This is a genomic window from Saccharothrix longispora, from assembly GCF_030852425.1.
GTDB classification, from domain to species: Bacteria; Actinomycetota; Actinomycetes; order Mycobacteriales; family Pseudonocardiaceae; genus Actinosynnema; species Actinosynnema longispora.
Genome location: NZ_NSDM01000004.1, coordinates 335,532 through 392,042 on the forward strand (window position 1 = coordinate 335,532; position 56,511 = coordinate 392,042).

The window sequence follows — 56,511 nt, forward strand, 5'->3', positions numbered from 1 at the left end:
CGGCTCGGCGTGTCGCTCGAACGTGTGATCGGACACGGGTGCGCGATGATCGGGGGGTGACAGCGGTCCTCAGCACGGCGGCGGTGGTCGTGGCGCTCCTGCTCGCCGGTGCCCTCCTGTTCCTCTACCGGCTCTACCAGGACAGCGTGCGGCGCACCGACGCGGCGCTGGCGGCGGTGGCCGCCGAACGCGAGCGCGGTGACGCCCAGTGGGCTGCCCTCCAGCGCTACGAGGTGGCGTTCTCGTCCGTGAGCGGGCGCGGTGAGCTGGGCGAGCAGGTCCTGGTGGAGACCGCGCGGATGCTCGGCCTGCGCGAGGGCATCCACTTCAGCGTGCAGGTCGACGTGGCCGGCGGCGGCTCGGTGCGGCCCGACCTCGTGCTCAACGTCGGCGGCGGCAGGCAGGTGCCGGTGGACGCGAAGATGAGCATGGCCACGTGGGCGGAGGCGGTGGAGACCGACGACCCGGGGGAACGCGTCGACGCGCTGCGCGTGCACGTGCGCAACATCCGGTCGCGGGCCGCCGAGCTGGCCGGCAAGGGCTACCAGCGGTGGGCCGACGCGATCTACGGCACGATCATGTTCGTGCCCAACGACGGCGCGGTCGTCGCCGCCCTGGACACCGACCCGGAGCTGCTGCGCTGGCTGCTGGACCGGCGGGTGTTCCTGTGCGGGCCGACCGGGTTCGCGGTGATCGCGTCGGCGGCGATGTTCGCGGTGACCGACCGGGCGCTGGCCGAGGACGTGGAGCGGGTGCGGGACGCGGCCGGGCGCGCCCACCGGGCGGCCGACGGCGCGATCGACGCGGTCAACCTGTCGAGCACGCACCTCCAGCGGTTCCTGTCGGCGCGGCGGCGCGAGCTGGACGCGCTGGAGGGCTTCCGGGCGGCGGTGGAGCCGCTCAGCAACGCGTCGTCCGACGTCACCCCGCTGCCGCTCGTGCGCAGGAACGACGAGTCCCTCGGTGCACCCTTGGACGCCCGCGAGGCGTAATAGAGTGTGTCGGGGGTTCGTCCGGACGAGGAGTGTTGGTGACCGCTGCAACGCGCGACGACTCGCGCAGCGACCCGGAGGACGACGAGTTCGAGGACGTCGTCCGCTGGAACGACCGCGCCATGTTCGGCAGCTTCCGGGGCCTGCCCTGGTGGGCGGCGGTGGCGATCGCGTTCGTGGTGGCCGTCGTCGGCGCCTGGGTTGACCTCGGCTCGTCGGCGGCGACCGTCGGCTGGGCGTTCGCGGTGGCGTTCTTCGTGGGCTGCGTCGGCGCGGTGGTGTTCGTCGAGCGCCGGTCGATGTTCGGCCCGGTCGTGCAGCCGCCGCTGGTCCTGGCGATCGTGGTGCCCACCCTGGTGGTGTTCACCTCGGGGGTGCCGTCCGGCGGCCTCACCTCGCTGGGCCTCAACCTGGGCAAGCCCCTGATCGACGGGTTCCCGGCGATGGCCCTCACGACGGCGGTCACCGTGCTGCTCGGTGTCGTGCGGGTGTCGACGCAGAAGGACCCGAACCGGCTCACCAAGGACGAGAAGCGCGAGGCCGGGCGCAAGCCGGTCGGCGAGAAGTCGCCCCGGGAGAAGCCGGTCCGCGACAAGCCCGTCCGGGAGAAGGCGGCCCGCGAGAAGCCCGTGCGCGAGCGTCCCGCGCGGGAGAAGGCGACCCGCGAGAAGCCCGCTCCCGAGGACCGCCCGAAGCGGCCCCGTCCCGCCGCCGACGACGCCCCGCCCCGACGCCGCCCGACCGCGCCCGCCGACGACGAGGACCGGCCGAAGCGCCCCCGCCCCCGTGACGGCGCCGCCCCCGCCGACCGGCCGCGTCGCCCGGCGTCCCGCGAGGGCCGTCCCCCGCAGCGCAAGCCCCGCCCGCGCGACGAGGACTGACCGCGCGACGAGGACCGACCGCCGGCCCGCTCGTCAGGCCGCGCGCGCCTCGTGCGCGAGCAGCCACCCCTTGACCTCCGCGCCCCAGCGGAAGCCGCCGGGGCCGTTCGCCGCCACCACCCGGTGGCACGGGACGAACAGGGTCGCCGGGTTCTTCGCGCACGCGCCCGCCGCCGCCCGGACCGCCGACGGGCGTCCGGCGAGCAGCGCGAACCCGGCGTAGCTGATCGGCTCGCCCGCCGGGACGGTGCGCAGCGCCCGCCACGCCCCCGCGGTGAACGCGCCGCCCTCCTGGCGGACCGGGACGTCGTCGATCACCGCCAGGTCGCCGTCGTGGTAGGCGCGCACGGCCCTGGTGACCGCGCCCAGGTCGGGTCGTTCGACCAGGTTCGCCGGGCGCAGGCGCGGGGCGACCTTGGACAGCAGTTCGGCCACGTCCGTCGTCCAGCCGCTCGCCAGGACGGCCCCGTCCGCGGCGACGACGGCGGTGAACGGGCCGATCGGGGTGTCGGTCGCGGACACGTGGGCGGTGGTGCGGGTGGCGCCGGTGCGGGCGGCGGTCGTGCGGGCGGTGGTCACGCGGTCCTCCTCAGGTGCATGGCCGCGTACGAGCGCCACGGGCGCCACGCGGGGTCTTCGCTGGTCAGGGGGATGTCCGGTGCGCCGAGGACGCGCATCACGACGTACGAGGCGACGTCCGGCCCGATGCCGGGGAACGCGGACAGCTCGGCGTGCAGCTCGTCGGCGTCCCGGCCCACGTCGACGCGCAGCGTGCCGTCGGCCAGGGCCCGCGCCACCGGCGAGTCGATCGCCGCCGGCCTCGGGTACAGGTGGGTGACGGGACCGTCGGGGTGCTCCAGCGGTTCGCCCGGCGCGGTGTGGCCGAGTGCCCTGAGCAGGGTTTCCGCCCCGTCGACGCTGCCCGGCACGCGGATGCCCGGCCTCGACAGCACGCGCGGGCGCAGCACCGGGTCGCCCGCCAGGAAGTCGTCCACGGCCACCGGGTCGGCGTCCAGGTCGAGCAGGCGGCGGACCCGGTTGACCGCGCTGCCCAGGTCCCGGGGGTCCGACAGCCGGAGCGTGCACGCGACGTGCCCGTCCACCGGTTCCAGCAGCACGGTCGCGGTGCCGCGGGGAAGCCTCAGCGAACGTGCGTAGGCGTCTTCCGTGACGTGCTCCACGCCCGCTATGGCGGTGCTCCGGAAGTACGCCAGCAGCCCCTCGGCGTCGAACGGCGGCCGGTAGGGCAGGCGCAGCGTGATGCGGCCCGCGTTGCCGGTGGGCACGCGCCTGGCCCGCATCGCCGACGGGGTGGCCGCGAACACCGCGCGGATCGTGTCGTTGAACTGGCGCACGGACGCGAACCCCGCCGCGAACGCGATGTCGGCGAACGACAGGTCAGTCGTCTCGATCAGCAGCCGGGCCGAGTGCGCCCGGTGCGCGCGGGCCAGCGCCAGCGGACCGGCCCCCAGCTCCGCGGTGAGCACGCGGGTCAGGTGCCGCTCCGAGTACCCCAGCCGCGCGGCCAGGCCGGGCACCCCCTCGCGCTCCACCAGGCCGTCCGAGATCAGCCGCACGGCGCGGGCCGCGAGGTCCGCGCGCAGGTTCCACTCCGGCGAACCGGGCACCGCGTCGGGCAGGCACCGGCGGCACGCCCGGTAGCCGGCGGACTGGGCCGCGGCGGCGGTCGGGTAGAACTCGGCGTTGCGGCGCCTGGGCGTCACCGCGGGGCAGGACGGCCGGCAGTAGATGCGGGTCGTGCGCACCGCGAGGATGAAGCAGCCGTCGAAGCGGGCGTCGCGGGCGGCGACCGCCCGGTAGGCGCGTTCGTCGTCGAGGAGCACGCGGCCAACTCTGCCAGGGCTTCCGGGCGTGGTCTCGCGGGAATCGGACACGGCCCTGGTGCGCGTAGACTCACCCCCCGTGAGTTTGACCCTCGGTATCGTCGGCCTGCCCAACGTCGGCAAGTCCACCCTGTTCAACGCCCTCACGCGCAACGACGTGCTGGCGGCGAACTACCCGTTCGCGACCATCGAGCCGAACGTCGGCGTGGTGCCGCTGCCGGACGCCCGCCTCGGCAAGCTCGCCGAGATCTTCGGGTCCGAGCGAGAGGTGCCCGCCGTCGTGTCGTTCGTCGACATCGCGGGCATCGTGAAGGGCGCGTCGGAGGGCGCGGGCCTCGGCAACAAGTTCCTCGCGAACATCCGCGAGGCCAACGCCATCTGCCAGGTCATCCGCGTGTTCGACGACTCGGACGTGATCCACGTCGACGGCCGCGTCGACCCGGGCTCCGACATCGAGACGATCAACACCGAGCTGATCCTCGCCGACCTCCAGACCCTGGAGAAGGCCGTCCCGCGCCTGGAGAAGGAAGCGCGGATGCAGAAGGACCGGCGGCCGGTGCTGGAGGCCGCGGTCAAGGCCCGCGAGATCCTCGACTCGGGCCGGACGCTGTTCTCCGCGCAGTCGGAGGTCGACGGCGCGCTGCTGCGCGAGCTGAGCCTGCTCACCACCAAGCCGTTCCTGTACGTGTTCAACGCCGACGAGTCGGTCCTGACCGACGAGGCGAAGCTCAAGGAGCTGCGCGAACTCGTGGCCCCGGCGGACGCGGTGTTCCTGGACGCCAAGGTCGAGGCGGAGCTGCTGGAGCTGGACGAGGAGTCCACCCGCGAGCTGCTGGAGTCGATCGGCCAGCACGAGCCGGGGCTGCACTCGTTGGCGAGGGCAGGGTTCCACACCCTGGGCCTCCAGACCTACCTGACGGCGGGTCCCAAGGAGTCGCGCGCCTGGACCATCCCGAAGGGCGCGACGGCCCCGCAGGCGGCGGGCGTGATCCACACGGACTTCGAGCGGGGCTTCATCAAGGCCGAGGTGGTCTCCTTCGAGGACCTCGTGGAAGCGGGCTCGATGGCCGCGGCGAAGGCGGCGGGCAAGGTGCGCATGGAGGGCAAGGACTACGTGATGGCGGACGGCGACGTCGTGGAGTTCCGCTTCAACGTCTGACCCGGTCATCGAGGCACGTCCAGTGGCGCGATGTCCAGTACCACTGGATGGGGCGCGGCATGTCCATCACCGCGAGCGAGGCGCGCAGGGAACTGTTCCGGCTGATCAAACAGGTCGACGACGACCACGACGTCGTCGAGGTCGTCTCCGAGCACGGGAACGCCGTCCTGATGTCCGCCGAGGACTGCACGGCTCTCCGGAAGGGCTCCTACCTGCTCAACGCCCGTCGCCTGCTCAAGGCGTATGGCACACCCGGTCGGCCCGGGTGGGGCGGGAACGACCTCGGGCCGGCCCACCCGATGGTGGACCGGCCCGAGGTACTGTCTGGTGTCGTCAGCGCACCTGGTTGCGGCTGTGGCGCGCGAGGGCGAAGACGCCCCCGGCCGTGGCCAGCATGCCCAGGGCCGAGACGGTGAACACGACGATGTCGGCGGTCATGCGAATCCCCTTGCGGTATTGATCTCCCACTCGTCTTGACGTCCGGGTACCCCGGTTCGTGGCCCGGTAGTCGTGCAATTCACACGATCGTGGAGGTAAGGGTGGGACTGCGCGCACTGGAGAGCCGGGTGCTCGTCCTCGCGCCGTGGGTGTTCGGGCTGTCCGTCCTCGGTCACCTGGCGATGGTCGCCTTCCAGACGAAGATGACCATGGTGGACCTGATGGTCTACCGCAACGCCTCGCCCGAGCTGTTCACCGGCGGCCTCTACGAGTGGCGGCTGAAGGAGTTCTCCGACCAGTTCGCCCTGCCGTTCACCTACCCGCCGTTCTCGGCGATCGTGTTCGTGCCGCTGTCCTGGGTGCCGTGGGGGGTGGCGCGCTGGTCCTGGCAGCTGCTGAGCCTCGCCTGCCTCTGGTACCTCACGAAGAAGTCGCTGAGCCTCGCGGGCCGCGACGACCCGCGCCGCGCGCTGCTGTGGACGGGCCTGTTCATCTGGGTCGAACCGGTCCGCACCACGCTCAACTACGGCCAGATCAACCTCGTGCTGGCCGCCCTGCTGGTCGGGACGCTGGTCAGCGCCACCGCCTGGAAGCAGGGCGCGGGCGTCGGGATCGCCGCCGGGCTGAAGCTGACGCCCGCGATCTCCGGCCTCTACTTCCTCGTCACCAGGCAGTACAAGGCCGCGGTGTGGTCGGTCGTCGCGTTCGCGGGCACGGTCGGCCTCGCGTGGGTCGTGTCGCCGCGGCTGTCCGCCGAGTACTGGTTCCACCTGCTCGGCGACGCCACGCGCGTCGGTCCGGTCGGGTCGGCGATCAACCAGTCGCTGCGCGGCGCGCTGAGCCGCACCCTCGGTCACGACATCCAGACCGGGCCGGTCTTCCTCGCGGCGGTCGCGGCGGCGGCGGTGCTCACCGGGTTCGCGCTGCACGCCGCCGTGAAGGCCCGGGACGTGCTGGCGATGATCGTCACCGTGCAGCTCCTCGGCCTGCTGGTGTCGCCGATCTCGTGGAGCCACCACTGGGTGTGGGCGGTGCCCGCCCTGATGTGGTCGACCTACCGCGCGCGGCACGTGCTGGCGACCGTGACGGCGTTCGCGTGGGTCGCGGCGATCGGCAGCTACCTGATCTCGTTCCTGCTCAACGCCCAGCCGTCGATCTGGGTCATCCCGCGACCCTGGTACTACTCGGCGCTGGGCTGGGTGTACCCGGCGGTGGGCGTGCTGACGCTCGTCACGATCGCCGTGGTGCTGCGGCGGAGGTCACCGGAGCCCGTCGTCGAGCACCGAGTCGATCTCCTCGGCCAGTGACGCGTCGAGGGCGGTGATCCCGCCGCGCACGTGCGTCCAGCAGCGGAACGTCAGCGTGCGCCAGTGGATCGCGATGTCCGGGTGGTGGTCCACCCGCTCGGCGATCTCCGCCACCCGGTTCACCACGTCGATCGCCCGCGGGAAGCTCTCCAGCTCCACGACGCGCACCAGGGCGCTCCCCTCGGCCTTCCACGAGGGCAGGGAGGTCAGCGCGGCGGTCACCTGGTCGTCGGTCAGCAGTTCGGCCATGCACCCGATCGTGCCACCGGGCGGGGTAGGCTGCGCGTTCACCACGGGAGTCCGGTGCTGCGCCGGGCTGAGAGGAAGGCGCGCGAGCCTTCGACCGTCCACACCTGATCCGGGTCATGCCGGTGTAGGGAGAGATGATGCTTCGACGCGCATTGACCGCCGCGACCGCGTTCGCGCTGCTCACGGGCTGCTCGGTGACCACCGGCCAGGCGCCCGCGGACCAGGAGCGGGTGGTGACTCTGGTGACGCACGACTCGTTCGCGCTGTCCCAGGAGCTGCTCGACGGGTTCAAGGCCGACACCGGCATCACGGTCAAGCCGCTGGCCAGCGGTGACGCGGGCGAGGTCACCAACAAGCTGGTGCTGACCAAGGACAACCCGATCGGCGACGTCGCGTTCGGCGTCGACTCCACCTTCGCGTCCCGCGCGCTGGAGGAGGGCGTGTTCGCCGAGCACGCGAGCCCGGAGGCCGACAAGGGCGCGCAGCGCTACCGGCTCGACCCGCCGAACCGGCTGCACGCGGTGGACGTCGGCGACGTGTGCCTCAACATCGACGTCGCCGCCCTGGAGGACGTCGGCGAACCCACCCAGCTCGCCCAGCTCGCCGACCCGGAGTACCGGGACATGCTGGTCGTGCAGGACCCGGCCACCTCGTCACCGGGCCTGGCGTTCCTGCTCGCCACGATCGCCACGTTCGGCGAGGCCGACTGGCGGAACTACTGGGGGCAGCTCGCGGCCAACGGCGTGAAGGTCGTCAGCGGCTGGGAGGAGGCGTACACGCAGGACTTCTCCGGTTCCAGCGGCAAGGGGCCGCGCCCGATCGTGGTGTCCTACGCGTCCTCGCCGTCGGCCGAGATCGGCGACGACGGGCAGCCGCGCACCAAGGCGCTGCTGGACACCTGCTACCGGCAGGTGGAGTACGCGGGCGTGCTGAACGGCGCGAAGAACCCCGAGGACGCGAAGAAGGTCGTCGACTTCCTGCTGTCGGAGGCCGTGCAGGCCGACGTGCCGGGGCAGATGTACGTCTACCCGTCGCGGGAGGGCGTGGCGCTGCCCGAGGCGTGGGCGAAGGCGGCCCCGCTGCCGACGTCGTCGCGCTCGCTGCCCGCCGACGAGGTGGACGCCAACCGGGAGCGGTGGGTGCAGGAGTGGCGCACCATCGTGCAGGGCTGATCCGCCCGCGCGTGGTCGCCCGACCCGTCCTCGGCTGGTCCCTGGCCGCGCTGGTGCCGCTGGCGTTCCTGGGCGTGTTCTTCGCCTGGCCGGTGGCGGCGATCGTGGGCCTGGGGTTCGGCGAGGGCGGTGTCCTGCGGGTCCTCGGCGACGGCGCGACGTGGGACCTGGTCGGGTTCACCCTCGGCCAGGCCGCCGCCGCGACGCTGTTCGCGCTGGTCGCGGGCATGCCGGTGGCGTTCCTGCTGGCCCGGTGCCGGGTGCGCGGCGCGGGCGTGGTGCGGGCGGCGGTGATGGTGCCGTTCGTGCTGCCGACCGTGGTGGTGGGGTTGGCGTTCCGGGCGCTGTGGCCGGACGGCGGCGTGCTGCCCATCGTGCTGGCCAACGCGTTCTTCAACGTCGCCGTGGTCGCCCGCACCGTCGGCGGCCTGTGGGCGCGGGTGGACCGACGGGCGGAGGACGCGGCGCGGGCGCTCGGCGCGTCGCGGCCCAGGGCGTTCACCGCCGTGACGCTGCCCGCGCTGGCCCCGGCGATCGGGTCGGCCGCGTCGGTGGTGTTCCTGTTCTGCGCCACCAGCTTCGGCGTCGTGCTGGTGCTGGGCGGAGCGCGGCACCGCACGCTGGAGACCGAGATCTACCTGCGCACGGTGGAGCTGTTCGACCTGTCCGGCGCGGCGGCGCTGTCGCTGCTCCAGTTCGTCGCCGTGGTCGCGGTGCTGCTGGTCGGCGGCGCGGCCCGGCGCAGGCGCGAGCGCGGCATGCCGCTGCGCGTCGAACCGCCGCGCCGGCCGACCGGCGGCGAGTGGGGCGTGGTCGCGGCGGCGTGGCTGGTGGTGGCGCTGCTGCTGACCCCCGTGGTGGGGCTGCTGGTGCGGTCGCTGGCCACCCGGGACGGCTGGAGCCTCGACGGGTACCGGGCGCTGGCGGGCACGGGGGAGCGCGGCACGCTCGCCGTCACCGGGCTCGACGCGGCGCTGAACTCGGTGCGCGTGGCCACCGACGCGACGCTGGTGGCGCTGGCCGTGGGCGTGCTGTCGGCGGTGGTGCTGGTGGGTCTGCGGCGGCACGGGTCGTGGTTCGCGGAAACCCTGGACACGGCGCTGATGCTGCCGCTCGGGGTGTCCGCGGTGACAGTCGGCTTCGGCTACCTGGTCACGATGGACGCCCTGCCCGGCGACTTCCGCACGTCGCCGCTGCTCGTGCCGCTCGCCCAGGCGCTGGTGGTGACGCCGCTGGTGGTGCGGATCGTGCTGCCCGTGCTGCGGGCGGTCGACGAGCGGCTGCGGCAGGCGGCGGCGACGCTGGGCGCGAGCCCGTGGCGGGTGTGGCGCGAGGTGGACCTGCCGCTGGCGTCGCGGTCGCTGGTCGCGGCGGCCGGGTTCGGGTTCGTGGTGGCTCTCGGCGAGTTCGGCGCGACGAGCTTCCTGGCCCGCCCGGACGCGCCGACGCTGCCCGTGGTCATCGCGCGGCTCATGTCGCGGCCCGGGCAGCTCAACAGCCAGATGGCGTACGCGGCGTGCGCGCTGCTGATGGTGGTGACCACGGTGGCCGTGCTCGCGATCGAGCGGCTGCGCGTGCCGAGCGGCGGGGAGTTCTGATGGCGTTGCGGGTGGCCGGCCTGACCGTGCGGTACGGGGACGTGACCGCGGTGTCCGGGGTGGACCTGGACATCGCGGACGGCGAGGTGGTGGCGCTGCTCGGGCCGTCGGGTTGCGGCAAGTCGACGCTGCTGCGGGCGGTGGCCGGGTTGGAGCCGTCGTCGGGCGGCGCGGTGTCGTGGGACGGCGCGGACCTGGCCGGGACGCCCGTGCACCGGCGCGGGTTCGGCCTGGTGTTCCAGGACGGCCAGCTGTTCCCGCACCGGGACGTCGCGGGCAACGTGGCGTTCGGGATGCGCATGGCGGGCGTGGAGCGGGAGGCGCGGGACAAGCGGGTCGACGAGCTGCTGGAGCTGGTCGGCCTGGCCGGCTACCGGCGGCGGCGCGTGACCGAGCTGTCCGGCGGTGAGCAGCAGCGGGTGGCGTTGGCGCGGGCGCTGGCGCCCCGGCCGAAGCTGCTGCTGCTCGACGAACCCCTGTCGGCGCTGGACCGGGCGCTGCGCGAGCAGTTGGCGGTGGACCTGGCGCGGCTGCTGCGGGAGGCCGGGGCGACCGCGCTGGTGGTGACGCACGACCACGACGAGGCGTTCACCCTGGCCGACCGGGTGGCGGTCATGCGGGCGGGTCGGATCACGCAGGTGGGCGCGCCTACCGAGGTGTGGCGGCGGCCCGCGGACGTCGACACGGCCCGGTTCCTCGGCTGCGGCAGGGTGCTGAACCCCGAGGCGGCGCGCGAGCTGGTGGGGGTCGACGCGCGGGTCGGGCTGCGGTCCACCGCGCTGCGCGTCGACCCGGCCGGGCCGCTGACCGCCGACGTGCTGGAGCGCGTGCACCGGCGCGACCACGTGCGGCTGCTGGTCTCCGTGGACGGGGAGGAGTTCGAGGCGGTCGCCCCGGTCGCCGGACCCCCGTCGCCCGGCGACCGGGTGCGCCTCGCCGTGGACCACGACGGGATCGCCCTCATCGGGTGAGCTCGTACTCCACGTCCCCCTGCTCCCAGCCCTCGATCGGGTCGGGCCACTCCTCGTGGAACGTCCGCACGTACCGCAGCCCGGCCTTCTCCAGCACCCGCCGCGACCCGGTGTTGACCGCCATCGCGGTCGCGGTGATCCGGTGCAGCCCAGTCGCGAAGCCGTGCGCCACCAGCGCCCTCGCGCCCTCGGTGGCGTACCCGCGGCCCCAGTGGTCGGGGTGCAGGCGGTAGCCCAGCTCGGCCACGCCGTCACCCGCCGGGCTCAGCTCGAACCAGCCGACGAACCCGCCGGTCGCCCGCGCGTGCGCCGCCCACCAGCCCCCGGCGAGCAGCCTCGGCATGACCTCGGCCTCCACCCGCGGGCGCGGCACCGGCCTGCCGTCCTCGACGTACCGCATGACGCGCGGTTCGCCGAGCAGCCGGGCCACGCCGTCCACATCGGACCCCACGAACGCGCGCAGCGCCAACCGCTCCGTCTCCACGCGCCCCAGTACAGCTCAGTTGTCCTTCGTGGCCAACCGCATTGCCGCCAGCGACAGGCCGATGACGACGTAGCACCCGGCCAGCGCGGTGCTGCGCCACAACTCCCCGGTCGGCAGCGGGTCGCGCATGACGTCGACCAGGCCCTCCCAGGCCGAGGTGATCAGGTACGGGTGCAGCCAGTCCAGCGACTGGAACACGCCCAGCACCGCGAACACGATGACGCCCGCCATGGTCGCGGCCATCACCACCAGCGGGTGCTCGGTGCACGCCGAGATCGCCAGCGCGATCGCCGCCACGCCCCACACCTGCACGGTGACCAGCAGCACGGTCAGCGCGATCCGCCCGAGCGCCGCGCCGAGCGGCAGCGTCGACCCGGACAGCGTGAGCATCCCCCCGCCGCCGAACAGGACCACTCCCACGACCGCGCCGACGACCGCGATCAGGGTGACGGCGGCCAGCGTCATCGTGGCCACGCCGAACGCCTTGATCCCCAGCAGCCGCAACCGGCCCACCGGCGCGATCATCAGGCCGCGCAGCGTGCCGTGCTGGGCCTCGCCGGCCAGGCCGTCGGCCGCCCAGATCGCCCCCACCAGCGGCAGCAGCAGCGGCAGCGCCAGGAACAGCGTGAACACCGGCAGCACCAGGCCGTTGCCGTCGATGATCGCGGCCAGCCCCGGTCCGGCCGGGCCCTCGCCGTCGGCGGCGAACCACAGGCCGACGCCCGCCAGGACCGGCACCAGGCACAGCGACGCCAACCCGATCACGGTGCGGGGCCTGCGGACGATCCACCGCAGCTCCGAGCGCAGCTGCCTGCCCAGCGGCGCCCGCGTGGCGACCGGCGCGCCCGTCACGACACCCGCGCTCATCGCGCACCCTCCTCGATCGTGTCCACCGCGGACAGGTTGTGCTCGGACTCCTCGGCCTCGGTGAGCCGCGCGAACAGGTCCTCCAGGCCCGTCCGGTGCCGCCGCGCCTCGTGCACCGCCACACCCGCCCCGACCAGCGTCGCCAGCACCACGGGCGCGGTCGTGCCGATCAGCTCCACCCGCACCCCGTCGTCCGACGGGCGGGCCGAGATGCGGCCGTTGCGCAGCGCGTTCAGCGCGGTGTCCACGTCCGGCGTGGTGACCAGCAGCGAGCTGCCGTCCGCCCGCAGCAGCTCACCCAGCTCGCCCTGCGCCACCACCGTGCCGCGGTGCAGCACGGCGACGTGCGTGCAGGTCGCCTCGATCTCGGACAGCAGGTGCGACGACACGACCACCGTGCTGCCCGCCTCGTGCAGGTCCGCGACGACCTTGCGCACCTCGCGGGTGCCCGCCGGGTCGAGGCCGTTCGTCGGCTCGTCCAGCACGATCAGCTCCCGCCGCACCAGCAGCGCCCCGGCCAGGCCCAGGCGCTGCTTCATGCCCAGCGAGTAGCCGCGGTAGCGGCGGTGCGCGGCGGCGCCCAGGCCGACCCGCTCCAGCGCGTCCTCCACGGCCCGCCCGATGTCGCCGGTGGCGAGCAGCGGCTCGAAGGCCGCCGCCCGCCGCAGGTTCTCCCGCCCCGACAGGAACGGGTGGAATCCCGGACCCTCGACCAGCGCGCCGACGTGCGGCAACGCCGCCGCCGCCCCGTCGGGCAGCGCCCTGCCCAGCAGCTCGACCTCCCCCTCGGTCGGTCGCACCAGTCCGAGCATCATGCGGATCGTGGTGGTCTTGCCCGACCCGTTGGGGCCGAGCATCCCGAGCACCGCCCCCCGCGGCACGTCGAGGTCCACCCGGTCGACCGCGACAGTCCGCCCGTACACCTTGCGCAGTCCCCGCGTCCGGGCCGCGAGGACCGGGGTGGAGCCGGCGGTCGCCGACTCCACCCGCGCACTGGTCGAGGTGGTCACTTGACCTGGCCGATCGCGTCCACCAGCACCTGCTCGGGAACCGCGCCGACCGCCACCCGGCCGTCGTCCGCGATCAGCACGCCACCCACCCGGGCGGTGATCAGCGTGCCGGACCCCCACGGGCCGCTGACCTGCTTGCCCAGCTGCCGGAGCATGCCCTGCACGTCGGTGTCGCCACCCATCTCGCCGCCCATCCCGGCACCGGGCCGGCGGGGACCGCGGTCGGTGCGCCCACCCTCCTGCTCGGCGAACGCCGCCAGCGCGCCCTCGGGCACCCGCGCGGTCAGCACCACGTCCCAGCCCTCACCCACGACCTGCGGGTTCGCCTCGCCGAACACCTGCTCGGCGGCGGCCTTGTCCCGCTCCGACGGCCCCTCGACCCCGGCCTCGGTCACCGTCGCCCCGGCGGGCGGCGTGAACGAGAACAGCGCCGCGTCCTGCGGGCCGACGTTCAGCTCGGAGAACCCGACCTGCACGGCGGGCGCGTTCGTGCCGTTGGTCAGCACGGCCAGCCGCAGCGGCACCCGCAGCTCCGAGTCGACCGCCACGCGGACCTCGCGCAGCACCGTCTTCTCCGCCGGCTTCGGCGACAGCACCAGCTCGTACGCCGGGCGGTCCGCCACCCGCGCGGTGCCGTCGACGGTGACCTCGCTGAACTCCTTCAGCCGGGACACGAGGTCGCGCGCCAGCGCCACCGGGTCGGCCGCCGCCGTCTCCTGCGGCTTCTGCGCCGCGCCGTGCGGGAACTTGCTCACGGTCCGCTCGGCCGAGTCCCACAGCCACCCGGTCGTGCCGTCGTCGACGAACGTCTTCTCCGCGTTCCCGGCGGGCAGCTGGACGCGCACCCTGCCGGAGCCGTCGCTCCACAGCCGCACCGCGCTGTCCCCGTCCGACAGCTGGGGCAGGCCCGCGATCGCCGGGACGCCCAGGTCGTTGGACACCTCGACGGACCCGCCGAACGCGGCGGGCTTCGCCGTGACCACCGACTCCACCAGGGACTCGGCGCTCACCTCCGGCAGCACCGGTGCCTGGCCGGCACCGGCGGGCATCGCCAGCACCCCCAGCCCGGTGACACCGGCGAGCACGCCGACCGCCGCGGCGACCACCGTCGCCCTCCTGCGGTTCATGACCCCTCCTCCTGCCGGGCAACCCCGTGCGGCCCGACACCCCAGACCCTCCTCCGGCCGTCCTGAGATGGTGCTGAGAGGCTGAGAGGGCACTGAGAGCCGCACGACGATCGTCCCACCGAACGGGCATGCTGTGGGACGTGAGACCACGGGTGCTGGTTGTGGACGACGAGGTCGGCGTGCGGCGCGCGCTGGAGCGCGGGCTGTCCGCGGAGGGCATGGAGGTCGTCACCGCCGCCGACGGCCCCACCGCGCTGCGGGTCGCGCTGACCGGCGCGTTCGACGTGGTGCTGCTCGACATCATGCTGCCCGGCCTGTCCGGCTACCGGGTGCTCCAGCGGATGCGCGTCGAGGGCGTGCGCACGCCCGTGCTGATGGTGTCCGCGAAGGACGGCGAGGTGGACCAGGCCGACGGCCTCGACCTCGGCGCCGACGGCTACCTGGTGAAGCCGTTCTCGTTCGTGGTGCTCGTCGCCCAGGTCCGGGCGTTGCTGCGACGCAACGACGCGGACCTGGCGCGACGCCGGCTCAAGCTCGGCGACCTCGTCGTGGACCGCGCCGTGCGCGAGGTCAGCTGGGCCGGCGAACCCGTCGCCCTCTCACCGCGCGAGTACGCCGTGCTCGACGTGCTCGCCGGCCGCGCCGGGTCCGTCGTCACCAAGGACGAGCTGCTGCGCACCGTGTGGGGCGACGAGCAGGCCGCCACCCGCAACGCCGTCGAGGTCTACGTCGGCTACCTGCGGCGCAAGCTCGACGCCATGGGCGCGGGCGAGGTCGTGCGCACCGTCCGGGGCCACGGCTACCTGGCGTCCACGCCCGACCTGGACGCCGCCCTCGGCTCGGCGGCCAGCAGGCGCAGGTGAGCCCGCGCCGCCGCTGGTGGCCGCGGCGGTGGTGGCTGCGGCGCACGCTGCGGTTCCGGATCACCGTCGTCGCCACCGGCGTCGCCCTGATGTGCCTGCTCGCGTTCACCCTCCTCGCCCCGCGCCTCATCGGGGCGGTGCAGGTCAGCGCCGTCGACGCGGAGCTGGCCAGGGCGGGCGGCACGCGCGTGCTGGACACCGCGGGCAACCCCCTCGACGGCGGGCCGCCCACCGGCCTGACCCCCGCCGACATCCGCCTGCTCAAGTCCGGCGAACCCGTCCTGCGGATCGACGGCGACAGCGCCCACCGCTGGATCGGGCGCGTCGAGTTCACCCCCGACGGCACGCCACGCCTGCACGTCGCGGGCGACACCCTCGTCGGCTACCAGGGCGCCAACCGGCTCGGCACCCGCTGGCTGCTGCTCGCCGCCGTCCTCGTCGCCGGGCTCGTCGGCATCGCCACCTGGTTCGCCGTGCGGACCTCGCTGCGGCCGGTCGAGCGGATGCGCGTCGCCGCCGGCGAGCTGCCGCGCGGCCAACGCCTCCCCGTGCCCGCCGCCCGCGACGAGCTGCAAGCGCTCGCGGTCGCGCTGAACGGCCTCCTCGCCCGCCGCGACGAGGCCACCGAACGGCTGCGGCGCTTCACCGGCGACGCCGCCCACGAGCTGCGCTCACCCGTCACGTCCGTGCGCGCCCAGGCGGAGGTCGCCGTCGCCCACCCCGACCCCGACTTCTCCATCGAGGTCCTCGAATCCGTCGTCGAGGAGTCCATCCGGCTGTCCGAGCTGGTCGACGCCCTGCTCATCCTCGCCCGCGCCGACACCGGCGAACTGCCCCGCGCCGAACCCGTCGACCTCGTGCTCCAGGTGCAGGCCGCCGTGGACCGCCTCGGCGACACCGACCTGCTCGTGCAGGTCGCCGCCCCCATGAGCGCCTGCATGATCTCCGCCGCCCGCACCGAGGTCGAGCTGGTCGTGGACAACCTGCTGCGCAACGCCGCCCGCCACGCCCGCACGTTCATCCGGCTCTCCGTGCTGCCCGCGGCCCGCGAGATCCGGCTCGTCGTGGACGACGACGGCCACGGCATCCCCGAGGAGCACCGGGAGAAGGTGTTCGACCGGTTCTACCGCGTCGAGTCCGACCGGGGCCGCGCCACCGGGGGCTTCGGCCTCGGCCTCGCGCTCGTCGCCCACCTCGTGCGCCGCCGGCGCGGCACCGTGCGCGCCGGCGAATCACCCGAGGGCGGCGCCCGGCTGGAGGTCCGCTGGCCCACCTACCGGTGATGGCAGGATCTCGACCGTGCCCGAGCTCAGGACCACCACGCTGGTCGACGCACCCCCGCGCACGGTGGCCGCCGCCCTGCTGGACGCCCCACTCCTGACCCGTGCCGTCCGCGGGCTGGGCGTGCGGCTGACGTCCGACGGCCCCGTCCTGCACGAGGGCGCCACCCTCACCGCCGCCGCCGGCCCCGTCACCGGGGTCCTGCGCGTCACCCGCGCCGACACGACCGGCCTGTCCGCCGAACTCGTCGCCGGCCCCCTGCCGCGCCTCGCCCTCGCCACCGACCTGCGGCACACCGGCGGCGGCACCGTCGTCGTGGACCGCGTCGAGTGGACCAGCCCCGGCGGGCCGGTCGGCCGCTTCGCCGACGTGGTGGTCGGCCGCGGCCTCGCGCTCAGGGTCCTGGAGGCCCGCGCCACCGCCGTGTCCCGCCGTTCCCGCGAGCTGCTCGACGCCCGCGTGGTCGTGGCCGCCGCCGTCGTCCACGACGGCCGCCTCCTCGTCCAGCAGCGCGCCTACCCGGCCGACGCCGCCGGCCGCTGGGAACTGCCGGGCGGGCGCGTGGAACCGGGCGAGTCCGACCACGACGCCGTGACCCGCGAGTGCGCCGAGGAACTCGCCGTCACCGTCGAGCCCACCACCCAGGTCGGTCCCGACGTCCCCCTGCGCGCCGACCTGGTCCTCCGCGCCTACGCAGCGCGCCTCCTGTCGGGCACGCCCACCCCGACCGACCACCAGGCCACCCGCTGGATCACCGCCGCCGACCTGGCCACCCTCGACTGGCTCCCCGCCGACCGGGCCCTGCTCCCCGCCCTCCACCCCCTCCTCCCGGGAGTCGTACCCCCAGGTCGCGCGAGTCGTACGTCCAGGTCGCGCGAGTCGTACGTCCAGGAGCCCTGAGTTCTACACTCGCGAGTAGAGAACTCAGGGCCCCCGAACGTTGGACTCTCGCGACCTGAACGTCGGACTCTCGCGGTCCGGACGTACGACTCGCGGGGTCAGCCCAGGCCGGAGACGCGGAGGGCGGCGTCCAGGCGGTGGCGGGAACGCTCGCGCGAGCGCTCCGCGCCGTGCCGGCGCACGCGGTCCAGCTCGGCCGGGTCGTCGAGCAGCTCACGCGTCCGCTCCCGCACCGGCCGCAGCTCCTCGACCACCGCCTCGGCGGTGACCTCCTTCAGCTCCGCGTAGCCCTTGACCGACTCGGCCACCTCCTCCGGAGCCTTGCGCGCGCACGCCGCCAGCACCTCCAGCAGGTTCGCCACGCCCGGCTGCTCCTCGGGCGCGTAGCGCACCACGCCCAGGTCGTCCGTCACCGCCCGCCGCACCTTCCGGCGCACCAGGTCCGGCGAGTCCAGCACGAACACCGTGCCCGCCGAGTCCTTCGCCGACTTCGCCATCTTCCGCGTCGGGTCGGCCAGGTCGCGCACCCGCGCCGCCGTCGGCGGCACCACGGCCTTCGGCATCGCGAACACCTCGCCGTACGTCCCGTTGAACCGCCGCGCCAGCGCCCGCGCCAGCTCCACGTGCTGCCGCTGGTCGTCGCCCACCGGCACCTCCCGCGCCCCCTGGAGCAGGATGTCCGCCGCCATCAGCACCGGGTACGTGAGCAGGCTCAACCGCACCGACGACCGGCCCTTCGACTTCTCCTTGAACTGGATCATCCGCGCCGCCTCGCCGTACGTGCAGGTGCACTCCAGCACCCACGTCAGCGCACCCAGCTCGCGCACCAGGTCCGACTGCACCGACACCGACCGCGGGTCCACGCCGGTCGCGACCAGCACCGCCAGCTGCTCCCTGGTCAACGCCCGCAATCGCGACGGGTTGTGCGACGTCGTCATCGCGTGCAGGTCGCTGATGAAGTACACGTCCTCGTCGGTGCCCTCGGCGGCCCACTGCCGGATGGCGCCCAGGTAGTTGCCCAGCTGGACCGAGCCGGACGGGGTGATCGCGGACAGCCTCGTCATCGTTCTTCCCTTCGGTGGGCCCGCCGCGAGAGCCCCCGAAACGCGCGAAGGCCGCCCCAGCGGGCGGCCTGCGTTCGTGTGACGCGCAGTTCTCAGGGCCGCCGGAAGGCGGACCACCAGAACGTGTGAGAAGCGCGCATGCCGCGATCGTAGCGTGTTCCCACCGCGTCTCACCGGCCTACATTTCTCCTATGCCGCTCCCGGCGCGGCGGGGCGTCAGCCGCCCTTGCCCTTCTTCTTCATCGCCAGGACCGGGCACCGCTCGCAGCGGGGCGTGGATCGGCAGCACTTCTTCTTGACCTTCTTGCCCACGTCGGAGCCACCTCCGGTCGATCAGGCTAGGCGACACGACCGGGTGAGGCTCACTTCACCACCGGCCGTGTGTGGTAATGACGCCGCGCCCGGTAGACTGATCGAGGCTGCGCGCGTGCTCGTGCTCTCTGTCCGGCGCCCGGCCCTCCCTCGCTCTACCTCAGCTCTAGGAGTTCCGCGTGCCCACGGCCACCGCGTCGATCAAGGAAACGCTGGTCCGCAACGACCTGCGCAACGTGGCGATCGTCGCGCACGTTGACCACGGCAAGACCACTCTGGTCGACGCCATGCTCCGCCAGTCCGGGGCCTTCTCCGCACGAGCCGAGCTCGTCGACCGGGTCATGGACTCGGGCGAGCTGGAGCGCGAGAAGGGCATCACCATCCTCGCCAAGAACACCGCCGTCCGCCGGCACACGCCCGACGGCGACGTCACCATCAACGTGGTGGACACCCCCGGCCACGCCGACTTCGGCGGTGAGGTCGAGCGCGGCCTGTCCATGGTCGACGGCGTCGTGCTGCTGGTCGACGCCTCCGAGGGGCCGCTGCCGCAGACCCGGTTCGTGCTGCGCAAGACGCTGGCCGCCGGTCTGCCCGTCATCCTCGTGGTGAACAAGGTCGACCGCCCCGACGCCCGGATCTCCGAGGTCGTCGACGAGGCCCACGACCTGCTGCTCGACCTGGCCACCGAGGTCGGCGCCGACGACTCCGTGCTCGACCTGCCGGTCGTCTACGCCTCCGCCCGCGCCGGTCGCGCGTCCCTCAACCAGCCCGAGGACGGCGGCCTGCCGGACGAGGAGAACCTCGACTCGCTGTTCGAGGTCCTGCTCAACCACATCCCGGCCCCGACCGGGGACGCCGACGCCCCGCTGCGCGCGCTCGTGACGAACCTGGACGCGTCCACGTTCCTCGGCCGCATCGCGCTGTGCCGCATCGCCGCCGGCCGCATCCGCAAGGGCGAGACCGTCTCGTGGTGCCGCGAGGACGGCAGCGTGCAGAAGGTCCGCATCACCGAGCTGCTGATCACCGAGGCGCTCGACCGCGTCCCCGCCGAGGAGGCCCACGCCGGCGACCTGGTCGCCATCGCGGGCATCCCGGAGATCACCATCGGCGACACCCTCGCCGACGTCGACAACCCGGAGCCGCTGCCCCGGATCACCGTCGACGAACCCGCCATCTCGATGACCATCGGCGTCAACACCTCGCCGCTGGCCGGCCGCAACGGCGGCACGAAGCTCACCGCCCGGGTGCTCAAGGCCCGGCTGGACTCCGAGCTGGTCGGCAACGTGTCCGTCCGCGTCCTGCCCACCGAGCGCCCCGACACCTGGGAGGTCCAGGGCCGCGGCGAGCTGGCGCTGGCCATCCTGGTCGAGCAGATGAAGCGGGAGGGCTTCGAGCTCACCGTCGGCAAGCCGCAGGTGGTGACCAAGACGGTCGACGGCAAGCTGCACGAGCCGTTCGAGCGCCTCACCATCGACGCGCCGGAGGAGCACCTGGGCGCCATCACCCAGCTGCTCGCCAACCGCAAGGGCCGCATGGAGAACATGTCCGGCCACGGCAGCGGCCGGATCAAGCTCGACTACGTCGTGCCGTCGCGCGGCCTCATCGGCTTCCGCACCGAGTTCCTGACGGAGACCCGCGGCACCGGCATCGCCAACGCGGTGTCCGAGGGCTACGGCCCCTGGGCCGGCGAGATCCGGACCAGGCACAACGGGTCGCTGGTCGCCGACCGGTCCGGTTCGATCACCGCGTACGCGATGATCCAGCTGGCCGATCGCGGCACGTTCTTCGTCGAGCCGGGCGCCGACGCGTACGAGGGCATGGTCGTCGGTGAGAATCCGCGCGCCGAGGACCTGGACGTCAACGTGTGCCGCGAGAAGAAGCTGACGAACATGCGCACGTCGACCGCGGACGTGATGGAGACCCTCGCCCGGCCGCGCAAGCTGTCGCTGGAGGAGGCGCTGGAGTTCTGCGCCGCCGACGAGTGCGTGGAGGTCGCGCCCGAGGTCGTGCGGGTCCGCAAGGTCATCCTCGACGCCAACCAGCGCGGTCGCGAGCGCAACCGCCTCAAGCTGCGCGGCTGAGGACCTTCTCCTTATATATGGGGTGTGCTGACGGCCACTCCCGGGCTTCGGTCCGGGAGTGGCCGTCGGTTTAGTGCCGTGGCCACCTGATCGGGTGGACATGGGGCCGACAATGTACGGAAACGTCGTTACGGATCTCGGTTGAGAACAAGAGGCCCGACCGCAACCCCAGAACCACGCCGACACCGGGCCGTGCCCGCCTGAAGGATCACGGGAACGCCTGCGGAGCGGCCTGCTGAGGGCAGGGAAGGGCCGGGGCGTCGGGGTGTCGGCGCTCGGTGGGACCTGGGCGTCAACTGTCATCGCCGCATCTGGCACGCTCGTACCCATGGGGAAGCGAACGGTTGTTGCGGTGGTGGCCGCGCTGGCTCTGTCGGCTTGCACGGCGACGCCCCCGCCGCCCCTGGTGCCGTCCACGCCCGGGATGACGGTGGTCCCCAAGGAGAAGGTCAACGAGGTCGTCGTCGGCGTCGACGACGTCAAGGGCGGGTACAACCCCCACACCCTGGCGTCGCAGTCCGCCGTCACCACGGCGCTCGCCTCGCTGCTCCTGCCCTCGACCTTCCGGACGGACGGCGACGGCAGCCCCCGGATGGACCTGGACCTGCTGGTCGGCGCCGAGGTGACCAGCGCCGAGCCGTACACGGTGACCTACACGATCCGCCGGGACGCCAGCTGGTCCGACTCCGCCCCCATCGCGGCGGAGGACTTCGTGTACCTGTGGCAGCGGATGCGGACCGAGCCCGGCGTGGTCGACCCGGCCGGGTACCGGCTCATCGACGACATCGCGAGCCGCGAGGGCGGCAAGGTCGTCGAGGTCGTCTTCAGCAAGCCCTACCCCGGGTGGCGGAGCCTCTTCCACGACCTGCTGCCCGCGCACCTGCTCAAGGACGCCCCCGGCGGGTGGGCCGCCGCCCTCGGCGACAGCTTCCCGGCCACGGCCGGGCCGTTCGCGGTCCGCACGCTCGACCAGCCGCGCGGCGAAATCGTCCTGGAGCGCAGCGACCGGTTCTGGGAGCAGCCTCCCGTCCTCGACCGGGTGACGCTCAGACGGGCGAACCAGCACGACACGATCGAAGCGCTCAACGCCGGTGACGCCCAGGTCGCCCTCATCCGCGCCGACGCCATCGCGCTGAAGGACGTCGAGGAGCTGGGCCGGACCACGGCGCTCACCACGAGCGTGGTCCCCAGACCGGAGGTCGTGCAGGTCCTCCTGCGCCCCGCCTCGCCGAAACTGGAGGACGTCCGCGTCCGCACCGCCGTCATGAGATCACTCGACCGTGACGAGCTGATCGCCGTCGGTAGCCGCAGCGGACCCAGTGCGGACCTCCGCGCCGACTCCCAGGTAACACCGCCGACCTCGGCCGGTTACACGCCGACCCTGCCGGCGCCCACCGGCGACCCCGTCCAGTTGCTCACCGAGGCCGGCTTCACCCGGACGGGTTCGCTGTGGGAGCGGGACGGGAAGCCGCTGGAGTTGACCATCGCCGCACCGGCCGGCGTGGAGCCGTACGTGACCGTCGCGAACCAGGTCCAGCGCCAACTGTCATTGTCCGGAATCGCGGCCCGCGTCCTGACAACGCAGCCCAATGCGTTGTTCGGCCAAGATCTGGCGGATACCGGCACATCCGACAACACCGTTGACATTGCCGTCGTGCCGCAGCCGGACACGGGTGATTCGGCGTCGGTTCTGGCTTCCTCATTCGGGTGTCGGACGTCACCGGACGACGGCGGTACACCCATTCCGGCGAATCTGTCCGGTTTCTGCGACCAGGCGGTCCAACCCGTGATCGAACAGGCCCTCTCGGGCGAGGTGCTGCTCGCCGACGCCCTGCGGAGCATCGAGCCGGTGCTCTGGCAGCAGGCCGTCGCGATGCCGTTGTTCCAGGTAGCGGACCTGTTGGTGGCCTTGCCGGAGGTTCAGGGCGTGACCGCGGGAGCCCCGCTCGCGGGTCCCCTGAGCGTGGCCCGCACCTGGCGCCGGGAAGATCGTTGACCGTTGACCGCTGCGAAACACTGGCTTCAAGATGCGTTCGCGGTGCAATATTGACAGTATTCCACGCGTCCGGTTAACGACCGCTCCCACCCGGTAACGACGGAGTCGCGTGCTGCTACCAGCGTGTCACCCTTTGGTCACGATCGGCCGGTGGGCAGTGACCGTGCCGCGTACTGGTTCTTATCGTGCTGCAACGGTGTGTCGGTTCGGGGCGCGTTTGGCACATCACGGTTATGGGTGGAAGTCGGCCCAAACGGTCGCTCCAACCCAGTGCTAGGAGGGCACGTGTCGATGAGGAGATCAAAGGCTGTCTCGGCGCTCGCGCTGATGACCACCGCCGCGCTCGCGCTGAGCGCGTGCAGCGGCGGCGGCTCGGGCAGTGGCGACCAGGGTGGCGTCCAGGACGCCAACCCGGGCGAGATCGGCGGTCAGGACGAGCTGTTCAAGCGTCCGAAGGTGGAGGACATCGGCGAGGTCGCGGTCGCCGTTGAGGAGGCGCTCCACAACTACAACAACAACATCGGCGCGACCAACAACTTCTCCAGCACGATCGCGCTGTCGAACGTCCAGCCGTCGCCGTACATCACCGAGCTGATCGACGGCAAGGTGGTCATCAAGATCGACGGCGACCTGATGGACTCCGTCAAGGTCACGTCGACCGACCCGCAGACGATCGAGTGGAAGGTCGCCAAGGCGGCCGTCTGGTCCGACGGCGAGGCCATCGACTGCGACGACTTCCACCTGAAGTGGCTGGCCGCGACCAGCAAGGCCACGGTCAAGGGTGAGGACGGCACGGAGGCCTCGATCTTCGACTCGTCGCCCACGGGCTACGAGAACATCGAGAAGCTCGAGTGCTCCGACGAAGACAAGACGATCACCACGACGTTCTTCAAGGACCAGCCGTTCGCCGACTACCGGGGCCTGTTCTCGCAGCCCGGCAGCGACAGCCTGCTCCCCGCGCACATCCTGGAGCAGAAGACCGGCGTCGAGGACATCACCAAGGTGCTGCCCTCGCAGAACGACGACACGGTCAAGAAGGTCGCCGAGTTCTACACCAAGGGCTGGCTGGGCTTCGACAAGAGCGTGGCCCTCTCGGGTGGCCCGTTCGCGATCGAGTCCGCCGACCTGACCGACCAGACGGTCCTGGTCCGCAACCCGAAGTACTGGGGCAACCCGGCCGGTCCCGCCAAGGTGATCCTCAAGACGAACACCGACGCGCAGTCCGCCGCGCAGCAGCTCCAGAACAAGGAAGTCCAGGTCATCGCGCCGCAGGCCGACCCGGCCGTGGCGGCCCAGCTCCGCGGCGACTCGGCGTTCAACGTCTTCGCCGCCGGTGGTCAGACCTACGAGCACGTCGACTTCAACATGGCGCGCCCGCTGTTCGCCCAGAACAAGGACCTCCGCCTGGCGATCGCGCAGTGCTTCGACCGCGGCGCGTTGGTCGAGAAGCTGGTCGCGGACGTCGACCCGAACGCCAAGCCCCTGGGCAGCCTCACCATGATGCCCAACGAGGTCGGCTACGAGGACCACTACGGCGACATCGGCAAGGGTGACGTCGCGGCGGCCAAGAAGACCCTCGAGGACGGCGGCTGGGTGCAGGGCGCCGACGGCATCTACACGAAGGGCGAGTTCCGCGCGTCCTTCAAGCTGGGCCACAAGATCGTGACCCGCCGTTCGGACACCGTCCGCATCCTGCAGGACAAGTGCAAGCAGGCCGGCATCGAGATCGTCGCCGACCAGGCCGCCGACTTCAACGACAAGCGCCTCCCGGCGTCCGAGTTCGACGCGGCCCTGTTCGCGTGGGTCGGCCAGCCGCTGAAGGCCGGCGCGTACGGCAACTACGCCCAGAAGGCCAAGGGCGGTTCCGGCAACTACAACAACTACGACTCGGCCGCGCTGACCGAGAAGTGGAAGGCCGCGAACGCCGAGCTGGACTACCAGAAGCGCATCGACATGATGAACGAAGCCGACAAGATCATGCGGGACGACCTGCACAGCATCCCGCTGTTCCAGCTGTCCGACTTCGCCGCGTCGAGCGCGGACATCGGCCCGATCTCCTACATCGGTGTCGGTGGCGGCGTGACCTGGAACCTGTACGCCTGGCAGAAGAAGTAATTCCGCCCGGTGCGCGTTGACCCGAAGGGGTCAGGTTCCGGATAGGTAAAGCACGACCCTCCGCCGGGGGGCCGGTGTCACAAGCACCGGCCCCCCGGACGGTGTCCGCGTCCGGTAGGCTCCCACGCTTGCACGCGGGGGTGCCTAGGGAGACTAGAGACTCGTCATGTTCCGTTACATAATCCGGCGGTTGTTGATCTCGATTCCGCTGTTGATCGTCGCTTCATTCCTCTGCTTCGGGCTGGTCAACGCCATGGGTGATCCCCTCGGCGAGTGGAAGCTCCAGAAGCCGCGGACCCCGGCGGAGATTTCTGCGGCATACGAGCGGACGGGCTACAACAAGCCGTTCATGGAGCGCTACGTCGACTGGGCGGGCGACTTCGTGACCGGGGACTGGGGCGAGTCCGTCGTCCCGGGCAACGCGGGCAAGCCCGTGAAGGACGACCTGCTCAAGGCGTTCGGCGTGACGCTGCGCCTCATCCTGGCGGCCGAGTTGATCGCGTTGATCCTCGGTATCGCCGTCGGCGTCGTCGGCGCGGTGAGACAGTATTCGATATTCGACTACACGGCGACCGGAATATCGTTCGCCATGTTCTCGATGCCGTTGTTCTGCGTGGCGCTGGTGCTCAAGGCCGGTGGTATCGAGTTGAACAACTGGCTGGAGGGCCTCGGCGCGGACCGGTGGATCATCACCGCGGGACCGCCGGGCGACGGCTTCGGCGGCAGCTTCGGCGAGCAGGTGTTCCAGTACAGCGGCGCCTACGTCCTGCCGACCATCTCCCTCGTGGTCATCCAGTTCGCCCTCTACAGCCGGTTCCAGCGCGCGTCGATGCTCGACACGTTGAACGCCGACTACGTGCGCACCGCGCAGGCGAAGGGCGTCTCGGAGGGCCGGGCGATCTTCAAGCACGCGTTCCGCAACGCGCTGATCCCCATCATCACGGTGTCGTCGCTGAACATCGGCGCCGGTTTCGGCGGCGCGGTGATCACCGAGACCGTGTTCGGCTGGTCGGGCATGGGCCGGTTCATCGTCCAGGCCATCGAGAAGATCGAGCCCTACCAGGTGCTCGGCTTCATGATGCTGACCGCCGTCTTCATCATCGTGTTCAACCTGATCGCGGACATCCTGTACGCCTTCCTGGACCCGAGGATTCGCCTTGACTGAGATGGGTTCCCCGCTGGCGCAGGCGCCCGCGCCCGAAAAGGCCGAGGCGAGCCAGTTCGACACGACGACCGCCCGCAAGCAGTGGCAGGTCATCCTCCGCCGGTTCGCCCGGCACCGGGCCGCGCTGTTCGGCCTCATCCTGTTCGTCGTGCTGGTGCTGATGGCCTTCTTCGGCGGGCTGCTGTGGAAGTACCCGTACACCGACCTCGGTTTCTCCCGGTACCTGCCGCCCAGCGCCGACCACCCGTTCGGCACGGACCGGCTGGGCGGCGACATGGTCGCCCAGATCATCCGCGGCACGCAGTTCTCGCTCCAGATCGCGATCGTGGTGGCGTTCCTGTCCACCTTCATCGGCGTCATCCTGGGCGCGCTCGCCGGCTACATGAGGGGCTGGGTCGACACCGTCATCAGCCGCTTCATCGACCTGCTGCTGGTCATCCCCAGCCTGGTCATCGCGGCCGTGCTCGTGCGCAACAGCTTCGTGGTGTCGGTGGCCGGCGGCGGCAACTCCAACTGGCTGATCGTCGCCCTGTACCTGGGCCTCATCGGCTGGCTGTCCATCGCCCGCGTCATCCGCGGCATGGTGCTGTCGCTGCGCGAGAAGGAGTTCGTCGAGGCGGCCCGCGCGCTGGGCGCCGGGACGTTCCGGATCGTGTTCCGGCACATCCTGCCGAACACCATCGACGTGATCATCGTCAACGCCACGCTCGCGATCGCGCAGGCGGTGCTGCTGGAGGCGGCGCTGTCGTTCATCGGTCTCGGCGTGCAGAGCCCCGACACGTCGCTGGGCCTGATGATCAGCCAGAACAAGAACGAGCTGACGCTGCACCCGTGGCTGTTCTTCACGCCGTTCGTGTTCATCGTGCTGATCTCGCTGGCGGTCAACTTCATCGGTGACGGTCTCCGGGACGCCTTCGACCCGAGGCAGAAGAGGGTGAAGGCATGAGCGAGGTGGACGTGATGAGCTCACCGGGGTCCTCGCCCTGGGGCGGCGCGACCGGCGGCGAGAAGCTGCTGCGCGTGAACAACCTGTCGGTGGACTTCCCGACCGACGACGGCACCGTGCACGCCGTGCGGGACGTGTCGTTCACGCTCGGCCCCGGCGAGGTGCTGGGCATCGTGGGCGAGTCCGGCTCCGGCAAGTCCGTGTCGTCGATGGCGATCATGGGCCTGCTGCCCAAGACCGCCCGCATCGGCGGGTCGATCAAGTTCAAGGACGACGAACTGGTCGGCCGCACGTACAAGCAGATGCAGCCGGTCCGCGGCAACGGCATCTCGATGATCTTCCAGGACCCGATGACGTCGCTGAACCCGGTGTACACGGTGGGCTGGCAGCTCGCCGAGGCGCACCAGGCGCACCACGACGTGTCGAAGAAGGCGGCCTGGGCCAAGGCCGTCGAGGTGCTGGAGCTCGTCGGCATCCCGCAGCCCGACCGGCGCGCGTCGCAGTACCCGCACGAGTTCTCCGGCGGCATGCGGCAGCGCGTCATGATCGCCATGGCGATCATCAACGACCCGGACGTGATCATCGCCGACGAGCCGACCACGGCCCTCGACGTGACCGTGCAGGCGCAGATCCTGGACACGCTGCTGCGCATCCGGGACGAGACGAGCGCGGGCATCATGGTCATCACCCACGACCTGGGCGTCGTGGCGGGCATGGTGGACCGGGTCCAGGTCATGTACGGCGGCACGGTCGTCGAGCAGGGCACCGTGGACGAGGTCTTCGAGGCCCAGCGGATGCCGTACACGGTGGGCCTGCTCGGGTCCATCCCGAACCCGCAGATGCTCGGCAAGCGGCTCACGCCCATCAAGGGCGCGCCGCCGTCGCTGATGAACCTGCCGCACGGCTGCTCGTTCTCGCCGCGCTGCCCGCTGGCCGTCGACGAGTGCCGCGAAACCGAACCGGCGCTGCTGGAGACCGACCGGGCCGGCCACTTCGCGCGGTGCCACCGCTCCGCGCACCTGGCAACCCTGGAGAACCCGCAGCGGCTCTTCGCCCACGACGAGATCGGCGTGGTGGAGAACCCCGCGTCGTTGACCACGGCGAACCCGGACATGCCGGTCACCGAGGACGTCGCCGCGGTGGAAGCGCGGCTGCGCGAAGAGGAGAAGCCGACCTCATGACGACCCCGACCGATGTGAACCCCCAGGCCGGGGGCGCCGCTTCGGGCCCGTCCGACCGGGCGCCGCTGCTGGAGGTCAAGGACCTCGTCAAGTCGTTCCCGGTGCGCGGCGGCGGCATCATCCCGCGCACGGTCGGCCAGGTGCAGGCCGTGTCGGGCCTGACCTTCGACCTGTACCCCGGCGAGACGCTGGGCCTGGTCGGCGAGTCCGGCTGCGGCAAGTCCACGACGGGCCGCGCGATCCTCCAGCTGCACAAGCCGACGTCCGGCTCGGTGAAGTTCGAGGGCCGCGAGCTGACCACCCTCCGGGGCAGGGGCCTGCGGTCGGTCCGCAAGGACATGCAGATCGTCTTCCAGGACCCGTACGCCTCGCTCAACCCGCGCTGGCAGATCAACGAGCTGATCTCCGAGCCGTTCAAGATCCACGGCGAGGACGGCGGCGACGGCCGGTCGGTGCAGGAGCGGGTCAACGAGCTGATGGAGCTCGTGGGCCTCAACCCGGAGCACCGCAACCGGTACGCGCACGAGTTCTCCGGCGGCCAGCGCCAGCGCATCGGCATCGCCCGCGCGCTCGCGCTCAACCCGAAGCTCGTGGTGCTCGACGAGCCGGTGTCGGCGCTGGACGTGTCGGTGCAGGCGGGCGTGGTGAACCTGCTGGAGGAGCTCCAGGAGCGACTCGGGCTGGCCTACCTGTTCGTGGCGCACGACCTGTCCGTGGTGCGGCACATCTCCGACCGGGTGGCCGTGATGTACCTCGGCAAGATCATCGAGATCGGTGACCGCGAGGACATCTACGCCCGGCCGATGCACCCGTACACGCAGGCCCTGCTGTCCGCGGTGCCGGTGCCGAACCCGAAGCTGGAGCGGCAGCGCCAGCGGATCGTGCTCACCGGTGACGTGCCGTCGCCGGTGAACCCGCCCTCCGGCTGCCGGTTCCGCACCCGCTGCTGGAAGGCGCAGGACATCTGCGCCGTCGAGGAGCCCAAGCTGGAGCACCGCGGTGACGGCGCGGGCACGCTGTCGGCGTGCCACTTCGCCGAGGTCAAGCCGCTGCTCGTCGGCTGACCCGCGTGCCGTCGGGGCCACCGGCCCCCGTTGGTGGCCCTGACGGCACGGGGCGCAGCACCCCACATCTACGCTGATCCGGTGACGCTCACTGCTCCACCACGGCTGATGCTGGTCCACGCGCACCCCGACGACGAGAGCCTGTGGACGGGCGGCACGATCGCCCGCTACGCGGCGATGGGCGTGCACGTCACCGTGGTCACCTGCACCCTCGGCGAGGAGGGCGAGATCATCCCGCCCGCGCTGCGCAACCTCGCCGCGGACGCCGCCGACCAGCTCGGCGGCTACCGCGTCGCCGAGCTGCGCTCCGCCTGCGCCGCCCTCGGCGTGACCGACCACCGGTTCCTCGGCGGCATCGGCCGCTGGCGCGACTCCGGCATGGCGGGCACGCCCGCCAACGCCCACCCGCGGGCGTTCGCGCAGGGCTCGCCCGACGAGCAGGTCGAGGCGCTGCGCGAGATCATCGCCTCCGTGAAGCCCCAGGTCGTCGTCACCTACGACGCGTTCGGCGGGTACGGGCACCCCGACCACATCCGCGCGCACCAGATCACCACGGCCGCCGCCGTCGACGTGGACCGCGTGTTCCACGCCGTCACGTCCCGCGCGGCCACCACCGAGGGCATCGCGAAGCTCGCCGGGTTCGCCGACCTGCCGTGGCGGCTGCCCGAGGAGGGCGAGCTGCCCACCACCGACGACGCCGAGATCACCACCGTCGTGGACGTCTCGGAGCACCTGGTGGCGAAGCTGCGGGCCCTGCGGGCGCACTCCACGCAGGTCGGCGTGTGGCAGGACGGCGCGGGCGGCGCGTCGTACGCCCTGTCCAACGGCATCGCGCAGCCCGTCGTGTCCGACGAGTACTACGTGCTGGCCAAGGGGCCCGCGGCGGGTGCGGAGACGGACCTGTTCGGGGGGTTGGATTGACGGACCGCCTCGCACTGGCCGGCATCGCGGCGGCGTCGTTCGTGCTGGCCGTGCTCCAGCTGTTCTTCCTGCCGCTGCGGTTCGACGGCACGCTCCTGCCGCGGCTCGGCGACTGGCCGTTCCCGCTGACCGCGGCGCTGGCGGCGGTGACCACGCCCGCGCTGGTCGTGCTGGCCTCCTGGCACGCCCGCGGCACCCTGGGCGCCGCCTCGCCGCTGCTGGTGTGGGTGGGGACGCTGCTGCTGTTCGCGGTGCTCGGGCCGGGAGGGGATGTTGTGCTGCTCGGCGACTGGCGCACCCTGTTGCTGTTCGCCGGCGGCGCGCTGCCCGGCGCCATCGCGGTCGGGGGCTACCTGGGGAGACGAGCCGGTGTCCGAGGCGATCACCGATAGGGACGTGGTCCGCGCGCTGCGGCCGTTCGTGCGGGCCACCGGCCCGCTGCTGGACACGCTGCGCGAGGCGAACCTGCTCGGCCTGCGCGACCGCGAGGTCGAGCGCGACGCCGACCGCGGGCTCGTGGACAAGCTGTGGGACCAGCTGTCGAAGGTCAAGGTGCCGGGCACGGCCGCGTGGGCGCGCATGGACGTGCACCAGCGCGACGAGTGGTGGCTCAACCGGCTCGGGCGGTTCGTGTCGCTGCTCGCTGCGCTCCCCGGCGTCGGCGGGGTGCTCGCCGACCGGCTGCCCATCCAGGCGGCGCTCGGCGCGGCCGGTCAGGGCCTGCTGCTGTCGGCCGTCGCCGGTGAGCACGGGTTCACCTCCACCGAGGACCGGGTGCGGCTGCTCGCCCACGTGCTGTTCCAGCGCGAGGTCGACGGGACGGCGGTGGAGCAGGACGCCGCCGACCGGGAGGCCGAGGACCGCGCGACCGAGGAGCTGACCTCCGAACTGGGGGAGCGGTCCACGTTCAAGGCCATCGGCGCCACCGTGTGGAAGCTCGCCAAGGTGCTGTGGCGGCTGGAGGACGAGCTGGACAAGCGCCCGCAGGGCCGGTTCTACCATCAGGCGCTCGGCATGCTGCCGGTCGTCGGCGTCGTCGGGGACTACTTCGGCGAGCGGTCGGCCCTCAAGCGGGTCCGCGCCGCCGCCTACGCGTGGTTCGCCACCCAGTAGCGGTAGCGGTGGTGCTCCGCGCACCCCAGCGATTCGTACAGCGAGATCGCGGCCGCGTTGTGCTCGGCCACCTGGAGCGCGCACCTCGTCGCCCCGCGCCGCCGGCCCCAGTCGGCGAGGGCGCCCATCAGCTCGCGCGCCAGGCCGCCGCGCCGCGCCCCCGGCCGGACGGCCAGCCGCGCCACGTGCAGCAGGTCGCCCACCACGGCGCCGCGCACCGCCGCCAGCACCACGCCGTCGCGGGTGACCGCGCCGAACCCGACCACGTCACCGGTGGTCAGCACGTGCCGCTGCGCCCGCGTCGGGTTCGGCTGGGCGGCCAGTTCCCACCAGCCGGGAGGTGGGACGTCCGTCACGTGCGCGCCGTCGTGGCCGGGGGTGGGCCCGGGGGAGCGCTTCGGGGTCGCGAACCCGCTCAGCGGGCCCGTCATCACGAGCGATTCCGCCCCGCCCGGGTGGTCCTCGTCGACCCGCCACCCGGCGGCCTCCACACCGGCCTCGGAACGCGACCCGACCACCACGTGCGCGGTCGGCGCGATCGAGTTCTCCCTGGCGAAACCGGTCACCCTGGCGAGCGCCTCGTCGACCGGCAGACCCGGATCGCCCGTGGTCAGAGCGCTGTTCGCGCGGCCCGTGAACCCGGCCGCGGCCCGCAGCCGCCACTGCCCGAAGGGCTCGTCCACCAGCGCCGGCCAGGCGTCCGCGCAGCGCTGCTCCAGAGCGGTGACGTCGTCCACCACCGCATGGTGCCCCGCCGCCACCGGCATCGTGCTGTGAGGTGGGCCACTGTGCTGATGTGCGCCGATAAGGCGAGCCTCACCGTTGGACAATCGACTCCGCCGCGTACTCTCCGGCTTGCGCGGTGTGGACCAGGACAAGAGCAGGAGAGCGCAGTGACCTATGTGATCGCCCAGCCGTGCGTGGACGTGCTCGACAAGGCGTGCATCGAAGAGTGCCCCGTCGACTGCATCTACGAAGGCGACCGGATGCTCTACATCCACCCGGATGAGTGCGTCGACTGTGGTGCTTGCGAGCCGGTGTGCCCCGTCGAGGCCATCTACTACGAGGACGACGTGCCGGACGAGTGGAAGGAGTACACGAAGGCCAACGTGGACTTCTTCGACGAACTGGGGTCCCCCGGCGGCGCGTCCAAGGTCGGCAAGGTCAGCGCGGACCCGGCGTTCGTGAAGGCTCTCCCCCCGCAGGCGTCCCACGAGTGACGACCGGCAGGAGGCTCCCGGACTTCCCCTGGGACTCGCTGGCCGACCACGCCGCCAAGGCGCGCACGCACCCCGGCGGCGTGGTCGACCTGTCCATCGGCACCCCGGTCGACCCGGTTCCCGACCTGGTCCGCGAGGCCCTGGCGTCGGTGTCCGACGAGCCCGGCTACCCGACCACCCACGGCACGCCCGCGCTGCGCGAGGCCGTCGTGGGGTCGATGGCCCGCCGGTACGGTGTCGACGGCCTCGACCCGGCCGCCGTGTTGCCGACCATCGGCTCCAAGGAGCTGGTGGCGTGGCTGCCGACGCTGCTCGACCTGGGGCCGGGCGACGTCGTGGCGATTCCGGCGCTGGCCTACCCGACGTACGAGGTGGGCGCCCGGCTGGCCGGCGCGACGCCCGTGCGGCTGGCCGACGGCGAACCCGCGCCCGCCGGCACCCGGCTGGTGTGGCTGAACTCGCCGTCCAACCCGACCGGGCGCGTCCAGTCGGCCGCCGCGCTCGCCCAGGCCGTGGCCGACGCGCGCGCGGTGGGCGCCGTGGTGGCGTCGGACGAGTGCTACCTGGCCCTGTCGTGGACCGCGACGCCGGTGTCCGTGCTGCGGCCCGAGGTGAGCGGCGGTTCCCCGGACGGCGTGCTGGCGGTGCACTCGCTGTCGAAGTCGTCCAGCCTGGCCGGCTACCGCGCGGGGTTCGTCACCGGTGACCCGGCGCTGGTCGCGTCGCTGCTGGAGGTGCGCAAGCACGCGGGCATGATCGTGCCGCGGCCCGTGCAGGCGGCGATGGCGGCGGCGTTGTCCGACGACGCGCACGTGGCGGCGCAGCGGTCGCGGTACGAGGCGCGTCGCGCGGTGCTGCTGCCCGCGCTGGAAGCCGCCGGGTTCACCGTGGACCACTCCGAAGCCGGCCTGTACCTGTGGTCCACGCGCGGTGAGTCGGCGTGGGACACCGTGGCGTGGCTGGCCGACCGCGGCGTGCTGGTCGCGCCGGGCACGTTCTACGGGCCGACCGGTGACCGGCACGTGCGCATCGCCCTGACGGCCTCCGACGAACGCGTGGCGGCCGCGGTCGACCGCCTGACCGCCTGACCCGCGCTCACGACGTGCGGGTCGTGAGCGCGGGACACGCGGGTGGGTCAGTCGTTGGCGTGCAGGGCCGCGTTCAGCTCGACGCCCGTGCCCTTGCGCGGCAGGACCTTGACCACGCCCGTCGTCGAGTCGCGGATCAGCAGCAGACCCGACATGCCGGACAGCTCGGCCGCCTTCACGACCGCGCCGTCGGCGCCGGTGACCTTCGTGCCCGCCGTGACGTACAGGCCCGCCTCGACGACGCAGTCGTCGCCCAGCGAGATGCCGACGCCCGCGTTGGCGCCGATCAGGCACCGCTCGCCCACCGAGATGACCTGCTTGCCGCCGCCGGACAGGGTGCCCATGATCGACGCGCCGCCGCCCACGTCGGAGCCGTCGCCGACCACGACGCCGGCCGAGATGCGGCCCTCGACCATGGACGCGCCGAGCGTGCCCGCGTTGAAGTTCACGAAGCCCTCGTGCATGACGGTCGTTCCGGACGCCAGGTGCGCGCCGAGGCGGACGCGGTCGGCGTCGGCGATCCGCACGCCGCTCGGCAGCACGTAGTCCACCATGCGGGGGAACTTGTCGACGCCGTGCACGGTGACGGGGCCGCGGGCGCGCAGCCGCAGCCGCGTCTCCTCGAAACCCTCCACGGCGCACGGGCCGAAGTTCGTCCACACCACGTTCGCGAGCAGCCCGAAGATGCCGTCGAGGTTCGCGCCGTGCGGCTTGACCAGGCGCGACGACAGCAGGTGCAGGCGCAGCCACACGTCGTACGCCGAGGCGGGGGCGTCGTCGAGGGAGGCGATGCCGACGCGGACGCCGACGACCTCCACGTCCCGCTCGGCGTCGGCGCCCAGCTGCTTGGCGGCGGCCTCGCCGAGCGCCCCGGCGACCTCGGCGGACGACAGCAGCGCCACGCCGGGTTCGCCGTCCGAGCCGAGGGACGGCGACGGGAACCACGTGTCGAGCACGGTGCCGGAAGGGGTGACGGTGGCCAGGCCGACGCCGTACGCGCCGGTGGGGTTCGCGGTGCTCACGGGTGGCAACGGTAACGTGCGGCGGGTGGCCGACACCCTGCACCTCTCCGCCGATCCCGTCGAACTGACCGCCGCCCTCGTCGACGTGCCCAGCGTCTCGGGCGACGAGGCCCGTCTCGCCGACCTGGTGGAGCGCGCGCTGCGGGAGCAGACGCGGCTGGAGGTGGTGCGCTCCGGCAACGCCGTGCTGGCGCGCACGAACCTGGGCCGCCCGTCGCGCGTCGTGTTCGCCGGGCACCTCGACACGGTGCCGGTCAACGACAACCTGCCCTCGCGGCTGGAGGACGGCGTCCTGCACGGCCTCGGCTCGGTCGACATGAAGGGCGGCGACGCGGTGATGCTGCACCTCGCCGCGACCGTGACCGACCCGCGCCACGACCTGACGTTCGTGTTCTACGACTGCGAGGAGGTCGACGCGGTCCGCAACGGCCTGGGCCGCGTCGAGCGCGACCTGCCGGAGTGGCTGGCGGGCGACCTGGCGATCGTGTGCGAGCCGTCGAACGGCGTGGTCGAGGCCGGTTGCCAGGGCACCATGCGGATCGAGGTGCGCACGAAGGGCGCGCGGGCGCACACGGCGCGCGGCTGGATGGGCCGGAACGCGATCCACGCCCTCGGCGAGGCCCTGCGCAGGCTGGAGGCGTACGAGCCGCGGCAGCCGGAGATCGACGGCTGCCGGTACCACGAGGGCCTCCAGGCGGTGAAGGTCGAGGGCGGTGTCGCGGGCAACGTCGTGCCGGACGCGGCGGTGCTGACGGTGAACCACCGGTTCGCCCCCGACCGCAGCCCGGAGCAGGCCGAGCGGCACCTGCGCGAGGTGTTCGACGGCTACGACGTCACGGTCACCGACGTGTCCCCCGGCGCGCTGCCGGGTCTGGGCGCCCCGGTCACCCGGGAGCTGGTCGAGGCGGCCGGCGGGGAGCCGGTGGCGAAGCTCGGCTGGACCGACGTGGCGCGGTTCGCGGCGCTCGGCATGCCCGCGGTGAACTTCGGGCCGGGCGACCCGGTGCTCGCGCACACGCGGCAGGAGAACGTCCAGGTGAACGAGGTGCGGCGGTGCGTGGAAGTGCTGCGCCGCTTCCTGGGCTGACCGCGACCCGCGGCTACACTCCCGGTGATGAGCGAGAACGGCGTTGACGAGCACCCGAAGGAGAAGCAGCGCGGACCCGTGGTCCTGCGTCGTGGGCGCCGGGAGGAGCTGACGACCACCGACCAACGGCTGCTGGACTCGCGCGGCCACACCGACTGGGTGCACACGGACCCGTGGCGGGTGCTGCGCATCCAGGCCGAGTTCGTGGAGGGTTTCGGCGCGCTGGCCGAGGTGCCGAGCGCGGTGACCGTGTTCGGGTCCGCCCGCACGGGCCGCGACCACCCGGAGTACGACACCGGCCGCCGACTGGGCCGGGCGCTGGCCGAGGCCGGGTTCGCCTGCATCACCGGCGGCGGGCCGGGTGCGATGGAGGCGGTGAACCGGGGCTGCTCGGAGGCGGGCGGCTTCTCCGTCGGGTTGGGCATCGAGCTGCCGTTCGAGCAGGGCCTGAACCCGTGGGTCGACCTGGGTGTGAACTTCCGCTACTTCTTCGTCCGCAAGACGATGTTCATCAAGTACTCGCAGGCGTTCATCTGCCTGCCGGGCGGGTTCGGCACGCTGGACGAGCTGTTCGAGGCGCTGACCCTGGTGCAGACGAAGAAGGTCACCAAGTTCCCGGTGGTGCTGTTCGGGACGAAGTACTGGCAGGGCCTGTACGACTGGGTGAAGTCCTCGGTGCTCGACGGCGGCAAGGTCGGTGAGAAGGACCTGGAGCTGCTGTACCTGACGGACGACGTCGACGACGCGGTGCGCGTGGTGAAAGAGGCGCACAAGGCGTGGGCGGACGCGCATTGACCACCGTCACCGTGTACTGCGGGTCGCTGCGGACGGTCCCGGAGAGCTACCTGGAGCTGGCCAGGTGCGTGGGCGAGGAGATCGCGGCGCGCGGCTGGTCGCTGGCGTGGGGCGGTGGCCGCACGTCGATGATGGGCGCGGTGGCGAAGGCGGCCCGCGAGGGCGGCGCGCGCACCACCGGCGTGATCCCGCGCGGGCTGGTGGACCGGGAGGTCGCGGACTCCGAGGCCGACGAGCTGCTCGTGGTCGACACGATGCGCGACCGCAAGGCGCTGATGGAGGCGCACGGCGACGCGTTCCTGGCGCTGCCCGGCGGGATCGGCACGCTGGAGGAGATGTTCGAGGTGTGGACCTCGAAGGTGCTGGCCATGCACGCCAAGCCGGTGGTGGTGCTGGACGTGGACGGCCACTACCGGGGCCTGCTGTCGTGGCTGGGCGAGCTGTGCGAGCGCGGTTTCGTGTCCCGGTTCGCGCTGGACTCGCTCGTCGTGACGGACGACGTGACCGCCGCCCTGGACGCCTGCGCCACCTGACGACCCGACCGCCCGTCCCCCGGCGAGTCGAACCCCCAGCCCGCGCGAGTCGTGCGTTCAGGACCCGCGAGTCGTGCGTTCAGGACCCGCGAGTTCTTTACTCGCGAGTGAAGTGCTCGGTGTGCCTGAGCTTACGACTCGCGGGGGCTGGGTTTACGACTCGCGCGGGCTGGGTTTACGACTCGCCGTGGTCAGGTCAGGTGAGGGGGCAGGTCGAGGGTGCGGGCCAGGTGGGCGGCTTCCTCGGCGAACATGTCCACGTCGAGCGGGACGAACGGCGTGGTCCTGATCTCCAGGCGGCCGTCGGCGGCCCTGGCGGTCCAGGTGCCGAGGACGTCGCCGTCGACCAGCAGCGCCCCCCGGCGGCCCGGGGTGCGCCACACCTCCCTCCGGTGCGCTGCGTCGGGCACGAGCAGGTCGCGGTCGGGGGCGTCGAGGTAGGGGTCCAGCGGCGGCAGGAGGCGGACCAGTTCGGGCTCCGGCGGGTTCTCGAACGCCGCCACGCGGTCGGCCGGCAGCCACGCCTTCCGGGACACCGGCACGAGGTCGTCGGGCCAGGCGGCCTTGACGTCGCGGACGGGCGCGCCGAAGTGCCGGGCGACCTCGGCGTACCCGGCGGGCCCGTGCAGCCGCAGGTAGCGGGTGATCAGCTCGCCGAACCCGGCCGACTCGGCGGGCACGGGCCCCCGGTCCTCCAGCGGCACGAACGTGACTGCGCCCCCCGCCGGGTCGCACCGCAGGCCGGCGGGCAGCACGGCGGCGCGGAACACCGGGTCCGGCACGTGCGTCGCCCCGCACGCCCGGCACCAGGCGGTGACGGAGCCGGGGACGCGCGGCGTCAGCAGGGACGACGCCTCGCCCGCGGTCATGGGCCGGTCGACGACCTCGCGCAGCGCGGTGGCCACCCGGCGCAGCACGGCCAGGCCGTCCTCCCCGGCCCGCCGGTCCGTCCGGGCCAGGGCGTCGGCGTCGGAGAGCGGCCACAGGCGGGCGGCCAGCGCGGGCAGTTCGGACGCGCGGTGCCAGTGCGGCGCGCCCCGGACCGTCCAGGTGAGGGTGAAGTCCCCGGACAGGTCCGGCACGTCCGCCAGCCGCGCGGCCAGGACGGGCACGGCGGACCACTCGGAGTCCTGCACCCCCAGGTCGAACACGCGCAGGTCGGACGCGTGGGCCGCGGACCGGTCGAACTGGTGGGCGGCGACCCGGTAGGCGATGACCCGCTCCCGGTCAGCCAAGGCGGACGTCCGGCGCGATCCGCCCCTGCGCCGGCCGCGCGCCGCCGACGGCGCCCGCCGACCCGCCTGTGCCGGGCGCTTCCCGCCGGGTGGTCGTGAACTGCGATTCCATGCCGGTGATCCTCGCAGGGACCACCGGCCGGCCGCTGTCAGCTGCGCGGGACGGCGAGCCACGAGTCCGCGCCGAACGCCACCGACGACCCGAGCGCGCTGGAACCCTGGTAGCGGGCGTCCACGGTGTCGACGACCAGCACGAGCCGGTTGCCCGCGCCCACGTTCCACACGGTCGGCTCCAGGTCCAGGTCGACCGCGCGGGTGTGCGTGCCGGTGAGCGTGACGGGCTTGTGCGTGATCAGCGCGCCCAGGCCCAGGGCGTTCACCTCGTACAGGTAGGCGAACAGGGTGGTCCTGGCGGCGCTCGGGGTCACGGTGAGGTGTGCGCGGGGCGTGCCGCTGACGGTGGTGGCGCCCCACTGCACGGGTCCGCGCCACACGGCGGCGGCGCCCCGGTCGATCAGGGGCGTGGACACGCCGACGGGCAGCCGCAGGAAGCCCTGGAGGGCACCGGACACGAGCACGGTGCCGCTCTCGGCGATGGTCGGCCACCCGGCGTCGATGCGGTCCGCGGCCAGCGGCACGGTGTCGGTGCGCGCGGTGGCGGCGGCCCACGTCGGGTGGGAGCGCCAACTGCCGCCGTTGTTGGGCTTGACCTGTACGGGGTGCTCGCGGTCGATGCCGTTGGCGACGCCCTTGAGGTGGTGGTCGAACCAGCGGCCGACGGAGTCCCAGATCTCGTTGGGCAGCCCGGCCGCGCCGAACAGCTCGGCGGTGGCGTGGTCGCCGGGGGACAGCATGAGCCGCTTGGGCGTGGTCAGGGCGGTGAAGAAGTCGGTGATCTGGCTCGGCGGGAACAGCCCGTCGTTCCACGCGTTGCCGATCATCACCGCGGCCTGGATCGAGCCGATCCCGGACATGGGCGAGCGGGGCGGCGAGATCGGCAGCACGTCCTCGAACCGCTTCTCCCGGTAGGCGGCCTCGGCGTCGCGCAGCACGGGGCCGGGGCGGCCGGTGAGCTTCCCGGCGGTGAGCAGCAGGTCGACGGCCTGCCCGCTGACCGTTTCGTTCGGGTAGAGCGAGCGGGCCAGGTCGGTCCACGTGGACAGCGCGGCGACGGCCTTCACGCGCGGGTCCGCCGCGGCGGCGAGCAGGGACTGGCCGGCTCCGTAGGAGATGCCGCCGACGCCGACCCGGGACGCGTCGCCGCGGGCCTGGGCGATGCCCCAGTCGATGACGCGGCTGACGTCGGCCACGGTGTCCGGTCCGGCGACGTCGATCTCGCCCGCCGAGTCGTGGAAGCCGCGGCTCGTGTAGCTGATCACCACGTAGCCGGACTCGTAGGCGAGGCGCGCGGCGGCGCCGACGTACTCGATGTTGTTGACGCCCCAGCTGGAGGGCAGCACGAGCAGCGGGAACGGTCCGCTGCCGCGGCCGGTGGGCTCGACGACGAACGCCTTCAGCGGGGTGCCGCCCTGGCCGGGGATGGTCCGGTAGCCCACCGCGAAGCCGGGGGCGGCCTGCGCGGGTGGCGCGAGCACGAGCGCCACGAGGGCGGCGAGCAGCAGGGGGAGTGATCGGCGCACAGGGTCCTCCTTGACCGTGACCGGGATCACGCAGGGTGTTACCGGTGAGTAAGCCATTCGTACTCGCGGGTAGCAATGGCCTGTGACGCGGCTCACGCGCAGCTGTGACGTGGCACGATGCGGTCATGCTGCGGTTCGGTGCACGAGAGGTCGCGGGCGATCGCGCGCTGGTCATGGCGATCGTGAACCGGACCCGCGACTCGTTCTACGACGGGGGCGCGACGTTCGCCGACGGCGCCGCGATGGCCGCCGTGGACCGGGTGGTCGCCGAGGGCGCGGACATCGTCGACATCGGCGGTGTGAAGGCCGGTTCCAAGGGCGAGGTGGTCGACGCGGCGGAGGAGTCGCGGCGCGTCGTGCCGTTCGTCGCCGCCGTCCGCGAACGTCACCCGGACGTGGTGATCAGCGTCGACACGTGGCGGCACGAGGTGGGCCGCGCGGTGTGCGCGGAGGGCGCGGACCTGATCAACGACACGTGGGCGGGCGCGGACCCCCGGCTCGCGGAGGTGGCGGCCGAGTTCGGCGTGGGCATCGTCTGCTCGCACACCGGCGGCCTGCCGCCGCGCACCGACCCGCACCGCGTGCGCTACCCCGACGTGGTGGCCGCCGTGGTGGGCGAGCTGGTGGAGCGGGCCGAGCGGATGGTGGCGCTGGGCGTGCCGCGCGAGGGCGTGCTGATCGACCCGACGCACGACTTCGGCAAGAACACGTGGCACGGCCTGGAGCTGCTGCGGCGGTTGGACGAGCTGGTCGCCACGGGGTGGCCGGTGCTGATGGCGCTGTCCAACAAGGACTTCGTGGGCGAGACGCTGGGCGTGGACGTGGCGGACCGGGTGGACGGCACGCTCGCCGCGACCTCGGTGGCGGCGTGGACGGGCGCGAGGGTGTTCCGGGCGCACCAGGTGCGGCAGACGCGGCGCGTGGTGGAGATGGTGGCGAGCATCGCGGGCACCCGACCCCCGGCGCGGGTGCTCAGGGCGCTGGCCTGACGTCGGCCGGTAGGGGACGGGGACCGGTGCCGACGGGGTTCGCACCGCGGCCACGATCCGTAGACTGACCACCCGTGAAGTCCGACGCGCTGCGGGGCCACCTCGACGCGCTGCTGCTGGCCGTCCTCGACGGCGGCCGACTGCACGGCTACGCCATCATCGAGGCGTTGCAGCAGCGCAGCGGCGGGGTGCTCGACCTGCCCACCGGCACCGTCTACCCGGCGCTGCGCAGGCTGGAGGCGGCCGGTCTGGTCACCAGCGAGTGGAGCACCGTCTCCGGCCGGCAGCGCCGCACCTACCGGCTCACCAGGGCCGGCGAGCGGGCCCTGGCGGCCGAGCGCACCGCGTGGCGCGAGTTCACCACCGCGGTCGACGGCGTCCTCGGAGGTGGACCGTGGCCCGCGCGAGCCTGATCGACGACTACGTCACCGCCCTCGACCGCCGCCTGCGCGGTCCCGCCGCCCTCAAGGACGACCTGCTCGCCGAGGCCCGCGACAGCCTCGACGACGCCGCCGACGCCCACCGCTCCCGCGGCCTGCCCGACACCGACGCCCAGCGCCGCGCCGTCACCGAGTTCGGGCCCGTCACCACCGTCGCCCGCGACTACCAGGGCGTCCTCGGCCTCGCCCACGGCACGCGCACCCTGCGCACCGTCATCCTCGTGCTGCCCCTCGCGCACCTGCTGTGGGAGCTCAACCGCCGGTTCTGGATCGGCGCCTGGGACCCGTTCGCCGTCCCGCCGCCCGACTGGTACCTGCTGGTCGCGCGCGCCAACGACGCCGCCTCCTGGGTCGCCGCGGGCGCCGCCCTCCTGGCCCTGCTCACCTGCCGCGCCCTGGCCCGGCGCGGCGTCGGCGCCACCACCCTGGCCCGGCTCGCCGGCGCGGTCGCCGCCGTCGCCGTCGGCGCGGCCACCACCGGCAACCTCTCGATCATGGCCGCCACCGCGCACCTGGACCCGTCGCGCCTGCTCATGCCGCCGCCCGTGCCGGCCGCGTCGCTGGTCAGCCTGCTGGTCCTGGCCCGACTCGCCGTCCTCGCCCGCGGGTGTGTGGTGTTCTCGTCGGTCTGACCGGCGGTGGTGTGCCACGATCGTGCCGTGACCTCAGCGCTCCTCTACATCGTCGTCATGGCGCTCGTGGCGGCCGTGGTGTTCCTCCTCGCCGCGCTGGTGTTCGGCCGCGGCGAGGAGCTCGCGCCGCTGCCGCCCGGCGCGTCGCCGACCCGGCTGCCCGCCGACGACGTGACGCCCGACGACGTGCGCGACCTCAAGTTCCAGCAGGTCCTGCGCGGCTACAAGATGACCGAGGTGGACTGGGCGCTCGACCGCCTGGCCGGTGAGCTGGAGCAGCTGCGCGCCCGCGTGGCCGAACTGGAGGCCGACCTCGGGAGCGAGCCCGCCCGGCCCGCCGGCGCCGCGGAACCGGAACGGGAGCCCGAACGTGACCCGGCTTGAGCTGCGCGTCGACGTCGACGCCCCCGCCGAGCGCACCTGGGCCGCCCTCACCGACTGGGCGCGGCAGGGCGAGTGGATGCTGTTCACCCGCGTCCGCGTCACCTCCGGCGACGGGGCGAGCGCCGGCAGCGAGCTGTCCGCGTTCACCGGCCTCGGCCCCCTCGGGTTCACCGACACCATGCGCGTCACCGCCTGGGAACCACCCCTGCGCTGCGCCGTCGAGCACACCGGGCGGCTCGTGCGCGGCACCGGCGAGTTCCGCGTCGTCCCGCGCGGCGCGGTCAGCGGGTTCGTGTGGGCCGAGGACGTGAACCCGCTGCTCAACCTGGCCTTCCTGCCCGGCGTGAAGCTGTCCCTGCGCCGGTTCGCCGCCTACGCCCGGGAGTACCCCGCGTGACCCAGCCGCTCGTCCGCTGCCCGTGGGGCGACAGCACGCCCGACTACGCCGACTACCACGACACCGAGTGGGGCGTGGAGCTGCACGGCGACACCGCCCTGTTCGAGCGCATGTGCCTGGAGTCGTTCCAGTCCGGCCTGTCCTGGATCACGATCCTGCGCAAGCGGGACAACTTCCGCGCCGCGTTCGCGGGCTTCGTCCCCGAGGTCGTCGCCGAGTACGGCGACGCCGACGTCGACCGGCTCATGGCCGACGCCGGCATCGTCCGCAACCGCGCCAAGATCACCGCGACCATCGCCAACGCCCGCGCCGTCGCCGACCTCGACGTGCCGCTCGACGACCTGCTGTGGTCGTTCGCCCCCGAGCACCACGCGCGGCCCGCCACCAGCCAGGACGTGCCCGCCGTCACGCCGGAGTCGAAGGCGATGGCCAAGGAGCTCAAGCGCCGCGGCTTCACGTTCCTCGGCCCCACCACCTGCTACGCGCTGATGCAGGCCACCGGCATGGTCGACGACCACATCGCCACCTGCTTCCGGGCGGTCAGCGCCCGGTGAAGACCGGCTTCCGCTTCGCCACGAACGCCGCCACCGCCTCCCGGTGGTCCACCGTCGCCCCCGCCTCGGCCTGCGTGCGCGCCTCCACGTCCAACGCCGCCGCCAGCTCGCCGGAGAACGCCATCGCCTCCTTGATCTTCGCGTAGGCCGTCGTCGGCCCGGCCGCCAGCCGCGCCGCCAGCTCCCGCGCCGCCGACAGCGCCTCGCCGTCCGGCACCACGCGGTTCACCATGCCGATCCGCAGCGCCTCCTCGGCGCCCACCGGCTGCGCCAGCAGCATCATCTCCATCGCCCGGCCGTGCCCGATCAGCCGAGGCAGCGTCCACGACGCGCCCGAGTCCGCCGTCAACCCCACGTTCGCGAACGCCATCAGGAACTTCGCGCCCGCCGCCGCGATCCGCAGGTCGCTCGCGTACGCCAGCGACGCCCCCGCCCCGGCCGCCGTCCCGTTCACCGCCGCGATCACCGGCTTCGGCATCCCCACGATCGCCTTGACCAGCGGGTTGTAGTGCCGCTCCACGGTGTGCAGCGGCGCCGGGTCGCCCGCCTCCAGCAGCGCGACGTGCTCCTTCAGGTCCTGGCCCGCGCAGAACGCCTTCCCCGCGCCGGTCAGCACCACCGCGCGCACCGCGTCGTCCGCCGCGGCCTCCAGCACCGCCTCCAGCAGCCGCTCCTTCAGCGCGACCGTGAACGCGTTGAACGCCTCCGGCCGGTTCAGCGTGAACGTGCGAACGCCCTCGGCGTCGTCGATGAGGAGTTCGGACACAGGTGGACCTCCGAGCTGGTCGTTTGTCTGGCAGGTCGTTCCCCGGGCTCAGTCGTTGCCCAGGCTGTCGTCGACGAACTTGGCCACCGCGGGCGCCAGCCGCGCCGTGTGCCGGTCGAAGAACTCGGCCGCCCCCGTGCCGGGCCAGTCCTCGGGCAGCAGCTCGCGCGGCAGCCCCGGGTCCCGGAACAGGAACTTCCGCCACGCGTGCAGGAACCGCTGCGACGCGGCGAACGCGCCCGCCGGCGACGTGCCGTCCACAGCGGACACCACCGGCTCCCACTCCGCCACGAACCGCGCGTAGTCCTCGCCCAGCGCGCCCAGGTCCCACGCCCGCGCCGCCAGCTCCGCGTCACCGCCCTCGTGCGCCCCGCGGAACGTGCTCGCCCGCACGCCCTCCACCGCCAGCACGTCCCCCAGCTCCGCCGACGGTCGCGGTGCGACCCACGTCACCGGGCCCAGCGCCCCGTAGCCCAGCAGCTGCAACGACGACGCCAACCGCTCCCGCGACTCCCGCACCGGCAGCTCCTCCAGCACCACCACGTGCCACCGACCGTCCCACGTGGACGGCCGGGTGCGGTAGATGCGGGCCGCCGCCTCGTCCAGCCGCCGCTCCGCCCGCGGCGTCATCGCGTACCCCGGGCCGCCCGCCAGGCGCACCGGCGCCAACCAGCCCTGCCGCACCGTCCGCGACACCGCCGTGCGCACCGCGGGCGCGGCGAAGTCCAGCGGCTCCAGCAACCGGACCAGCGCGGCGATGGTCGCCGCGCCGCCCCGCTCGCGGAGGTGGCCGCCGTAGACGTCGAAGAGCGCGGAACGGGCTCGCACGAGAGCCGAGTCTGTCAGGGCCGGCCCGCGACACGCCACAACACCCGGAACGGTCACGACCAGGTGACGACTTCACCCGCTGGGTGGAAGTCCTTGCGGCACGCCGATCCTGGGCCTGATCAGCGCCTCCGGCAAGATCGCCGACCAGCCGCCCCGGAGCCGGAAAGATCGGTTCGGTTTCGCAGGTGAGTCCGCATAGGGGAGAATGGGGGGCGTATCCGGCCCTGGTCGGACGGGGAAGATGTTGACGGAGGGAGCACGCGATGGCGGCCATGAAGCCCCGGACCGGCGACGGTCCCCTCGAGGTGACCAAGGAGGGGCGCGGCATCGTGATGCGCGTTCCGCTCGAGGGTGGTGGCCGCCTAGTCGTCGAGATGTCGGCGGACGAGGCCAACGCCCTGGGCGACGCCCTCAAGGCAGCCGCCGGCTGAGCGGCCGGAGCGAGACAGCGTTCGGCGGGCCCCGGTTTCCACTGTGGAACCGGGGCATCGCTGTCGTGACCGCTCCCCGGTCGGCACCCGTGTCCACGGGCTGTGCGCACAGGCTGTGACCAGCCCCTTTCCCGATCACCAGGAGTATTGACGTGCGTGCGCCGCTGCCCAGCCCGCTGGTCGCCGTCGAGGTGGCCGACACCCCCAGGCGAGGTGTGCCGGCGGTGCTCGTGGCGTTCGCGGGCGACCCCGTGCGCCTGGCTCCCGGCGGGCCCGCCGACGTGGACACCACCGACGTCACCGGCGAGGTGGGCGCCACCGCCAAGAAGGGCGCGACCTGGGTCGTCGGCGTCGGCGACGGGGCGGTCCGCGACTGGCGCCGGGCCGGCGCGTCCCTGGTCCGGGCCCTGCACGGCGACGCGGACAGGACCGGCGTGCTCGGCTACGACGTCCACCTGCCCGCCGACCTGGACCCGGCCGCCGCGACCGCGTTCACCCTGGGCCTGTCGCTGGGCGGGTACCGCTACCGGATCACCGGGACGGAGCAACCCAAGCGGGTGAAATCCGTGCGCCTGGTCCTCCCCGCACCTTCCCCCCCGCTCACCGACGCGGTCCGGCGGGCCGCGGTCCTGGCCGGGGCGACGTCGCTGTCCCGCGACCTGGCCAACGCGCCCTCGAACGTGAAGGACCCGGCCTGGCTGGCCGCCGCCGCCGCGAAGGCCGCCGTCCCGGGCCTGGAGGTCCGGGTGCGCGACGAGAAGTGGCTGGCCGCCGAGGGCTTCGGCGGCGTCCTGGCCGTCGGCCGGGGCTCGGCCCGCCCGCCGCGCCTGGTCGAACTGTCCTGGCAGGGCGCCGGCGGCGGCCCCCACCTGGTGTTCGTCGGCAAGGGCATCACCTTCGACACCGGCGGCATCTCCATCAAGCCGGCGGACGGCATGCACCTGATGCGCACCGACATGTCCGGCGGCGCGGCCGTCATCTCGGCCCTCGTCGCCATCGCCAAGCTCGACCTGCCGGTCCGCGTGACCGGCCTGGTGCCCGCCGCCGAGAACCACGTCTCCGGCAGCGCCTACCGGCCGGGGGACGTGATCAGGCACTACGGCGGCACGACCACCGAGGTGACCAATACCGACGCCGAGGGCAGGCTGGTGCTCGCCGACGCGCTGGCGTACGCGGTGCGGAACCTGGCGCCCGACCACCTGGTGGACGTCGCCACCCTGACCGGCGCGATGAAGGTCACCCTCGGCACCCGCACCGGCGGCCTGTTCGCGACCGACGACACCCTCGCCGCCCGGATCGCGGAGGCCGGCGAGCGCGCCGGTGAGTCCTGGTGGCGCATGCCGCTGCTGGAGGACCTGGCGGAGGACGTGCGGAGCGACATCGCCGACGTGCGCCAGTGCCCGCCGGGACCGGGTGGCATCACGGCGGCGCTGTTCCTGCGCGAGTTCACCGGGGGAGTGCCGTGGGCCCACCTGGACATCGCCGGCCCGGCGCGGGCGGACAAGGCGTACGACGAGGTCGTGCCGGGCGCGAGCGGGTTCGCGGCGAGGACGCTGATCGAGCTGGCGGAGGGCTTCGCCTGAGGGGGAGCCGCACGGCGGGTGACCGCGGGCGGCTCCTCAGAAGTCCAGGCCCACGGTCGCCGGCGCACCGCCCGACACCGCCACCGACCCCAGTCGCGGCAGCACGACCGTGCCCGCCGCCACCGAGAACGTCACCGACCGCACGTCCTCCGGCACCTCCACCACCACCGCCACCGGGAACGCCTCACCGCCGTGGCGCGCGCCCACCAGCGGCGCCCGCGTCCCGTCCGGCAGCGTCACCACCACCAGGTCCACCGTGATCGGCGCGCCGAGCACGGTCGGCAGGTCGCGCCCCTGCAAGCGCAGCTCCAGCAGCGCCTTCCCCGGGGCGGCCGTGGCCAGCTCGTACCGGTCGCCCGACGACACCGGCCGCTGCCGCCCCAGCCGCGCCCGCACCACCTCGACCGACCCGTTCGCCGATCCGAGCGCCACGGGCGTCGAGGCCGACATCGACTCCGGTCCGGCCGACCGCCGCAGCACGCCCGCCACCGCGCCGACGGCCTTCCCCGACGGCACCTCGACGCGCTGCTCCAGGGACTTCGCGCCCACCGTGTTCAGCACCAGCGCCTCCGGCCCGCCGCCGACCGGCACCGTGTAGACGACGAGCACCGTCCCGTCCTCCGGCAACCGGTCCGCGGGCAGCGGGTGCCGCCGCCCCGGTAGGTCCAGCGCCAGTTCCGGGGGCTGCGGCAGCCACCCGCGCCACGGCGTCTGCAGGAACGCGCTGTCGACCTCGTCGTGCTTCACCACCCGCAACCGCAGCACGCGCAGCGCCACGCCGTGCTCGGCCCGCAGCTCGCCCTCGGCCGTCGACCACGACGGCGGCGACGCGTAACCGGTGACCCGCACCTCGAGCTGGTCGTCGCGCACCACGGCCGACGCCTCGTCCACGTCCTGCCCCTCGTCGGGCAGCACGGCGAGGAAGTCCGGCCCGGCCTCGCCGACGTCCTGGTCCGCGGTGGTCTCGCGGCCGTCGGTGCGCACCAGCGTGCCGACCGGCGTGCTGCGCGCGCCCTGGGCGGGCACCTGCGGCGGCCCCACCTCCAGCCGCACGCCGGAGGCGTCGCGCCCGACCTCCTCCAGCGGCACCGGCACCCAGTCGGTCGCCGCGGCCGTGCCGGGCACCTGCACCGGCCCGCACCACAGCCTGCTGTCCACGTCGAACGCCCTGCCGGTGCGGGCGAACCAGCAGCTCACCGCGGCGTCGCTGGTGCGCGCCACGTACCCGAAGGACAGCGTGTAGCTCAGCTCGGCCTCGGCCCGCGCCTGCAACGAGGACCCGTCGACGACCGGCTGACCGCCGATGGTCAACCGGACCTGCTCGGCGCTGAACGCGGGTGCGGCGCACCCGGCGCCCAGCAGCGCGAGCAGGACGACGAACCACCGCATGCGAACCCCCCACCAGTAGCCCCCTGGCCCCTACTGGTTAAAGGCGGTCGCCACCCCGCCCGGTTGCACTCGATGTTCTGTGACGCATGTCACATGCCCTGTCGAACGGTCGTCGAGCGGTCACCCGACGCCGTCCGACGCCGCCCGGTAGACCTCCACCGTCTGCTCCGCCACGGTGGCCCACGAGAACTCCTCCACCGCCCGCGCGCGCCCCGCCCCGCCGAACGCCGCCGCCCGCGCCGGATCGCCCAGCAGCTCGTTCACCGCGTCCGCCAGGCCCTCCCGGAACGCCTCCACGTCGCGCTCGTCGTAGTGCACCAGCAGCCCCGTCCGACCGTGGTCCACCACCTCCGGGATGCCGCCCACGTCCGACGCCACCACCGCCGTCCCGCACGCCATCGCCTCCAGGTTCACGATCCCCAGCGGCTCGTACACCGACGGGCACACGAACACCGTCGACGCCGACAGCACCTGCCGCACCTCCGCCGGCTGGAGCATCCGCTGGATCCACACCACCCCCGGCCGCGCCGCCGCCAGCTCCGCCACCGCGGCCCGCGTCTCCTCCGCGATCTCCGGCGTGTCCGGGGCGCCCGCGCACAGCACGACCTGCGCGTCGTGCGAGATCCGGTGCGCCGCCGCCACCAGGTGGCCCACGCCCTTCTGCCGCGTGATCCGCCCCACGAACGTCACGATCGGCCGCCCCGGGTCGATCCCGTGCCGCGTCAACGCGTCCGTCTCGGGGACCGGGTGGTACGCCGCCGTGTCGATCCCGTTGCGCACCACGTGCACCCGCGCCGGGTCCAGCGCCGGGTAGCAGTCCAGCACGTCGGCCCGCATCCCCTCCGACACCGCGATGACCGCGTCCGCCGCCTCGTACGCCGTCCGCTCGACCCACGACGACACCCGGTACCCGCCGCCCAGCTGCTCCGCCTTCCACGGCCGCCGCGGCTCCAGCGAGTGCGCCGTCACCACGTGCGGGATGCCGTACATCAGCTTCGCCAGGTGACCGGCCATGTTCGCGTACCACGTGTGGGAGTGCGCGACCTGCACGTCACCCAGCGCCGCCGCCATCTCCAGGTCCACCGACAGCGTCGCCAGCGCCGCGTTCGCCCGCTCCAGGCCGTGCGCCGGGTTGTGCGCCCGGGCGTCCGGGCGCGGCCCGCCGAAGGCGTGCACGTCCACGTCCACCAACTCGCGCAACCTCGGCACCAGGAAACCCACGTGCACGCCGGCGCCGCCGTAGACCTCCGGCGGGTACTCCCGTGTCAGCAGTCCAATTCGCACGGGCCCACCGTAACCCCGCTGCCGGGGCAGCCGGGTGAACAAGCGGAGTCCGCGCCGCTTCGCCGTTGGTGGGCCGGTGCCGGCCCGGTTAGGGTCGTTCTCGTGAAAGGGCAACCGCACGTTCTAGGAATTGTCCTCGCCGGTGGCGAAGGCAAACGGTTGTGGCCGTTGACCGCCGACCGGGCAAAGCCGGCGGTGCCCTTCGGCGGTAACTACCGGCTCGTGGACTTCGTCCTGTCCAACCTGGTGAACGCCGGCTTCGTCAAGTTGTGCGTGCTCACCCAGTACAAATCCCATTCCCTGGACCGGCACATCTCGACGACCTGGCGGCTGTCCAATGTGCTCGGCCAGTACGTCACGCCGGTGCCCGCCCAGCAGCGCCTCGGCCCCCGCTGGTACACCGGCAGCGCCGACGCCATCTTCCAGTCGCTCAACCTCGTCAACGACGAGAAACCCGAGCACGTGATCGTCTTCGGCGCCGACCACGTCTACCGGATGGACCCCGGCCAGATGGTCGACCAGCACGTCCGGAGCGGCGCGGGCGTCACCGTCGCCGGCATCCGCGTGCCCCGTGCCGAGGCCAAGGCGTTCGGGTGCATCGACTCCGACGAGACCGGGCTGATCACCCGTTTCCTGGAGAAGCCCTCCGACCCGCCCCACGTGCCCGGCGACCCCGAGGTCACCTTCGCGTCGATGGGCAACTACGTGTTCACCACCGAGGCGCTGATCGAGGCGCTGCGGACCGACGCGGCCGACCCCGACTCCGACCACGACATGGGCGGCGACATCATCCCGATGCTCGTGGACCGGGGGCAGGCGCACGTCTACGACTTCGCCGACAACGCCGTCCCCGGCGAGACCGACCGCGACCGCGGGTACTGGCGGGACGTCGGGACCATCGACGCCTACTACGAGGCGCACATGGACCTGGTCTCCGTGCGGCCCGTGTTCAACCTCTACAACCAGGCGTGGCCGATCCGCACCGCGACCCCGCCGCTGCCACCGGCGAAGTTCATCGCGGGCGGCAGCGCGGAGGACTCGATGGTCGGGCCGGGGTCGATCATCTCCGGGACCGTCCACGGGTCGGTCGTGTCGTCCGACGTGGTGGTCGAGACCGGGTCCGTGGTGCAGGGCAGCGTGCTGCTGCCCGGCGTGCGGATCGGGCGGGGCGCGGTCGTGCGGCGGGCGATCCTCGACAAGAACGTCGTCGTGCCGGACGGGGCGCTGATCGGCGTCGACCCGGCGACGGACCGGCAGCGGTACACCGTGTCGGCGGGCGGCGTGACGGTGCTGGGGAAGGGCGTCACCGCGGGGTGACCGGAGGTGGGACGGCCGTCGTCCCCGGCCGGGCGCGACCGGTGGCGGGCCGGTGCGGTCGAGGTCGGGGACCCCTCGCGGCCGTCCCCGACCGGCCTCAGCCGACCTTCGCCGCCACCAGCAGGCCGTCGCCGAGGGGCAGGATGACCGGCACCAGTCGCTCGTCGTCCCGCACCGCCCGCGCCACCTCGCGCATCGCCACCGTGTCCGGGTCGCGCCGCGACGGGTCGACCACCCGCCCGTGCCACAGCACGTTGTCGAACGCGATCACCCCGCCGGGCCGCAGCAGCCGCACGCCCTCCGCCAGGTACCGGGGGTACTCCACCTTCGCCGCGTCCACGAACACCAGGTCGTAGCCGCCGTCCGTGAGCCTCGGCAGCACGTCCAGCGCCCGACCCATGATCAGCCGCGTCCGGGACACCGCCACGCCGGCCTCGGCGAACGCCGCCCTCGCCGCGCGCTGGTGCTCCGGCTCCACGTCGATCGACGTCAGCACCCCGCCCTCCGGCATGCCGCTGAGCAGGTACAACGCCCCCACTCCGGCCCCGGTGCCGACCTCGACCACGGCCCGCGCCCGCAGCGCGGCGGCGAGGAACCGCAGGGCCGCGCCGCCCCCGGCGCCGATGGGGACGCACCCCAGCCCGACACCCCTGGCGCGGGCGGCCTCCAGCACCGCGTCCTCGGGCAGGTAGCCCTCCACGTACTCGCGCGTCGGCGCATCCACGACGCGAAGGCTAACGCCGTCGGCGTCTGTCCGGGTGGTCCTCCCGACAACCAGGATTCTCAGCCTGCTCTCAGCCGACTCTAACGATGGTTATATGCGGACCGGCGAGGCTGGTCCCACGACAGCAGGACCGCGGGAACACGCCCGGCGCGCCGGGCGTTGGACCGTGCAGCAGGGCAGCCAGCCCACTGGAGGTGCTCGAACCCCCTATGCCAACGCAGCCGACCGCCGCCGCACCGACCGCGCCGATCGACGACGCGGACTGGATCGCGCCCTCGTGGGACCAAGTGGTGCGCGACCACGCCGACCGGGTCTACCGGCTGGCCTACCGCCTGACCGGCAACCAGCACGACGCCGAGGACCTCACCCAGGAGACGTTCATCCGGGTGTTCCGCTCCCTCGCGTCGTACAAGCCGGGCACCTTCGAGGGTTGGCTGCACCGCATCACGACGAACCTGTTCCTCGACATGGCCCGCCGCCGCTCGCGCGTGCGCATGGAGGCCCTGCCCGAGGAGCAGGACCGGATCGCGGGTGACGACCCGAGCCCCGAGGAGGTCTACGACGAGACCCACCTCGACCCGGAGCTGCAGGCCGCGCTCGACGAGCTACCGCCGGAGTTCCGGGCCGCCGTGGTGCTCTGCGACGTGGAGGGCCTCTCCTACGAGGAGATCGGCGCCACCCTGGGGATCAAACTGGGTACCGTGAGGAGCAGGATCCACCGGGGCCGCCAGGCCCTGCGGGTCTCACTCGAACGCCGTCGGGGCCTTGTTCAGGAGGACTCTGCATGACCGAACTGCGAGGATGGCAACTGCCCGAGCAGCACCTGCTGCCCGACGCGGTCGTCGCCTTCGTCGACGGCGAGCTGACCGCCTCCGCGCACAGCCGGGCCTCCGCGCACCTCCAGCGCTGCCCGTTCTGCGCGGCCGAGGCGTACTCGCAGCAGCAGGCGAGGTCGGCGGTGCGCGCCGCCGAGACCCCCTGCGCGCCGGCCGGCCTGCTGGCCAGGCTGGGCGCGATCCCCCAGGAGGTGGAGCTGCCCAGCGCGCCCGACGGCCTCGCGGTCACCGAGGACGGCCAGCTCGTCACCGTGCAGCGCCCCGACCGGGTCGCGTTCGGCAGCGGGCCGGTGCTCGGGCAGTCACGCCCTTTCGGCACCGGTGGCACCGGCGGCGGCAGCCGCCTCGGTAGCGGCTGGTTCGGGGGCCGGCGCGCCCGCCACGGCGCGGGGGTCGTCGTGTCCGGCCTCATGCTCGGCGCCCTGGCGCTGGTCGTGCCCGGCGGCGAGGACCGCGCGCCCACGCCCGCGCAGGGCGGCGGCCCGGAGCCGACGCCCGCCGTCTCGCCGTCCACGGTCGCGGACCACGCCGACCTGATGCGGCCGGTGGCCCGGACCTCGTCGCCCGGCCGCTGACCCCGGCCGCCGATCCTGTCGGCCGGCCCGGTCGAGGGACCCGCTGACGGCGACTTCACCGGTCACCGGGCACGATTGCCCCGCGACAACCTTTGGCGTGACGACGTGCGGGGAGCGATGAGCGAGCCAGAACAGGGCAACGGGACCCCCCGGTCGGGTGTCGACGACGGGGCGCACCGCAGGCTCGCGCCCCGCCCGCTCGCCCGGCCCGCGGTGGACCCCGGTCAGGCGTCCGTGTTCGGCCGGCCGAGGGGCGTGGAGGGCGCGTTCGCCGCGGACCGCCCGTCGCCGAACGGCGCGAACGGGTCCGTCCGGCTGTCGCCGCCCCCGCCGGAGGCGTTGTCGACGGCGTTCGGCAGGCCGAACGGCGACGCGGGCACGCGGCTCCAGCGCCCGCCGCTGGACCTGGCGGGCGAACCCGAGGTCGAGCCGGTGTTCTGGGAGGGCAGGCCCGCGGGTGACGCGTGGCGCGACCCCGGCGCGTCGGCCGTGATCGGCCCGCCCGCGGTCACCGAGGAGCCGAGGGCCGAGGTGGCCGGCGACCCGCGACCGGGCCCGCAGCTGAGCGTGCCGGAGCTGCTGTTCGGGCGGCGCGTGAAGCCCGCGGCGCTGGCGCTGCTGCTGGCGGTGGCGCTGCTGGTGGGCGCGGCCGGCGGCGCGGTGGGCTGGCTGCTGGGACGGGTGGACAACCCGCTGACGGACGGCGGCGTGACGCTGGCCGAGGTGAAGCCGGGCAAGGAGCGGCCGGTCGGCTCGGTGGCGGACATCGCGAAGCGGGTGACGCCCAGCGTGGTGTCGATCGAGTTCAAGGGCGCGAACGTGGCGGGCGTCGGCTCGGGCGTCGTCATCGACGGCGCCGGGTACGTGCTGACCAACGACCACGTGGTCGCCCCGGCGGTGCAGGACACGTCGGCGAAGCTGACCGTGGTGTTCACCGACGGCAAGCGCGCGGTCGCCGCGGTGGTGGGCCGCGACTCGAAGACGGACCTGGCCGTGATCAAGGTCGACGTGGAGAACCCGACGGTGCTCCGGTTCGGCGACTCGGACGCGCTGGCCGTGGGTGACGCGGTGCTGGCGATCGGGTCGCCGCTGTCGCTGTCGAACACGGTGACCGAGGGCATCGTGAGCGCCCTGCACCGGCCGGTGACGGCGGCGGGCGAGAACGGCGGCCCGCAGGTCACCTACGACGCGATCCAGACGGACGCGGCGATCAACCCCGGCAACTCGGGTGGCGCGCTGGTCGACTCGTCGGGCGCGCTGGTCGGCATCAACTCGTCGATCCGCACCGAGACGGGCGGGTCGGTGGGCCTGGGGTTCGCGATCTCCGGCAACTACGCGCGCAAGGTCTCGCAGGCCCTGATCAGGGACGGCGAGGTCAAGCACGCGGACATGAACGTGAACGTGCGGTCGGCGTCGGCGGAGACCGCCGAGGGCGCGCAGGTGCAGAACGTGCCCGAGGGCGGCGCGGCGGACGCGGCCGGCATCGAGGAGGGCGACGTGATCACCCGCGTCGGCGACCGGGTGGTGCGCAACGCCGCCGAGCTGACGGTCGCGGTGCGCGACCGCGAGATCGGGGAGACGGTGCCGGTCGTGCTGGCCCGGCAGGGGCGCGAGCTGACCGTGCAGGTGACGCTGCGCTCCGACTGACGGCTACGCTGGTCGTGGGCTCATCAGGCCGGGTGGCGTGGAAGGCGGGGCACGCGGGTGTTCGAGAACATCGGATGGGTCGAGATCCTCATCATCGTCGTCGCGGGCCTGTTCATCCTGGGCCCGGAGCGGCTGCCGTCGGCGGCCGCGTGGGTGGGCCGCACGATCCGCCAGGTCCGCGACTACGCGACCGGCGCGCGCGACCAGCTGAAGCAGGAGATGGGTCCGGAGTTCGAGCAGCTGCGCAAGCCGCTGGAGGACCTGCGGGAGCTGCGGAACTTCAACCCGAAGCAGGCGATCACCAAGCACCTGTGGGACGACCAGCCGCCCGAGAAGCCCAACGGCTACCCGACGACGGGCGGCGCGCCGTCCCCGGCCATCCCGGACCGAGGCGCGGACCGCCCCCTCCAGCAGGGCGAGCGCCCGCCGTACGACCCGGACGCCACCTGATCCATCCACCGGAGAGGCCCCTGACCGCGCGGTCAGGGGCCTCTCCGGTGCGCGGGGCGGTGGGGCGTGGGTCAGCAGCCGGCGGGGGAGACGTTCAGCAGGCGGCCGGCCAGGCCGCGCGACCTCGTCGACAGCCTGCCCGCCACCCGGTCGAGCACCTGGCCCGCCGCCGACTCCGGGTGCGCCAGCACGATCGGCGTGCCCGCGTCGCCCTGCTCCCGCAGGCGCGGGTCGAGGGGCACCTGGCCGAGCAGCGGCACGTCGGCGCCCACGGCCTGGGTCAGCGAGTCGGCCACCGCCTGGCCGCCGCCCGAGCCGAAGACGTCCATGCGGGTGCCGTCGGGAAGCTCCAGCCACGACATGTTCTCGATGACGCCCGCCACCCGCTGCCGCGTCTGCAACGCGATGGACCCGGCCCGCTCGGCCACCTCGGCCGCGGCCTGCTGCGGCGTCGTCACGACCAGGATCTCGGCGTTCGGCACGAGCTGCGCCACCGAGATCGCCACGTCGCCGGTGCCCGGCGGCAGGTCCAGCAGCAGCACGTCCAGGTCGCCCCAGAACACGTCGGCGAGGAACTGCTGCAACGCGCGGTGCAGCATGGGGCCCCGCCACACGACCGGGGCGTTGCCGGGGGTGAACATGCCGATCGAGATCAGCTTCACGCCGTGCGCCTGCGGCGGCATGATCATCTTCTCGACCTGGGTGGGCTTGCCGTCCGTGCCCAGCATCCGGGGGATCGAGTGGCCGTAGATGTCGGCGTCCACGACGCCCACCGACAGGCCGCGCGCCGCCATCGCCACGGCCAGGTTGACCGTCACCGACGACTTGCCGACGCCGCCCTTGCCCGACGCGACGCAGTACACGCGGGTCAGCGAGCCGGGCTGGGCGAACGGGATGACCGGTTCCTCGACACCGCCGCGCAGCGACTTGCGCAGGTCGGTGCGCTGCTGGTCGCTCATCACGTCCAGCGCGACGCGCACGCCCGCGACACCGGGCAGCGCGGACACCGCGGCCGTCACGTCGGCGGTGATCTTGTCCCGCAGGGGGCAGCCGGCGACGGTCAGGAAGATCGCCACGTCGACCACGCCGTCCCCGCCCACGACGACCTCTTTGACCATGCCGAGTTCGGTGATGGGGCGCCGGATCTCGGGGTCCTGGACACCGGCCAACGCCTTCTGGACGTCGTCAACGGAAGGAAGAGTCACGGGAGCGCCTTAGGGGTTTCAGTGGTGGGAGGGCCATGCTACGACCGGCCCCGCCCCTCCAAGCTACCGGCTGGTCACCTCGTAGCCGGGGGCAGCGCGAAGCCGGTTGCGTGCTTTCCGTAACATCGCCATCCGTGCCGGAAACCGGACCTGCCCGGTTGCCCACCCGAACCGAGCTGGGGGTGTGGCGATCCTTCCTCCGTGCCCACGCGCGGCTCACTCGGGTCCTGGAAGCCGAGCTGATCGCCGAGCAGCGCCTGTCGCTCGCCGCCTACGACGTCCTCGTCCAGCTCGCCGAGGTGCCGCAGCACCGCCTGCGGATGACCGAGCTGGCCGACGCCGTCCTGCTGTCCCGCTCC

Annotated in this window: 57 protein-coding genes and 1 pseudogene (1 of these 58 cut by a window edge); 40 read left to right on the top strand and 18 right to left on the bottom strand. The window is 73.1% G+C overall.

Annotated features, from left to right (window positions below; translation table 11 throughout):
• Nucleotides 1-56: 56 nt before the first annotated feature.
• Nucleotides 57-992 (top strand): DNA recombination protein RmuC, encoded by a 936-nt coding sequence (locus tag CKY47_RS12380; protein WP_306745872.1) that lies wholly within the window; start codon nt 57-59, stop codon nt 990-992.
• Nucleotides 993-1,030: 38 nt separating this feature from the next.
• Nucleotides 1,031-1,873 (top strand): DUF6542 domain-containing protein, encoded by an 843-nt coding sequence (locus CKY47_RS12385; RefSeq protein ID WP_306745873.1) that lies wholly within the window; start codon nt 1,031-1,033, stop codon nt 1,871-1,873.
• A gap of 33 nt (nt 1,874-1,906) precedes the next feature.
• Here the strand turns inward: CKY47_RS12385 and CKY47_RS12390 are convergent, their stop codons facing one another.
• Entirely contained in the window at nt 1,907-2,452 is a 546-nt protein-coding gene (locus CKY47_RS12390) for a methylated-DNA--[protein]-cysteine S-methyltransferase (RefSeq protein ID WP_306745874.1), read from the bottom strand.
• Complete coding sequence (locus CKY47_RS12395) at nt 2,449-3,717, bottom strand: DNA-3-methyladenine glycosylase 2 family protein (RefSeq protein WP_306745875.1); 1,269 nt, start codon at nt 3,715-3,717, stop codon at nt 2,449-2,451. The genes CKY47_RS12390 and CKY47_RS12395 overlap by 4 nt, the downstream gene beginning before the upstream one ends.
• A 79-nt stretch (nt 3,718-3,796) precedes the next feature.
• Between CKY47_RS12395 and ychF the strand changes: the two genes are divergently transcribed.
• The 3 genes and pseudogenes from ychF to CKY47_RS12405 all read left to right on the top strand — a co-directional run bounded on the left by ychF (nt 3,797) and on the right by CKY47_RS12405 (nt 6,621).
• The gene (gene ychF / locus CKY47_RS12400) at nt 3,797-4,876 is read left to right on the top strand and encodes a redox-regulated ATPase YchF (protein WP_306745876.1); all 1,080 of its coding nucleotides are present in this window, start codon (nt 3,797-3,799) and stop codon (nt 4,874-4,876) included.
• Nucleotides 4,877-4,935: 59 nt separating this feature from the next.
• Nucleotides 4,936-5,076: pseudogene (locus CKY47_RS36895) on the top strand (type II toxin-antitoxin system prevent-host-death family antitoxin); the annotation flags it as partial.
• Between the two features lie 339 nt (nt 5,077-5,415).
• Nucleotides 5,416-6,621 carry a mannosyltransferase gene (locus tag CKY47_RS12405; RefSeq protein ID WP_306745877.1) on the top strand — a complete coding sequence of 402 codons (1,206 nt, stop codon included), beginning with the start codon at nt 5,416-5,418 and terminating at the stop codon, nt 6,619-6,621.
• Here the strand turns inward: CKY47_RS12405 and CKY47_RS12410 are convergent.
• Nucleotides 6,574-6,870 (bottom strand): 4a-hydroxytetrahydrobiopterin dehydratase, encoded by a 297-nt coding sequence (locus CKY47_RS12410; protein WP_306745878.1) that lies wholly within the window; start codon nt 6,868-6,870, stop codon nt 6,574-6,576. The genes CKY47_RS12405 and CKY47_RS12410 overlap by 48 nt on opposite strands.
• A gap of 137 nt (nt 6,871-7,007) precedes the next feature.
• Here CKY47_RS12410 and CKY47_RS12415 point away from each other — a divergent pair, with 137 nt between their 5' ends.
• From CKY47_RS12415 to CKY47_RS12425, 3 genes are read left to right on the top strand one after another with little or no spacing between them, the layout of a single operon-like run.
• Nucleotides 7,008-8,042, top strand: coding sequence for a thiamine ABC transporter substrate-binding protein (locus CKY47_RS12415; protein ID WP_306745879.1), 1,035 nt, complete (start codon nt 7,008-7,010; stop codon nt 8,040-8,042).
• 11 nt (nt 8,043-8,053) lie between these two features.
• Nucleotides 8,054-9,640: an ABC transporter permease gene (locus tag CKY47_RS12420; protein WP_306745880.1), complete on the top strand. Its 1,587-nt coding sequence runs from the start codon at nt 8,054-8,056 to the stop codon at nt 9,638-9,640.
• Complete coding sequence (locus CKY47_RS12425) at nt 9,640-10,611, top strand: ABC transporter ATP-binding protein (protein WP_306745881.1); 972 nt, start codon at nt 9,640-9,642, stop codon at nt 10,609-10,611. Before CKY47_RS12420 ends, CKY47_RS12425 begins: the two co-directional genes overlap by 1 nt.
• Here the strand turns inward: CKY47_RS12425 and CKY47_RS12430 are convergent.
• The 4 genes from CKY47_RS12430 to CKY47_RS12445 are packed head-to-tail and all read right to left on the bottom strand — an operon-like array spanning nt 10,601 to nt 14,099.
• On the bottom strand, nt 10,601-11,095 hold the full coding sequence (locus CKY47_RS12430) for a GNAT family N-acetyltransferase (RefSeq protein ID WP_306745882.1): 495 nt from the start codon (nt 11,093-11,095) through the stop codon (nt 10,601-10,603). The two genes, CKY47_RS12425 and CKY47_RS12430, sit on opposite strands and share 11 nt — an antisense overlap.
• A gap of 15 nt (nt 11,096-11,110) precedes the next feature.
• A complete protein-coding gene (locus CKY47_RS12435; protein WP_306745883.1) occupies nt 11,111-11,962 on the bottom strand; it encodes an ABC transporter permease in 852 nt (283 codons plus the stop codon).
• A complete protein-coding gene (locus CKY47_RS12440; protein ID WP_306745884.1) occupies nt 11,959-12,972 on the bottom strand; it encodes an ABC transporter ATP-binding protein in 1,014 nt (337 codons plus the stop codon). The genes CKY47_RS12435 and CKY47_RS12440 overlap by 4 nt, the downstream gene beginning before the upstream one ends.
• A complete protein-coding gene (locus CKY47_RS12445) occupies nt 12,969-14,099 on the bottom strand; it encodes a LolA family protein (RefSeq protein WP_306745885.1) in 1,131 nt (376 codons plus the stop codon). The genes CKY47_RS12440 and CKY47_RS12445 overlap by 4 nt, the downstream gene beginning before the upstream one ends.
• 128 nt (nt 14,100-14,227) lie before the next feature.
• Between CKY47_RS12445 and CKY47_RS12450 the strand changes: the two genes are divergently transcribed.
• The 3 genes from CKY47_RS12450 to CKY47_RS12460 are packed head-to-tail and all read left to right on the top strand — an operon-like array spanning nt 14,228 to nt 17,143.
• Complete coding sequence (locus CKY47_RS12450; RefSeq protein ID WP_306745886.1) at nt 14,228-14,962, top strand: response regulator transcription factor; 735 nt, start codon at nt 14,228-14,230, stop codon at nt 14,960-14,962.
• Entirely contained in the window at nt 14,959-16,245 is a 1,287-nt protein-coding gene (locus CKY47_RS12455; protein WP_306745887.1) for a sensor histidine kinase, read from the top strand. The genes CKY47_RS12450 and CKY47_RS12455 overlap by 4 nt, the downstream gene beginning before the upstream one ends.
• A gap of 16 nt (nt 16,246-16,261) precedes the next feature.
• Nucleotides 16,262-17,143 carry an NUDIX domain-containing protein gene (locus tag CKY47_RS12460; protein WP_306745888.1) on the top strand — a complete coding sequence of 294 codons (882 nt, stop codon included), beginning with the start codon at nt 16,262-16,264 and terminating at the stop codon, nt 17,141-17,143.
• A 98-nt stretch (nt 17,144-17,241) separates the two neighbouring features.
• On the opposite strand, the gene trpS is transcribed toward CKY47_RS12460, so the two are convergent.
• Complete coding sequence (trpS, locus tag CKY47_RS12465) at nt 17,242-18,207, bottom strand: tryptophan--tRNA ligase (RefSeq protein ID WP_306745889.1); 966 nt, start codon at nt 18,205-18,207, stop codon at nt 17,242-17,244.
• A 491-nt stretch (nt 18,208-18,698) separates the two neighbouring features.
• On the opposite strand from trpS, the gene typA reads away from it, so the two are divergent.
• The 10 genes from typA (at nt 18,699) to CKY47_RS12515 (ending at nt 31,101) form a co-directional block, all read left to right on the top strand.
• Complete coding sequence (gene typA, locus CKY47_RS12470) at nt 18,699-20,600, top strand: translational GTPase TypA (protein ID WP_306745890.1); 1,902 nt, start codon at nt 18,699-18,701, stop codon at nt 20,598-20,600.
• A 328-nt stretch (nt 20,601-20,928) separates the two neighbouring features.
• Nucleotides 20,929-22,596, top strand: coding sequence for an ABC transporter family substrate-binding protein (locus CKY47_RS12475; RefSeq protein ID WP_306745891.1), 1,668 nt, complete (start codon nt 20,929-20,931; stop codon nt 22,594-22,596).
• Between the two features lie 291 nt (nt 22,597-22,887).
• On the top strand, nt 22,888-24,711 hold the full coding sequence (locus CKY47_RS12480) for an ABC transporter family substrate-binding protein (protein WP_306745892.1): 1,824 nt from the start codon (nt 22,888-22,890) through the stop codon (nt 24,709-24,711).
• 166 nt (nt 24,712-24,877) lie between these two features.
• The gene (locus CKY47_RS12485) at nt 24,878-25,876 is read left to right on the top strand and encodes an ABC transporter permease (protein ID WP_306745893.1); all 999 of its coding nucleotides are present in this window, start codon (nt 24,878-24,880) and stop codon (nt 25,874-25,876) included.
• 1 nt (nt 25,877) lies between these two features.
• Nucleotides 25,878-26,822, top strand: a complete 945-nt coding sequence (locus CKY47_RS12490) for an ABC transporter permease (protein WP_306746016.1) — start codon at nt 25,878-25,880, stop codon at nt 26,820-26,822.
• Entirely contained in the window at nt 26,819-28,003 is a 1,185-nt protein-coding gene (locus CKY47_RS12495; RefSeq protein ID WP_306745894.1) for an ABC transporter ATP-binding protein, read from the top strand. Before CKY47_RS12490 ends, CKY47_RS12495 begins: the two co-directional genes overlap by 4 nt.
• Nucleotides 28,000-29,067, top strand: coding sequence for an ABC transporter ATP-binding protein (locus tag CKY47_RS12500; protein ID WP_306745895.1), 1,068 nt, complete (start codon nt 28,000-28,002; stop codon nt 29,065-29,067). The genes CKY47_RS12495 and CKY47_RS12500 overlap by 4 nt, the downstream gene beginning before the upstream one ends.
• An 81-nt stretch (nt 29,068-29,148) precedes the next feature.
• On the top strand, nt 29,149-29,988 hold the full coding sequence (mshB, locus tag CKY47_RS12505; RefSeq protein WP_306745896.1) for an N-acetyl-1-D-myo-inositol-2-amino-2-deoxy-alpha-D-glucopyranoside deacetylase: 840 nt from the start codon (nt 29,149-29,151) through the stop codon (nt 29,986-29,988).
• Nucleotides 29,985-30,380, top strand: a complete 396-nt coding sequence (locus CKY47_RS12510; RefSeq protein ID WP_306745897.1) for a hypothetical protein — start codon at nt 29,985-29,987, stop codon at nt 30,378-30,380. The genes mshB and CKY47_RS12510 overlap by 4 nt, the downstream gene beginning before the upstream one ends.
• Entirely contained in the window at nt 30,358-31,101 is a 744-nt protein-coding gene (locus CKY47_RS12515) for a hypothetical protein (RefSeq protein ID WP_306745898.1), read from the top strand. Before CKY47_RS12510 ends, CKY47_RS12515 begins: the two co-directional genes overlap by 23 nt.
• On the opposite strand, the gene CKY47_RS12520 is transcribed toward CKY47_RS12515, so the two are convergent.
• Complete coding sequence (locus CKY47_RS12520) at nt 31,077-31,838, bottom strand: GNAT family N-acetyltransferase (protein WP_306745899.1); 762 nt, start codon at nt 31,836-31,838, stop codon at nt 31,077-31,079. The genes CKY47_RS12515 and CKY47_RS12520 overlap by 25 nt on opposite strands.
• Nucleotides 31,839-31,994: 156 nt before the next feature.
• On the opposite strand from CKY47_RS12520, the gene fdxA reads away from it, so the two are divergent.
• Nucleotides 31,995-32,321, top strand: coding sequence for a ferredoxin (gene fdxA / locus CKY47_RS12525; protein ID WP_033430540.1), 327 nt, complete (start codon nt 31,995-31,997; stop codon nt 32,319-32,321).
• Nucleotides 32,318-33,409 carry a succinyldiaminopimelate transaminase gene (gene dapC / locus CKY47_RS12530; RefSeq protein WP_306745900.1) on the top strand — a complete coding sequence of 364 codons (1,092 nt, stop codon included), beginning with the start codon at nt 32,318-32,320 and terminating at the stop codon, nt 33,407-33,409. Before fdxA ends, dapC begins: the two co-directional genes overlap by 4 nt.
• A 47-nt stretch (nt 33,410-33,456) precedes the next feature.
• Here the strand turns inward: dapC and dapD are convergent, their stop codons facing one another.
• On the bottom strand, nt 33,457-34,431 hold the full coding sequence (gene dapD / locus CKY47_RS12535) for a 2,3,4,5-tetrahydropyridine-2,6-dicarboxylate N-succinyltransferase (protein ID WP_306745901.1): 975 nt from the start codon (nt 34,429-34,431) through the stop codon (nt 33,457-33,459).
• A gap of 25 nt (nt 34,432-34,456) precedes the next feature.
• On the opposite strand from dapD, the gene dapE reads away from it, so the two are divergent.
• Genes dapE through CKY47_RS12550 form a run of 3 tightly spaced genes read left to right on the top strand, consistent with a single transcriptional unit; the run spans nt 34,457 to nt 36,846 of the window.
• Nucleotides 34,457-35,518: a succinyl-diaminopimelate desuccinylase gene (gene dapE / locus CKY47_RS12540; RefSeq protein WP_306745902.1), complete on the top strand. Its 1,062-nt coding sequence runs from the start codon at nt 34,457-34,459 to the stop codon at nt 35,516-35,518.
• 27 nt (nt 35,519-35,545) lie between these two features.
• Nucleotides 35,546-36,313, top strand: a complete 768-nt coding sequence (locus CKY47_RS12545; protein ID WP_306745903.1) for an LOG family protein — start codon at nt 35,546-35,548, stop codon at nt 36,311-36,313.
• Nucleotides 36,310-36,846 (top strand): LOG family protein, encoded by a 537-nt coding sequence (locus tag CKY47_RS12550; RefSeq protein WP_306745904.1) that lies wholly within the window; start codon nt 36,310-36,312, stop codon nt 36,844-36,846. Before CKY47_RS12545 ends, CKY47_RS12550 begins: the two co-directional genes overlap by 4 nt.
• A 191-nt stretch (nt 36,847-37,037) precedes the next feature.
• On the opposite strand, the gene CKY47_RS12555 is transcribed toward CKY47_RS12550, so the two are convergent.
• Nucleotides 37,038-38,081: a DNA glycosylase AlkZ-like family protein gene (locus tag CKY47_RS12555; RefSeq protein ID WP_306745905.1), complete on the bottom strand. Its 1,044-nt coding sequence runs from the start codon at nt 38,079-38,081 to the stop codon at nt 37,038-37,040.
• Between the two features lie 149 nt (nt 38,082-38,230).
• Nucleotides 38,231-39,721 carry a CocE/NonD family hydrolase gene (locus CKY47_RS12560; RefSeq protein WP_306745906.1) on the bottom strand — a complete coding sequence of 497 codons (1,491 nt, stop codon included), beginning with the start codon at nt 39,719-39,721 and terminating at the stop codon, nt 38,231-38,233.
• Between the two features lie 125 nt (nt 39,722-39,846).
• On the opposite strand from CKY47_RS12560, the gene folP reads away from it, so the two are divergent.
• The 6 genes from folP to CKY47_RS12590 all read left to right on the top strand — a co-directional run bounded on the left by folP (nt 39,847) and on the right by CKY47_RS12590 (nt 43,117).
• Nucleotides 39,847-40,710 carry a dihydropteroate synthase gene (folP, locus tag CKY47_RS12565; RefSeq protein WP_306745907.1) on the top strand — a complete coding sequence of 288 codons (864 nt, stop codon included), beginning with the start codon at nt 39,847-39,849 and terminating at the stop codon, nt 40,708-40,710.
• Nucleotides 40,711-40,784: 74 nt separating this feature from the next.
• A complete protein-coding gene (locus tag CKY47_RS12570; RefSeq protein ID WP_306745908.1) occupies nt 40,785-41,123 on the top strand; it encodes a PadR family transcriptional regulator in 339 nt (112 codons plus the stop codon).
• The gene (locus CKY47_RS12575) at nt 41,105-41,782 is read left to right on the top strand and encodes a permease prefix domain 1-containing protein (RefSeq protein WP_306745909.1); all 678 of its coding nucleotides are present in this window, start codon (nt 41,105-41,107) and stop codon (nt 41,780-41,782) included. The genes CKY47_RS12570 and CKY47_RS12575 overlap by 19 nt, the downstream gene beginning before the upstream one ends.
• A 27-nt stretch (nt 41,783-41,809) precedes the next feature.
• Entirely contained in the window at nt 41,810-42,166 is a 357-nt protein-coding gene (locus CKY47_RS12580) for a DivIVA domain-containing protein (protein WP_306745910.1), read from the top strand.
• Nucleotides 42,153-42,563, top strand: coding sequence for an SRPBCC family protein (locus CKY47_RS12585; protein WP_306745911.1), 411 nt, complete (start codon nt 42,153-42,155; stop codon nt 42,561-42,563). Before CKY47_RS12580 ends, CKY47_RS12585 begins: the two co-directional genes overlap by 14 nt.
• Nucleotides 42,560-43,117 (top strand): DNA-3-methyladenine glycosylase I, encoded by a 558-nt coding sequence (locus CKY47_RS12590; RefSeq protein ID WP_306745912.1) that lies wholly within the window; start codon nt 42,560-42,562, stop codon nt 43,115-43,117. Before CKY47_RS12585 ends, CKY47_RS12590 begins: the two co-directional genes overlap by 4 nt.
• Here the strand turns inward: CKY47_RS12590 and CKY47_RS12595 are convergent.
• Together CKY47_RS12595 and CKY47_RS12600 are read right to left on the bottom strand one after the other, a co-directional pair.
• On the bottom strand, nt 43,104-43,883 hold the full coding sequence (locus CKY47_RS12595; protein ID WP_306745913.1) for an enoyl-CoA hydratase-related protein: 780 nt from the start codon (nt 43,881-43,883) through the stop codon (nt 43,104-43,106). The genes CKY47_RS12590 and CKY47_RS12595 overlap by 14 nt on opposite strands.
• A gap of 48 nt (nt 43,884-43,931) precedes the next feature.
• Complete coding sequence (locus CKY47_RS12600) at nt 43,932-44,711, bottom strand: PaaX family transcriptional regulator (RefSeq protein WP_306745914.1); 780 nt, start codon at nt 44,709-44,711, stop codon at nt 43,932-43,934.
• A 263-nt stretch (nt 44,712-44,974) separates the two neighbouring features.
• Here CKY47_RS12600 and CKY47_RS12605 point away from each other — a divergent pair, with 263 nt between their 5' ends.
• Nucleotides 44,975-45,142, top strand: coding sequence for a DUF3117 domain-containing protein (locus CKY47_RS12605; RefSeq protein ID WP_012783412.1), 168 nt, complete (start codon nt 44,975-44,977; stop codon nt 45,140-45,142).
• 152 nt (nt 45,143-45,294) lie between these two features.
• Nucleotides 45,295-46,725, top strand: coding sequence for a leucyl aminopeptidase (locus CKY47_RS12610; RefSeq protein ID WP_306745915.1), 1,431 nt, complete (start codon nt 45,295-45,297; stop codon nt 46,723-46,725).
• A gap of 36 nt (nt 46,726-46,761) precedes the next feature.
• On the opposite strand, the gene CKY47_RS12615 is transcribed toward CKY47_RS12610, so the two are convergent.
• The gene (locus CKY47_RS12615) at nt 46,762-48,114 is read right to left on the bottom strand and encodes a hypothetical protein (RefSeq protein WP_306745916.1); all 1,353 of its coding nucleotides are present in this window, start codon (nt 48,112-48,114) and stop codon (nt 46,762-46,764) included.
• 120 nt (nt 48,115-48,234) lie between these two features.
• Nucleotides 48,235-49,398 carry a glycogen synthase gene (gene glgA, locus CKY47_RS12620; protein WP_306745917.1) on the bottom strand — a complete coding sequence of 388 codons (1,164 nt, stop codon included), beginning with the start codon at nt 49,396-49,398 and terminating at the stop codon, nt 48,235-48,237.
• 102 nt (nt 49,399-49,500) lie between these two features.
• On the opposite strand from glgA, the gene glgC reads away from it, so the two are divergent.
• Nucleotides 49,501-50,715, top strand: coding sequence for a glucose-1-phosphate adenylyltransferase (gene glgC, locus CKY47_RS12625; protein ID WP_306745918.1), 1,215 nt, complete (start codon nt 49,501-49,503; stop codon nt 50,713-50,715).
• 97 nt (nt 50,716-50,812) lie between these two features.
• On the opposite strand, the gene CKY47_RS12630 is transcribed toward glgC, so the two are convergent.
• Nucleotides 50,813-51,439 carry an O-methyltransferase gene (locus CKY47_RS12630; RefSeq protein ID WP_306745919.1) on the bottom strand — a complete coding sequence of 209 codons (627 nt, stop codon included), beginning with the start codon at nt 51,437-51,439 and terminating at the stop codon, nt 50,813-50,815.
• Between the two features lie 209 nt (nt 51,440-51,648).
• Between CKY47_RS12630 and sigE the strand changes: the two genes are divergently transcribed.
• The 4 genes from sigE to CKY47_RS12650 all read left to right on the top strand — a co-directional run bounded on the left by sigE (nt 51,649) and on the right by CKY47_RS12650 (nt 54,947).
• Nucleotides 51,649-52,227 carry an RNA polymerase sigma factor SigE gene (gene sigE, locus CKY47_RS12635; protein ID WP_306745920.1) on the top strand — a complete coding sequence of 193 codons (579 nt, stop codon included), beginning with the start codon at nt 51,649-51,651 and terminating at the stop codon, nt 52,225-52,227.
• Nucleotides 52,224-52,850 (top strand): anti-sigma factor family protein, encoded by a 627-nt coding sequence (locus tag CKY47_RS12640; protein ID WP_306745921.1) that lies wholly within the window; start codon nt 52,224-52,226, stop codon nt 52,848-52,850. Before sigE ends, CKY47_RS12640 begins: the two co-directional genes overlap by 4 nt.
• A 117-nt stretch (nt 52,851-52,967) precedes the next feature.
• On the top strand, nt 52,968-54,497 hold the full coding sequence (locus CKY47_RS12645; protein WP_306745922.1) for a S1C family serine protease: 1,530 nt from the start codon (nt 52,968-52,970) through the stop codon (nt 54,495-54,497).
• Between the two features lie 57 nt (nt 54,498-54,554).
• Nucleotides 54,555-54,947, top strand: a complete 393-nt coding sequence (locus CKY47_RS12650) for a sec-independent translocase (RefSeq protein WP_306745923.1) — start codon at nt 54,555-54,557, stop codon at nt 54,945-54,947.
• Between the two features lie 71 nt (nt 54,948-55,018).
• Here the strand turns inward: CKY47_RS12650 and CKY47_RS12655 are convergent, their stop codons facing one another.
• A complete protein-coding gene (locus CKY47_RS12655; protein WP_306745924.1) occupies nt 55,019-56,152 on the bottom strand; it encodes an Mrp/NBP35 family ATP-binding protein in 1,134 nt (377 codons plus the stop codon).
• Between the two features lie 158 nt (nt 56,153-56,310).
• Here CKY47_RS12655 and CKY47_RS12660 point away from each other — a divergent pair, with 158 nt between their 5' ends.
• A protein-coding gene (locus tag CKY47_RS12660; protein WP_306745925.1) for a MarR family winged helix-turn-helix transcriptional regulator crosses the window boundary here: on the top strand, nt 56,311-56,511 show its 5' portion. Its footprint extends 246 nt past the window's final position; the window shows 201 of its 447 coding nt (coding positions 1-201); it begins with the start codon at nt 56,311-56,313; the stop codon falls past the right edge of the window.

Bases quoted from the DNA above. Each gene is read 5' to 3' on its own strand.
- CKY47_RS12450 (WP_306745886.1), top strand. From the start codon at position 14,228: ATGCTGTGGGACGTGAGACCACGGGTGCTGGTTGTGGACGACGAGGTC.
- folP (WP_306745907.1), top strand. From the start codon at position 39,847: ATGCTGCGGTTCGGTGCACGAGAGGTCGCGGGCGATCGCGCGCTGGTC.
- CKY47_RS12415 (WP_306745879.1), top strand. From the start codon at position 7,008: ATGCTTCGACGCGCATTGACCGCCGCGACCGCGTTCGCGCTGCTCACG.
- CKY47_RS12545 (WP_306745903.1), top strand. From the start codon at position 35,546: ATGAGCGAGAACGGCGTTGACGAGCACCCGAAGGAGAAGCAGCGCGGA.
- CKY47_RS12425 (WP_306745881.1), top strand. From the start codon at position 9,640: ATGGCGTTGCGGGTGGCCGGCCTGACCGTGCGGTACGGGGACGTGACC.
- CKY47_RS12500 (WP_306745895.1), top strand. From the start codon at position 28,000: ATGACGACCCCGACCGATGTGAACCCCCAGGCCGGGGGCGCCGCTTCG.
- CKY47_RS12480 (WP_306745892.1), top strand. From the start codon at position 22,888: ATGAGGAGATCAAAGGCTGTCTCGGCGCTCGCGCTGATGACCACCGCC.
- CKY47_RS12445 (WP_306745885.1), bottom strand. From the start codon at position 14,099: ATGAACCGCAGGAGGGCGACGGTGGTCGCCGCGGCGGTCGGCGTGCTC.
- CKY47_RS12495 (WP_306745894.1), top strand. From the start codon at position 26,819: ATGAGCGAGGTGGACGTGATGAGCTCACCGGGGTCCTCGCCCTGGGGC.
- CKY47_RS12435 (WP_306745883.1), bottom strand. From the start codon at position 11,962: ATGAGCGCGGGTGTCGTGACGGGCGCGCCGGTCGCCACGCGGGCGCCG.
- sigE (WP_306745920.1), top strand. From the start codon at position 51,649: ATGCCAACGCAGCCGACCGCCGCCGCACCGACCGCGCCGATCGACGAC.
- CKY47_RS12410 (WP_306745878.1), bottom strand. From the start codon at position 6,870: ATGGCCGAACTGCTGACCGACGACCAGGTGACCGCCGCGCTGACCTCC.
- CKY47_RS12475 (WP_306745891.1), top strand. From the start codon at position 20,929: ATGGGGAAGCGAACGGTTGTTGCGGTGGTGGCCGCGCTGGCTCTGTCG.
- CKY47_RS12645 (WP_306745922.1), top strand. From the start codon at position 52,968: ATGAGCGAGCCAGAACAGGGCAACGGGACCCCCCGGTCGGGTGTCGAC.
- CKY47_RS12605 (WP_012783412.1), top strand. From the start codon at position 44,975: ATGGCGGCCATGAAGCCCCGGACCGGCGACGGTCCCCTCGAGGTGACC.
- trpS (WP_306745889.1), bottom strand. From the start codon at position 18,207: ATGACGAGGCTGTCCGCGATCACCCCGTCCGGCTCGGTCCAGCTGGGC.
- CKY47_RS12485 (WP_306745893.1), top strand. From the start codon at position 24,878: ATGTTCCGTTACATAATCCGGCGGTTGTTGATCTCGATTCCGCTGTTG.
- CKY47_RS12615 (WP_306745916.1), bottom strand. From the start codon at position 48,114: ATGCGGTGGTTCGTCGTCCTGCTCGCGCTGCTGGGCGCCGGGTGCGCC.
- CKY47_RS12490 (WP_306746016.1), top strand. From the start codon at position 25,878: ATGGGTTCCCCGCTGGCGCAGGCGCCCGCGCCCGAAAAGGCCGAGGCG.
- CKY47_RS12640 (WP_306745921.1), top strand. From the start codon at position 52,224: ATGACCGAACTGCGAGGATGGCAACTGCCCGAGCAGCACCTGCTGCCC.